Source organism: Hymenobacter sp. UV11 (assembly GCF_004684095.1).
Classification (GTDB): Bacteria; Bacteroidota; Bacteroidia; order Cytophagales; family Hymenobacteraceae; genus Hymenobacter.
In genome coordinates this window covers 57,368-112,877 of the sequence record NZ_SRII01000004.1, presented here as the reverse complement: position 1 = coordinate 112,877, position 55,510 = coordinate 57,368, and the positions used below count along the sequence as shown (strand labels likewise).

At 62.1% G+C, this 55,510-nt stretch carries 54 protein-coding genes and 1 tRNA gene (2 of these 55 cut by a window edge); 18 read left to right on the top strand and 37 right to left on the bottom strand.

Annotation, left to right across the window (positions count from 1 at the left end):
* From E4631_RS07985 to E4631_RS07960, 7 genes are all read right to left on the bottom strand, one after another.
* A protein-coding gene (locus E4631_RS07985) for a hypothetical protein (protein WP_240734763.1) crosses the window boundary here: on the bottom strand, positions 1-286 show its 5' portion. Its footprint begins 161 nt before the window's first position; 286 of the gene's 447 nt are visible here — the first part of the coding sequence; the start codon lies at positions 284-286; its stop codon lies beyond the left edge, outside the window.
* Positions 287-374: 88 nt separating this feature from the next.
* Positions 375-1,352: a signal recognition particle-docking protein FtsY gene (gene ftsY, locus E4631_RS07980; protein WP_133659580.1), complete on the bottom strand. Its 978-nt coding sequence runs from the start codon at positions 1,350-1,352 to the stop codon at positions 375-377.
* 184 nt (positions 1,353-1,536) lie between these two features.
* Positions 1,537-1,692, bottom strand: coding sequence for a DUF4295 domain-containing protein (locus E4631_RS07975; protein ID WP_071955431.1), 156 nt, complete (start codon positions 1,690-1,692; stop codon positions 1,537-1,539).
* 8 nt (positions 1,693-1,700) lie between these two features.
* Entirely contained in the window at positions 1,701-1,883 is a 183-nt protein-coding gene (rpmG, locus tag E4631_RS07970; protein WP_133659579.1) for a 50S ribosomal protein L33, read from the bottom strand.
* Between the two features lie 246 nt (positions 1,884-2,129).
* Positions 2,130-2,369 carry a 50S ribosomal protein L28 gene (rpmB, locus tag E4631_RS07965; RefSeq protein WP_068339669.1) on the bottom strand — a complete coding sequence of 80 codons (240 nt, stop codon included), beginning with the start codon at positions 2,367-2,369 and terminating at the stop codon, positions 2,130-2,132.
* A 153-nt stretch (positions 2,370-2,522) separates the two neighbouring features.
* Positions 2,523-2,696: a DUF5522 domain-containing protein gene (locus tag E4631_RS25870; RefSeq protein WP_166648241.1), complete on the bottom strand. Its 174-nt coding sequence runs from the start codon at positions 2,694-2,696 to the stop codon at positions 2,523-2,525.
* Positions 2,686-3,072 carry a RidA family protein gene (locus E4631_RS07960; protein ID WP_133659578.1) on the bottom strand — a complete coding sequence of 129 codons (387 nt, stop codon included), beginning with the start codon at positions 3,070-3,072 and terminating at the stop codon, positions 2,686-2,688. The genes E4631_RS25870 and E4631_RS07960 overlap by 11 nt, the downstream gene beginning before the upstream one ends.
* 88 nt (positions 3,073-3,160) lie before the next feature.
* On the opposite strand from E4631_RS07960, the gene rocD reads away from it, so the two are divergent.
* Positions 3,161-4,402 carry an ornithine--oxo-acid transaminase gene (rocD, locus tag E4631_RS07955; RefSeq protein WP_133659577.1) on the top strand — a complete coding sequence of 414 codons (1,242 nt, stop codon included), beginning with the start codon at positions 3,161-3,163 and terminating at the stop codon, positions 4,400-4,402.
* Positions 4,403-4,420: 18 nt separating this feature from the next.
* On the opposite strand, the gene E4631_RS25865 is transcribed toward rocD, so the two are convergent.
* Positions 4,421-4,573: a hypothetical protein gene (locus E4631_RS25865; protein ID WP_166648240.1), complete on the bottom strand. Its 153-nt coding sequence runs from the start codon at positions 4,571-4,573 to the stop codon at positions 4,421-4,423.
* A 15-nt stretch (positions 4,574-4,588) separates the two neighbouring features.
* Here E4631_RS25865 and E4631_RS07950 point away from each other — a divergent pair, with 15 nt between their 5' ends.
* The 4 genes from E4631_RS07950 to E4631_RS07935 all read left to right on the top strand — a co-directional run bounded on the left by E4631_RS07950 (position 4,589) and on the right by E4631_RS07935 (position 7,659).
* Positions 4,589-5,158 carry a hypothetical protein gene (locus E4631_RS07950; protein WP_133659576.1) on the top strand — a complete coding sequence of 190 codons (570 nt, stop codon included), beginning with the start codon at positions 4,589-4,591 and terminating at the stop codon, positions 5,156-5,158.
* Positions 5,159-5,269: 111 nt separating this feature from the next.
* On the top strand, positions 5,270-6,256 hold the full coding sequence (hemB, locus tag E4631_RS07945; protein WP_133659575.1) for a porphobilinogen synthase: 987 nt from the start codon (positions 5,270-5,272) through the stop codon (positions 6,254-6,256).
* 160 nt (positions 6,257-6,416) lie between these two features.
* Positions 6,417-6,932 carry a GNAT family N-acetyltransferase gene (locus E4631_RS07940; RefSeq protein WP_240734761.1) on the top strand — a complete coding sequence of 172 codons (516 nt, stop codon included), beginning with the start codon at positions 6,417-6,419 and terminating at the stop codon, positions 6,930-6,932.
* 4 nt (positions 6,933-6,936) lie between these two features.
* Positions 6,937-7,659 (top strand): DUF92 domain-containing protein, encoded by a 723-nt coding sequence (locus E4631_RS07935; protein ID WP_205704218.1) that lies wholly within the window; start codon positions 6,937-6,939, stop codon positions 7,657-7,659.
* A gap of 66 nt (positions 7,660-7,725) precedes the next feature.
* Here the strand turns inward: E4631_RS07935 and E4631_RS07930 are convergent, their stop codons facing one another.
* From E4631_RS07930 to E4631_RS07905, 6 genes are all read right to left on the bottom strand, one after another.
* Positions 7,726-9,132 carry an APC family permease gene (locus E4631_RS07930; RefSeq protein WP_133659574.1) on the bottom strand — a complete coding sequence of 469 codons (1,407 nt, stop codon included), beginning with the start codon at positions 9,130-9,132 and terminating at the stop codon, positions 7,726-7,728.
* A gap of 140 nt (positions 9,133-9,272) precedes the next feature.
* Positions 9,273-10,853, bottom strand: coding sequence for a VWA domain-containing protein (locus tag E4631_RS07925; protein WP_133659573.1), 1,581 nt, complete (start codon positions 10,851-10,853; stop codon positions 9,273-9,275).
* Between the two features lie 280 nt (positions 10,854-11,133).
* Positions 11,134-11,517, bottom strand: a complete 384-nt coding sequence (locus E4631_RS07920) for a carboxypeptidase regulatory-like domain-containing protein (RefSeq protein ID WP_133659572.1) — start codon at positions 11,515-11,517, stop codon at positions 11,134-11,136.
* Between the two features lie 127 nt (positions 11,518-11,644).
* The gene (locus E4631_RS07915; RefSeq protein ID WP_240734759.1) at positions 11,645-12,019 is read right to left on the bottom strand and encodes a DoxX family membrane protein; all 375 of its coding nucleotides are present in this window, start codon (positions 12,017-12,019) and stop codon (positions 11,645-11,647) included.
* Positions 12,020-12,021: 2 nt separating this feature from the next.
* Positions 12,022-14,220 carry a thioredoxin family protein gene (locus E4631_RS07910; RefSeq protein ID WP_133659571.1) on the bottom strand — a complete coding sequence of 733 codons (2,199 nt, stop codon included), beginning with the start codon at positions 14,218-14,220 and terminating at the stop codon, positions 12,022-12,024.
* Positions 14,221-14,410: 190 nt separating this feature from the next.
* A complete protein-coding gene (locus E4631_RS07905; RefSeq protein ID WP_133659570.1) occupies positions 14,411-14,917 on the bottom strand; it encodes a phosphoheptose isomerase in 507 nt (168 codons plus the stop codon).
* 204 nt (positions 14,918-15,121) lie between these two features.
* Here E4631_RS07905 and lptB point away from each other — a divergent pair, with 204 nt between their 5' ends.
* Positions 15,122-15,859 carry an LPS export ABC transporter ATP-binding protein gene (gene lptB, locus E4631_RS07900; RefSeq protein WP_133659569.1) on the top strand — a complete coding sequence of 246 codons (738 nt, stop codon included), beginning with the start codon at positions 15,122-15,124 and terminating at the stop codon, positions 15,857-15,859.
* A gap of 175 nt (positions 15,860-16,034) precedes the next feature.
* Complete coding sequence (locus E4631_RS07895) at positions 16,035-17,561, top strand: GH3 auxin-responsive promoter family protein (RefSeq protein WP_240734757.1); 1,527 nt, start codon at positions 16,035-16,037, stop codon at positions 17,559-17,561.
* On the opposite strand, the gene E4631_RS07890 is transcribed toward E4631_RS07895, so the two are convergent.
* Positions 17,550-17,975, bottom strand: a complete 426-nt coding sequence (locus E4631_RS07890; RefSeq protein ID WP_133659568.1) for a hypothetical protein — start codon at positions 17,973-17,975, stop codon at positions 17,550-17,552. The genes E4631_RS07895 and E4631_RS07890 overlap by 12 nt on opposite strands.
* A gap of 383 nt (positions 17,976-18,358) precedes the next feature.
* On the opposite strand from E4631_RS07890, the gene E4631_RS07885 reads away from it, so the two are divergent.
* On the top strand, positions 18,359-18,643 hold the full coding sequence (locus tag E4631_RS07885; protein ID WP_133659567.1) for a hypothetical protein: 285 nt from the start codon (positions 18,359-18,361) through the stop codon (positions 18,641-18,643).
* 196 nt (positions 18,644-18,839) lie between these two features.
* On the opposite strand, the gene E4631_RS07880 is transcribed toward E4631_RS07885, so the two are convergent.
* From E4631_RS07880 to E4631_RS07860, 5 genes are all read right to left on the bottom strand, one after another.
* Complete coding sequence (locus E4631_RS07880) at positions 18,840-19,274, bottom strand: PepSY-like domain-containing protein (RefSeq protein WP_133659566.1); 435 nt, start codon at positions 19,272-19,274, stop codon at positions 18,840-18,842.
* A gap of 74 nt (positions 19,275-19,348) precedes the next feature.
* On the bottom strand, positions 19,349-22,558 hold the full coding sequence (locus E4631_RS07875) for an efflux RND transporter permease subunit (RefSeq protein ID WP_133659565.1): 3,210 nt from the start codon (positions 22,556-22,558) through the stop codon (positions 19,349-19,351).
* Positions 22,555-23,490 carry an efflux RND transporter periplasmic adaptor subunit gene (locus E4631_RS07870; protein WP_166648239.1) on the bottom strand — a complete coding sequence of 312 codons (936 nt, stop codon included), beginning with the start codon at positions 23,488-23,490 and terminating at the stop codon, positions 22,555-22,557. Before E4631_RS07870 ends, E4631_RS07875 begins: the two co-directional genes overlap by 4 nt.
* A gap of 163 nt (positions 23,491-23,653) precedes the next feature.
* Positions 23,654-24,973: a TolC family protein gene (locus tag E4631_RS07865; RefSeq protein ID WP_133659563.1), complete on the bottom strand. Its 1,320-nt coding sequence runs from the start codon at positions 24,971-24,973 to the stop codon at positions 23,654-23,656.
* 201 nt (positions 24,974-25,174) lie between these two features.
* A tRNA-Val gene (locus E4631_RS07860) sits at positions 25,175-25,248 on the bottom strand.
* 231 nt (positions 25,249-25,479) lie between these two features.
* On the opposite strand from E4631_RS07860, the gene E4631_RS07855 reads away from it, so the two are divergent.
* The 3 genes from E4631_RS07855 (at position 25,480) to E4631_RS07845 (ending at position 29,941) form a co-directional block, all read left to right on the top strand.
* Positions 25,480-28,479 (top strand): DUF2723 domain-containing protein, encoded by a 3,000-nt coding sequence (locus E4631_RS07855; protein WP_133659562.1) that lies wholly within the window; start codon positions 25,480-25,482, stop codon positions 28,477-28,479.
* Positions 28,480-28,535: 56 nt separating this feature from the next.
* Positions 28,536-29,237: a M48 family metallopeptidase gene (locus E4631_RS07850; protein ID WP_133659561.1), complete on the top strand. Its 702-nt coding sequence runs from the start codon at positions 28,536-28,538 to the stop codon at positions 29,235-29,237.
* Between the two features lie 212 nt (positions 29,238-29,449).
* On the top strand, positions 29,450-29,941 hold the full coding sequence (locus E4631_RS07845) for a hypothetical protein (RefSeq protein WP_133659560.1): 492 nt from the start codon (positions 29,450-29,452) through the stop codon (positions 29,939-29,941).
* Positions 29,942-30,075: 134 nt separating this feature from the next.
* On the opposite strand, the gene E4631_RS07840 is transcribed toward E4631_RS07845, so the two are convergent.
* Positions 30,076-30,636 (bottom strand): type 1 glutamine amidotransferase domain-containing protein, encoded by a 561-nt coding sequence (locus E4631_RS07840; protein ID WP_133659559.1) that lies wholly within the window; start codon positions 30,634-30,636, stop codon positions 30,076-30,078.
* A gap of 96 nt (positions 30,637-30,732) precedes the next feature.
* Positions 30,733-31,257, bottom strand: a complete 525-nt coding sequence (locus E4631_RS07835; protein ID WP_133659558.1) for a thioesterase family protein — start codon at positions 31,255-31,257, stop codon at positions 30,733-30,735.
* A gap of 183 nt (positions 31,258-31,440) precedes the next feature.
* On the opposite strand from E4631_RS07835, the gene E4631_RS07830 reads away from it, so the two are divergent.
* From E4631_RS07830 to E4631_RS07820, 3 genes are all read left to right on the top strand, one after another.
* A complete protein-coding gene (locus E4631_RS07830; protein WP_133659557.1) occupies positions 31,441-33,432 on the top strand; it encodes an FAD-dependent oxidoreductase in 1,992 nt (663 codons plus the stop codon).
* Positions 33,433-33,654: 222 nt separating this feature from the next.
* A complete protein-coding gene (locus tag E4631_RS07825) occupies positions 33,655-36,570 on the top strand; it encodes a response regulator (protein ID WP_133659556.1) in 2,916 nt (971 codons plus the stop codon).
* A gap of 377 nt (positions 36,571-36,947) precedes the next feature.
* Entirely contained in the window at positions 36,948-37,361 is a 414-nt protein-coding gene (locus E4631_RS07820; protein WP_133659555.1) for a hypothetical protein, read from the top strand.
* A gap of 227 nt (positions 37,362-37,588) precedes the next feature.
* Here E4631_RS07820 and E4631_RS07815 read toward each other — a convergent pair whose 3' ends face one another.
* The 6 genes from E4631_RS07815 to E4631_RS07790 form a co-directional block, all read right to left on the bottom strand.
* Positions 37,589-38,389, bottom strand: a complete 801-nt coding sequence (locus tag E4631_RS07815; RefSeq protein ID WP_133659554.1) for a YsnF/AvaK domain-containing protein — start codon at positions 38,387-38,389, stop codon at positions 37,589-37,591.
* 165 nt (positions 38,390-38,554) lie between these two features.
* Positions 38,555-39,019 (bottom strand): YsnF/AvaK domain-containing protein, encoded by a 465-nt coding sequence (locus E4631_RS07810; protein WP_133659553.1) that lies wholly within the window; start codon positions 39,017-39,019, stop codon positions 38,555-38,557.
* A gap of 291 nt (positions 39,020-39,310) precedes the next feature.
* Positions 39,311-39,949 (bottom strand): Uma2 family endonuclease, encoded by a 639-nt coding sequence (locus E4631_RS07805; protein WP_240734754.1) that lies wholly within the window; start codon positions 39,947-39,949, stop codon positions 39,311-39,313.
* 8 nt (positions 39,950-39,957) lie between these two features.
* The gene (locus E4631_RS07800; protein WP_133659552.1) at positions 39,958-41,421 is read right to left on the bottom strand and encodes an aldehyde dehydrogenase family protein; all 1,464 of its coding nucleotides are present in this window, start codon (positions 41,419-41,421) and stop codon (positions 39,958-39,960) included.
* 168 nt (positions 41,422-41,589) lie between these two features.
* A complete protein-coding gene (locus E4631_RS07795) occupies positions 41,590-42,252 on the bottom strand; it encodes a hypothetical protein (RefSeq protein ID WP_133659551.1) in 663 nt (220 codons plus the stop codon).
* Positions 42,253-42,372: 120 nt separating this feature from the next.
* On the bottom strand, positions 42,373-43,242 hold the full coding sequence (locus tag E4631_RS07790; RefSeq protein WP_133659550.1) for an SDR family oxidoreductase: 870 nt from the start codon (positions 43,240-43,242) through the stop codon (positions 42,373-42,375).
* A gap of 129 nt (positions 43,243-43,371) precedes the next feature.
* On the opposite strand from E4631_RS07790, the gene E4631_RS07785 reads away from it, so the two are divergent.
* A complete protein-coding gene (locus E4631_RS07785; RefSeq protein WP_240734752.1) occupies positions 43,372-43,980 on the top strand; it encodes a pseudouridine synthase in 609 nt (202 codons plus the stop codon).
* A gap of 106 nt (positions 43,981-44,086) precedes the next feature.
* Entirely contained in the window at positions 44,087-44,545 is a 459-nt protein-coding gene (locus tag E4631_RS26915) for a cold-shock protein (protein WP_133659549.1), read from the top strand.
* Between the two features lie 99 nt (positions 44,546-44,644).
* Here E4631_RS26915 and E4631_RS07775 read toward each other — a convergent pair whose 3' ends face one another.
* A complete protein-coding gene (locus E4631_RS07775; protein ID WP_133659548.1) occupies positions 44,645-44,911 on the bottom strand; it encodes a hypothetical protein in 267 nt (88 codons plus the stop codon).
* A gap of 106 nt (positions 44,912-45,017) precedes the next feature.
* Positions 45,018-45,347: a hypothetical protein gene (locus tag E4631_RS07770; protein WP_133659547.1), complete on the bottom strand. Its 330-nt coding sequence runs from the start codon at positions 45,345-45,347 to the stop codon at positions 45,018-45,020.
* Between the two features lie 209 nt (positions 45,348-45,556).
* Here E4631_RS07770 and E4631_RS07765 point away from each other — a divergent pair, with 209 nt between their 5' ends.
* Entirely contained in the window at positions 45,557-46,048 is a 492-nt protein-coding gene (locus E4631_RS07765; protein WP_133659546.1) for a nuclear transport factor 2 family protein, read from the top strand.
* 240 nt (positions 46,049-46,288) lie between these two features.
* On the opposite strand, the gene E4631_RS07760 is transcribed toward E4631_RS07765, so the two are convergent.
* The 7 genes from E4631_RS07760 to E4631_RS07730 form a co-directional block, all read right to left on the bottom strand.
* Positions 46,289-46,996, bottom strand: coding sequence for a hypothetical protein (locus E4631_RS07760; protein ID WP_133659545.1), 708 nt, complete (start codon positions 46,994-46,996; stop codon positions 46,289-46,291).
* 150 nt (positions 46,997-47,146) lie between these two features.
* Entirely contained in the window at positions 47,147-48,553 is a 1,407-nt protein-coding gene (lpdA, locus tag E4631_RS07755) for a dihydrolipoyl dehydrogenase (protein WP_133659544.1), read from the bottom strand.
* A 150-nt stretch (positions 48,554-48,703) separates the two neighbouring features.
* Positions 48,704-49,225 (bottom strand): hypothetical protein, encoded by a 522-nt coding sequence (locus tag E4631_RS07750; RefSeq protein ID WP_133659543.1) that lies wholly within the window; start codon positions 49,223-49,225, stop codon positions 48,704-48,706.
* Positions 49,226-49,353: 128 nt separating this feature from the next.
* Entirely contained in the window at positions 49,354-51,006 is a 1,653-nt protein-coding gene (odhB, locus tag E4631_RS07745) for a 2-oxoglutarate dehydrogenase complex dihydrolipoyllysine-residue succinyltransferase (protein WP_133659542.1), read from the bottom strand.
* 37 nt (positions 51,007-51,043) lie between these two features.
* A complete protein-coding gene (locus tag E4631_RS07740) occupies positions 51,044-51,448 on the bottom strand; it encodes a HEPN domain-containing protein (RefSeq protein ID WP_133659541.1) in 405 nt (134 codons plus the stop codon).
* Entirely contained in the window at positions 51,435-51,758 is a 324-nt protein-coding gene (locus tag E4631_RS07735) for a nucleotidyltransferase domain-containing protein (RefSeq protein WP_133659540.1), read from the bottom strand. The genes E4631_RS07740 and E4631_RS07735 overlap by 14 nt, the downstream gene beginning before the upstream one ends.
* A 79-nt stretch (positions 51,759-51,837) precedes the next feature.
* Entirely contained in the window at positions 51,838-54,771 is a 2,934-nt protein-coding gene (locus tag E4631_RS07730) for a 2-oxoglutarate dehydrogenase E1 component (RefSeq protein WP_133659539.1), read from the bottom strand.
* Positions 54,772-55,224: 453 nt separating this feature from the next.
* Between E4631_RS07730 and E4631_RS07725 the strand changes: the two genes are divergently transcribed.
* Positions 55,225-55,510, top strand: the 5' end (the start) of a protein-coding gene (locus E4631_RS07725) for a hypothetical protein (protein ID WP_133659538.1). It continues 413 nt past the right edge of the window; only the first 286 of its 699 coding nucleotides appear in the window; the start codon lies at positions 55,225-55,227; its stop codon lies off the right edge, out of view.

Sequence of the window (55,510 nt, the reverse complement as noted above, 5' to 3'; positions counted from 1 at the left end):
CACAGCTGCTGAGCGGCTGGTAGGGGCAGTTGCGCTCGAAGGCCGCGTAGGTGGTGGCGTTCTGACGCACCACGTAGATACCTTTTACGCCGCCCTGGCCGTTGGCGCTGCCGGGCGGGATGGTTACTACCCCGTTGTCGAAGAGCAGGGCCTTATTTTGCTGGTCTCGCAGGTCCAGCTGCACGTTTACCGGCACGTTGGGGATGGTCGTGGTGGTATCGGTATTCGAATTGCAGGCGGCGAGCAGGCCACTGCTGGCCAACAGGCCTAAGAGAAGGTAACGCATCGGGTCAACGGGAAGGGGCTTCCCAAACGCACGCAAGCGCCTGGTAGTTTACCGGGCGCTTGCGAAAAGTCGTTTTTACGGCCGGCGGCTATTTCTTGAACAGCGAGTTCACGAACGTGTGCCGGTCGAACAGCTGCAGGTCCGTCATCTTCTCGCCTACCCCGATGTAGCGCACCGGGATGCTGAACTGGTCCGAAATGCCAATCACTACCCCCCCCTTGGCGGTGCCATCGAGCTTGGTGATGGCCAGGGCCGACACCTCGGTGGCTTTCGTGAACTCCTTGGCCTGCAAAAAGGCATTCTGGCCGGTGCTGCCGTCGAGCACCAACAGCACCTCGTGCGGCGCCTCTGGAATGACTTTTTGCATCACGCGCTTGATTTTGCTGAGCTCGTTCATCAGGTTCACCTTGTTGTGCAGGCGGCCGGCGGTATCGATGATGACCACATCGGCGCCCATCTCCACGCCCTTCAGCACGGCGTCGTAGGCCACGGCGGCGGGGTCGGTGTTCATGCCGTGCGAGATGACGGGCACGCCCACCCGCTGGCCCCACACGATGAGCTGGTCCACGGCGGCGGCCCGGAAGGTATCGGCGGCGCCGAGCACCACTTTCTTGCCGGCGCTGTGAAAGCGGTGCGCCAGCTTGCCGATGGTCGTGGTTTTGCCCACGCCATTCACACCCACCACCATTATCACGAAGGGATGGCCGGGGCTGTCGGGCCGGTCGAGGATGGCGCGCGAGCCAGTAGTATCGCCGTGCGCATCGAGCAGATCCACAATCTCTTCGCGCAAGATACGGTCGAGCTCGTTGGTATTCACGTACTTGTCGCGAGCCACGCGCTTCTCGATGCGGTCGATGACCTTCACCGTGGTGTCGATACCCACATCGGCGTGCACGAGCAGCGTTTCCAGGTCGTCGAGCACGGCCTCGTCCACGGTGTTTTTGCCCACCACGGCCTTGCTCAGCTGGTCGAAGAAGTTGGTTTTCGTCTTCTGCAAGCCTTCGTCGAGAGCTTGCTGCTGCGCTTTGCTTTCCTTGTCTTTCTTAAAAAAGTCGAAGAGGCCCATAATACCGGCAAAAAGAACGTCATGCTGAGCCTGCCGAAGCATCTCGCCCGAGTCGTTGTGAGGATAATTGCTTGCTTCTGCACATGCGCGAACTGGCTGCTCTCGCTGGCGTGACAGAAGTGGTAAACACGAAAAAAGTCCCACGAAGGTGGGACTTTTTCACTACATCAGCCGTCTGGGAGGCTTATTTGCCAGCCAGCGCATCCTGTACTTTATCCACGGGCACCATTTCCTCCTTGAAGGTATAGGCCCCGGTCTTCTCCGAGCGGACGGCGCGAATGATTTTCGCCCAGTCTTTGCCGGTGGCGGTTTTCAGCGTTGCTACTACTTTCTTAGCCATGACTCAGGTTATTTAATTTCCTTGTGAACAGTCATTTTGCGCAGAATCGGGTTGAATTTCTTCAGCTCGATACGCTCGGGGGTGTTCTTGCGATTCTTGGTGGTGATGTAGCGCGAGGTGCCCGGCATGCCCGAATTTTTATGCTCGGTGCACTCCATGATAACCTGCACCCGGTTTCCTTTCTTGGCCATCGTGACGGGAGGGGGGTAAGTTTTTAATTTTAGGACTGCAAAGGTACGGGTTTTTTCCGCAACTTCGCAAGTGGCCAGCCAGATACTAGGTTAGCACCTAACTCGCCTTTAATTCTTTGCTGCTGCCAGCGGCACAACAAAGCCGGTGCTGCCTCCTACCCCCTCAAAAAGGAGCCAAGTGGCAGCACCGGCATTCGTACTTAACAGGCCCGAAAAAACCTGAGAAATTACCGCGGCAGTGGCGGACTAATAAACGATGAAGCCCTGCTCCTTGGCCTTCTTCAAGGTGGCCATGATGCCATTCTTGTTGATGGTGCGGATGGTAGAGGCGGCTACTTTCAGCGTTACCCAAGCGTCTTGCTCGGGGATGTAAAAGCGCTTTTTCTGCAAGTTGGGGTAGAACTTACGCTTAGTCTTGTTGTTGGCGTGCGATACGTTGTTGCCTACGCGGGTACGCTTGCCGGTCAAATCACAAACTCGGGCCATGATATCGAAGGGTTAGATGATGCTATTCCGAAACGGGCCGCAAATATCGGCAATTTTCAGCCAAATACCAAATCGTAAAGCAATTGAGCAGCAGCGATGAACGACAAGGAGTAGCCCCCGGCGGCGGCTTTGGAAGCAATTTTTCCTCTTTCGCTAGGCCTGTTTTTCTTTTTTCCAGGGGCAATGGCGGCAGCCGCTGCCGCAGCAAAAACCCCGGCGCTGGTGGTATTGCGCAGTGAAAACGAGGTAGCCTTCGGGGGTGTGGTAGAAATCGCCGGGCTGCAGGGGCAGGGCGGCAAAGGCGGCTAGCCGGGGGTCATCGGGCATTGGGCAGGGCGGCAATGCACTCGATTTCGACCAGCGCCTCCAGGGGCAGGCGCGATACTTCGACGGTGGTACGGGCCGGGCGGTGCGTCCCAAATACGTCGGCATACACGGCGTTCATGCGGGCAAAGTCGGCGAAGTTTTTGAGAAAAACGGTGGTTTTCACAATGTCGGCCAGCCCCAGGTGGCGGGCGGCGAGCACGGTAGCCAGATTGGCCAGCGCCTGCCGGGTTTGCGCTTCGATAGTATCGGCCTCGATGCGCATGGAGGCCGGCACGAGGGGCGTTTGGCCCGAGCAAAACACGAAGCCGCCCGCCTCAATGGCCTGGCTATATGGGCCAACCGCCTGCGGGGCGTCGGGGTGATGTAGGATTTCCATAGCAAGGCAAAGGTAGCAGCGGCCAAAATAGCGGCTGCTTTGTTCGTAATTTTGAATACGTTAAAACCTTACTCTACCCCCCCACCCTATGCTAGCCCCTACCCCCACCTCGCACGCCGAAGAGCTGATGCAGCTCGAAGACCAATACGGTGCCCACAACTACCACCCGCTGCCCGTGGTGCTGAGCCGGGGCCGGGGCGTGCACCTGTGGGACGTGGCCGGCCGGCAGTATTTCGACTTTCTCTCGGCCTATTCGGCCGTGAACCAGGGGCACTGCCACCCGCGCATCATCGGGGCGCTGACGGAGCAGGCGCAGAAGCTGACGCTGACTTCGCGGGCATTTTTCAACGACCGGCTGGGTGCGGCCGAGAAGCAGCTGTGTGAGCTGTTTGGCTACGATAAGGCGCTGCTGATGAACTCGGGCGCCGAGGCCGTGGAAACGGCCCTCAAGCTGGCTCGCAAGTGGGGCTACCAGGAAAAGGGCATTGCACCCAACATGGCACGCATTGTGGTGGCCGAGCACAACTTCCACGGCCGCACCACGGGCATTATCTCCTTCAGCACCGACCCCGACAGCACGGGCGGCTTCGGCCCCTACGTGCCGGGCTACCAGGTGGTCCCTTATAACGATGCCGCGGCCCTGGCCGAAGCGCTGGCCGACCCGCACGTGTGCGGCTTCCTCATCGAGCCCATCCAGGGCGAGGCGGGGGTAGTAGTGCCCGGCGAGGGCTACCTGACCGCCGCCGCCGAGCTGTGCCGGGAGCACAATGTGCTATTGATTACCGACGAAATTCAGACCGGCCTGGGCCGCACCGGCAAGCTGCTGGCCACTGATTACGAAGAAGTTCGGGGTGATATTCTCATTCTGGGCAAGGCCCTGAGTGGCGGCGTGCTACCCGTATCGGCGGTGCTGGCCGATGATGCCATTATGCTCACCATCAAGCCGGGGCAGCACGGCTCCACGTTTGGCGGCAACCCGCTGGCCTGCGCCGTCATGCAGGCCGCGCTGGACGTGCTACTCGACGAAAAGCTGGCCGATAATGCCTTTCGCCTGGGCGAGATTTTCCGGGCCCGCATGCGCCAGTTGCAGGCCCAGCGCCTCGAAGTGGTGACGCTAGTGCGCGGCCGGGGCCTGCTCAACGCCGTGGTTATCAAGCCCGCCGCCGACGGCCGCACCGCCTGGGACGTGTGCGTGAGCCTCATGGAGCACGGCCTGCTGGCCAAGCCCACCCACGGCGATATTATCCGCTTTGCCCCGCCGCTGGTCATCACCGAAGAGCAGCTGCACGCGGCCTGCGACGTGATTGAGCAGGTTATTCTGGCGTTCTAAACGCGGAGTTCCGCCAGGTTAAAGCAGGTTGCGCACAGTACCCCAAACCACTGCTACAGGCCGCCGGGCCGGGCCGGGCTTCGGCGTGCGCGAGGGGGGTAGGGAGCCGGGTGGCCGGCCGCCGAATAGCGGAAACTGCGGAATATCCGTACAGTCCACCTTAGGCTTCATATCTGGCTTTTCCCTATGCTCTTTGCTACGCGCTTTCGCTTGGTTTTCCTCTGTTTGCTGCCGTTGCTGGCTGGCTTTATGGCTAGTAGCTGCCAAAGCAGCCGGCCCAGCTTCTCCTTTCAGCCGGCGCCCTACCGGGCCGCTACGGCTGTGGCGCCTAGGGTAAGCACCACGCTGGCCGACTCGGCCGCATTGCCCGCTGCCCCGGTGGCAGAAGCTGTGGTAGTCGGCGCCGCGCCTACCCCCCACCCCGGCGCCCAACGCCTGGTAACGGTGCTGCCACGGCTGCAAACGGCAGCGCTGACCGACCCGACTTTAGCAACGACCACTACGCTGCCCCAGGCCCAACTGCGCCACTGGCCGCGCTTGCTGCGGCAGCAGGCCACCCACGGCGCGGCCGAGAACGGCCTGGGGCGCGTGGCGCTGTTCTTTATTGGCGTGGCGCTAGCCATCGTAGCCGGGCTGGCGGCGCTGTTTGCCCTCATTCCGGGCGTGAGCTTCTGGGGGGGGGTAGGGCTGGCCGTGGGCGCGCTGGTGGTGCTTTATCTGCTGTATAGCCTGGTGAGCGGGGGTAAGAAGAAGTAGGGTAAGCTTTGGCTGCCGTCGGTCGGGCGGCGGCAAGCTGAAGCTTACCCTACAAGCACTTTTTGCGGGTGGTGGGGCACACAAAAGGCCCGGCCGGCTGTTCTTTGAGCTATGATTCCAACTCACCGCCCCCGCCGCAATCGTAAGTCGCAGGTAATCCGCGACATGGTGCAGGAAACGCGCCTCACCGCCCACGATTTTATTTATCCGGTTTTTATTATCGAAGGCCAAAACCAGCGCCTCAAAGTGAAGTCGATGCCCGGTGTATACCGCTACTCGGCCGACCGCATCATCGACGAAATCGGGGCAGCCGTGGAGTTGGGTATCAACTCCTTCGCCCCGTTTCCGGGTCTGAATGATGCGCTGAAAGACCCGCTGGCCCGCGAATCGACCAACATGGACGGCCTTTACCTGAAAACGGTAGCCGACATTAAGCGGCAGTTTCCGGACGTGGTGATTATGACCGACGTGGCCATGGACCCCTACTCCTCCGACGGCCACGACGGGGTAGTGAACCAGGAAACCGGCGAGATTCTCAACGATGCCTCGCTCGAAGTGCTCGGCCAAATGGCGCTGGCCCAGGCCCGCGCCGGGGCCGACATCATCGGGCCCAGCGACATGATGGACGGCCGCGTGGCCTGGATTCGGGACGTGCTCGACCGCAACGCGTTCAGCCACGTCAGCATCATGAGCTACACGGCTAAGTACGCGTCGGCCTTCTACGGCCCATTCCGCGACGCGCTGGACTCGGCGCCCAAAAAAGGCGATAAAAAGAGCTACCAAATGAACCCTGCCAACCGCCTCGAAGCCCTGCGCGAGCTGCAGCTCGACGAAGCCGAAGGCGCTGACATGGTGATGATTAAGCCCGCTCTGAGCTACCTCGATATCATCCGGGAAGTGAAGAACAACACCAACCTGCCCGTGACGGCCTACAACGTGAGCGGCGAGTACGCCATGGTAAAAGCCGCCGCCCAAAACGGCTGGGTCGATGGCGAAAAAACCATGATGGAGGTGCTCATGAGCATCAAGCGCGCCGGCGCCGATGCCATTCTGACTTACTTCGCCAAGGACGCGGCCGAGGTGCTGCGCCGGGGGTAGGCAGCTATTAGAAAATCGTTTGTCATTGCGAGCGCAGCGCGGCAATCGCCTTAGAACGACTCGTGCGGGTATCGTTCTGGGGCGATTGCCGCGCTGCGCTCGCAATGACAAACGATTTTTGCTTTTTAATTAGGCGCTCTCAGCTAACAGCTCAACATAAATGACCCACGACCTGACCATCCGCCGCGCCACGGCGGCCGACTTGCCGGCCATCGTGGCGCTGGTGCGCGCCGTGGTGCCGCTGATGAACGCCAGCGGCAACTACCAGTGGACCAGCGAGTACCCAAACGAGGAGGTTTTCCGCCAGGACATCGAAAAGCAGCACCTCTGGGTGGCCGAGCGCCTGGGCGAAATTGAGGGGGTAGCCGCCCTCACCCAAGACCAGGACCCCGAATACGCCGACGCCGATTGGGACGCCGCCGCGCCGGCCCTCGTAACGCACCGGCTGGCCGTGGCCCCCGCCGCCCAGGGCCGGGGCGTGGCCGCCGCGCTGCTGCGCCAGGCCGAGCACGAAGCCATAGTGCAGGGCCTGCGCACGTTGCGCGTGGACACTAACTCGGAAAACGTGGCCACCCAGCGGCTGTTTCCGAAGCTAGGCTATCGCTTTGCGGGCGAGATAAAGCTGGCGTTTCGGCCGGGGCTGCTGTTTTTTTGCTACGAAAAGCAGCTGGGGTAGCGCCATGACGGATATAATGCGCCTCAGCTTAGTAGTAGTGCTGCTCGGCCTCGGCATGGGGTACAGCGTGCGGGCAGGCAAGCTGACGATAGCAGCGGCCGGCACTGGCGGCGCGCTGGGACTACTCATCTTTCTGGGCAGCGGCTTTGGCGGGCTGGCCCTACTGGCGCTGTTTTTTGGGTTGGGCACGGCCGCTTCCAGCTGGCGCGTGGCCGATAAGCGCCGCCTGGGGCTGGCCGAGGAAAACCGCGGCCGCCGCACGGCCGGCCAGGTAGTAGCCAATGCCGGCGTGGCGGGCCTATTGGGTCTACTGATCTGGTTACTACCCACCTACGCGCCGCTGGCCTGCCTGATGCTGGCCGGCAGCTTCGCCGCCGCTACCGCCGATACGCTGGCCTCGGAGCTGGGCAACGTGTACGGCCGGCGCTACTACAATATCCTCACTTTTCGGCCCGATACGCGTGGCCTCAACGGGGTAGTGAGCCTGGAAGGCACGGCCCTGGGACTGGCCGGCACCGCCGTGCTGGCGGCCGCTTACTGCCTGGGATTTGGCTGGGGGCCGGCCTTTGGGTGGCTGCTGGTGGCGGGCACGGCCGGCAACCTGGCCGATTCGGTGCTGGGCGCCACATTGGAGCGGCAGGGTTATTTGAGTAACAATGCGGTCAATTTTCTCAATACATTCATTGGCGCGCTGGTGGCAGGTGGACTGAGGCAGTGGCTGGGGTAGTAAGGCAGTTTTGCCCTCCACGGGGTGCCCCGTGGAGGGCGACCTATCCGCGAAATACTGCGCGAATTAGTCAACAGGCAAAAACGGCCACTTGGCCTCGCGGCGGCTCCAGAGCAGAAACGCCACCGTGCCTAGGGCCATCATGCCCAGCGCGGCTACCTGGAAGTAGAGCTGGAAGTGCAGGCCACCCCAGTTGACCTCGACCGGCGCAATGCCCGCAAACACAGCCAGCCACACGATGACAACCAGGATGACGGGCAGCGGGTAGAGTGGCATCTTGAAGGGCAGCGACGCCGTGCCGCGGCGGCGGCGCAGCAGCACCAGCCCCACCGCCTGGCCCACAAACTGCACCAAAATGCGCATCGCCAGGATGGCCGAAATCACCTCGCCCAGCCGAAACAGCAGGCTGAACACGAACCCTACCCCCCCCAGCAACAGCAACGACACGTAGGGGAACTGCTTGGTAGGATGCAGCTTGCCAAACACGGGCAGAAACTCGCCATCGGCCGCCGCCGCATAGGGGATGCGCGAGTAGCCCAGCAGCACCGCAAACAGCGACGCGAACGCCACCAGCAGCACCATACCGGTGGCAATGGTAGCCGCCGTGTGCCCATACAGCCGCTCCATAAACACGCTGATAATGAACTGCGACTTGTCGCCGGCGCCGGCCTGCCAGCTCTGCACTTCCTGCCACGGAATGACGGTGCCCACGCTCCAGTTCAGCAATAAATAGAGCGCCGCGATACCCAGGATGCTCAGGAAAATGCTGCGCGGAATCACTTTTTCGGGGCCTTTGATTTCGGCGCCGAGGTGGCACACGTTGTAGTAGCCGAGGTAGGAATAAATGGTTTTGACGGCCGCCTGGCCCATTGCCACCGAGATGAGCAGGCCGGGCAATTTCCCTACCCCCCCCACCGGCAGCCAGGCCACCGGGTGGTTGGCGTGGGTGAGGCCGCCAAAAATCAGCCAGCCCATGAGGCTGAGCACGCCCACCCACAGCGCCACACCGAGCTTGCCAATGTCCTCGATGCGGCGGTAGAGCAAGGCTATCAGCAGCAAAACCACGGTACCGGCCACCACTTTGGGCTGCCACCACTCGGTCATAGGCACGAGGTAGCCGAAGTACTGCGCAAAGCCAATGGCGCCCGACGCCAGCACCAGCGGCGACTGAATCAGCGTTTGCCACACGTAGAGAAACGACATGTAGCGACCCCACTTCTGCTCGCCGTAGGCTAGCTTGAGGAAGCGGTACGAGCCGCCCGCCTCGGGGTAGGCCGCGCCCAGCTCGCTCCAGATGAGGCCGTCCATAGCGGCCAGTGCCGCGCCTACCATCCAGGCCAGCAGGAAGTTGGGCCCCATAAAACCCATGACCAGGGGCAGCGTGACAAAGGGGCCGATGCCCACCATGTCAATCATATTGAGGGCAGTAGCTTGGACCAGGCCCAAACGGCGCTGTAAAGATGGTTGCGACATAGACGGCGAAGGTAACGGCGTCACCCTCGTCTGTCATTGCAAGCGGAGCGCGGCAACCGTACCTGAACGAAATCCACGTGAATCGTGCAGGTGCGATTGCTTCGCAAGCTCGCAATGACAAACGGAGTAGGCTACAAACCCTACCGCGGGCCAGCGGTTTGGTCGGCCGGCGTCATTCCTTCGGCCAATCCTACCAACCGCACTAGCTCGGCGCGGTAGCCTTCGGGGTCGGGGCCGCGGCCGGCCTGGGCCAGCTGGGCGGCGCTGGCGTAAGTGGCAGTGCCGCGCTGCGCGCTCTGGCGTAGCAGCAGCCCAAACTCGGCCACGCCGGCGGCAAGCTGCTGGTCGGCCGAGGCCTGGGCAATGGGCGCGGCAGCCCCGGCCAGCGGCTGGGCCAGCAGCTGGCTGGCGCCACCCTGCGGCGTCTGGTAGCGCAGCTTCACGGTGAGCACGTCGGTGCCGGAAGGGGGGGTAGGGCTGGTAGCTTCGGTTTGATATTTTAGCTTATCAACCAACGGGTTAGCCGAGCCGGTGGGCACGATTTCGTAGAGGGCCGTGACGGTGTGGCCCGCGCCCAGCTCGCCGGCGTCTTTGCGGTCGTTGTTGAAATCGTCGTTGGCCAGCAAGCGATTTTCGTAGCCGATGAGGCGGTAGTCGGCCACGCGGGCGGGGTTAAACTCCACTTGCAGCTTCACATCTTTGGCCACCGTGAAGAGCGTGCCGCCAAACTGCGCCACCAGCGTGCGGCGAGCCTCATCGAGGTTGTCGAGGTAGGCGTAGTTGCCGTTGCCCTTGTCGGCCAGCAGCTCCATGAGGCTGTCGCGCAGGTTGCCGCGGCCCACGCCCAGCACAGTCAGATACACGCCGCTGGCGCGCTCATCCACAATCAATTGCTCCAGCGCCGCGTCCGAGCTTTCACCCACGTTGAAATCACCATCGCTGGCCAGAATCACGCGGTTGGCACCTTCCTTTTGGAAATTTTGCCGCGCCACCGCGTAGGCCAGGCGCAGGCCCTCGCCGCCGGCCGTGGAGCCGCCTGCCGTGAGCCGGTCAATGGCATCGAGGAGGACTTCGGGCTGCGAGCCGGGGGTAGGGGGCAGCACCAGGCCGGCCGCGCCGGCGTAGGCCACCAGCGCCACGTGGTCCTGGGGCCGCAGCTGGCGCACCAGCAGCCGCAGGCCGGCCTGCACCAGCGGCAGGCGGTCATCACCCAGCATCGAGCCCGACACATCGACCAGAAACACGAGGTTGGCGGGCGGTAGGCTGGCCGTTTCGACCTGCCGGGCCTGAATGCCAATGCGAGCCAGCTGGTGGCCGGGCGCCCAGGGGCAGTCGCTCAGCTCGGTGCTGATGCGCACCGGGTCGGGGCTGTCGGCGGCCGGCGCGGGCAGCTGGTAGTGGAAATAATTGAGCAGTTCCTCGACCCGCACGGCATCGCGCGGGGGCAGCTGGCCTTCTTGCAGAAAGCGCCGCACGTTGGCGTAGCTGGCCCGGTCCACGTCGAGCGCGAAGGTGCTCAGCGGCTCGCGGGCCGCGGCGCGGAAAGCGTTTTCCTGAATGGTGGCATAGGTATCACCAGCTTCTGCTTCGGCGGGCGGCGCTAGTGTATCAGCCTGGTAAGTGACCTGGGAGGGCTCGGCGAGCACCTCGGTCTTCTCATACGATTGGTGGCAACTGGCGAGCGCAAAGGGCACGGCGAGCAGGCAAAGCACTTTTTTCATGGCTTATCCGGGGGTAGGGTTTCTCTGAAAAAAAGCGGCTCTTCTGCGCAGAAGTCAGTCCACCCTATAGTACTCGAAGTAGCCAATAAGTAACCCGCGTGGGCAACACAACCCGCTGCCAGTGGCGGCTTGCGCAGTTTGCCGAGGCTACTTAGATTAGCTACTCTATCTCCCACCCTCCTACTTCACTCGCTGCCGTGTACCTGCTGCTTGCTCATTTGCTCCTAGTTGCTCGGCCGTTAAGCACCCGCGCTGCTTTACGCAGAGAGGTAGCCACATCTTAGTCAAAAATTAATATATCACCTTTTACCTTTTGCTCATTGCGACTGTGCGCCTGTAGCACCACGTTCAGCGAAGCCGCCACTAGGGCGGCCCTATCCTGCATACTAAAACCTGCCAAACTAAATTGCAGCAAAGCACCCTGCAACGGCACGCCAGCCAGTCTGTAGTACCCAGCTGCGTTAGTATGGGTACCTGTAGTAGTACCTTTCATCAGCACTGTAACGCCCGCCAGCCCGTGCCCCTGCGCATCGGTAACGCGCCCGGTAAGCGTGCGGGTGGCGGTACTAACTGGGGAGACGGGCTTAGTATACTGAGCAACGACGGGGTAGTCAACAGCTAACAGCCTAAGTGGCAAGAGCAGCGCAAGAATAGTCTTTTTCATGGCACCAGCAGAGGTTAAGGATGAGACTTGCCCTATTGATGCTAAAGCGCTTGAAATTGCACAAGGGCATCCTTAAAGGAATTGCCACTGAGGTGCGCGGAGTGTTCGTTGAAGGCAAAGGCACTATCTACCGCGCCGCCCGCCACACGGCCCACATCAGCAACGGCTGGAGGGGTAAGCGCGCCCACAGCACCCAGGCCGGAATGTGCAGCGCATCAGCTAGCCCTACCATGTACACATTGGCCGGAAACACGGCCAGCAGCAGCGCCAGCAGGCCCCAGGCGGCCCAGCGCCGGGTGGCGGGCAGCAGCAGGCCCAGCCCACCGGCCACCTCGGCCGCGCCGCTCAGCAGCACCAGCAGCCGGGGCGCGGGCAGGGCGGGCGGCATGATGCGCAGGTAGGTTTCGGGGTGAATGAAATGCAGCGCGCCCGCGCCCACAAACAGCAGCGCCAACCCGTGGCGCAGCCAGCGCGGGCCGGCCGGCGCGGCGGGGGTAGGCACGGCTAGCGGCGGCCGGCGCGCATTGCCGCCAGGCCGCTATCGAGGAAGCGCACGAAGTTGTCGGGGTCGTAATTCGCGCCCTGGGGGGTAGCGAGCACCTTTTCCGTGGTGGGGTCAAGCTGCACGTAGAAGGGCTGCGAATTGGCGTTGTAGCGGGTGGCCTGGAAGTCGCTCCACTTGTTGCCGATGGTTTTCAGCTTCTTGCCGCTGAATTTTGATACGGTTTGCTCGGCTTCGGCCAGCTCGCTTTTGTCGTCCACGTAAAGCTGCACCAGCACGAAGTCGTTGCGCAGGCGCTGCAGCACGCGCGGGTCGGGCCACACGGTGGCTTCCATCTTGCGGCAGTTCACGCAGGCATTGCCGGTGAAGTCGATGAGAATCGGCTTATTGACTTTTTGGGCGTAGGCACGGGCCTCGTCGTAGTCGAAGTACGCATCGAGGCCCAGCGGCGCGTGGAAGAGGTCGCCGTACTTGTGCTGCGCGTGGGGCGCGGCGGCCGCGCTACCCCCGCCGCCACCGCCCAAGGTGGGCGTGTAGAGGTCGAAGTCCTGGGTGTGCTGGGGGGGTAGGAAACCCGCCACGGCTTGCAGCGGCGCGCCCCACAGACCGGGCACCAAGTAGGTAGTAAAGGCCAGCACGATGATAGCCATAAACAGCCGCGGTAGCGAGACGTAGGGCAATGGACTATCGTGCGAAAACTGAATCTTACCTAGCAGGTAAAAGCCCAGCAGCGCGAAAATAATAATCCAGAGCGCCAGAAATACCTCGCGGTCAAACCACTGCCAGTGGTAGGCCAGGTCCACATTCGACAAGAATTTCAGCGCCAGCGCCAGCTCCAGAAAGCCCAGCACCACCTTCACCGAGTTCAGCCAGCCGCCCGACTTAGGCAGCGACTTGAGCAGCGCCGGAAACGCCGCGAACACCGTGAATGGCAGCGCCAGCGCCAGCGAGAAGCCAAACATGCCCAGCGCCGGCGACAGCAAATGCCCGGTGCTAGCCGCCTGCACCAGCAGCGTACCAATAATGGGCCCGGTGCACGAAAACGACACCAGCGACAGCGTGGCCGCCATAAAAAAGATGCCCAGCAGCCCGCCCTTGTCGGCCTGGGTATCGGTTTTGGCAATCCAGGAGTTGGGCAAAGTCAACTCAAACGCGCCCAGAAAGGAGGCCGCAAATACCACCAGCAGGGCAAAAAACACAAGGTTAAATACCCCGTTAGTAGCCAGATTATTAAGCGCGTCAGCCCCAAAGATAACGGTTACGAGCAAGCCCAGCGCTACGTATATCACAATGATGCTCAAGCCATAAAATGCCGCCCGGCCCACCGATCCGGCCTTCGAGTATTCACCCTTAGTGAAGTAGCTAACCGTGAATGGCAACAGCGGAAAGATGCACGGCATGAGCAACGCCGCCAGTCCGCCCACAAAGCCGGCCAGGAAAATGGCCCACAGCGACTGCGTAGCGGCCGGCGCGGCCACCGCCGCGGCCGTAGCCACCGGCACCGCGGGCGCATTAGTAGCGACAACCGAATCGGTTGCGGCGGCCGGGGCCAGCATCGGCGCGGGGCCCGCATCAGGCCGGAAAACGGCCGTGTCGGCCGGGGTAGGCGCCGCCGCAACAGGCGCGGAAGTAGCAGGAGCGGGAGCAACGGCCACCACCGGCACGGCCTTAGCTGGCGTGGCAGGGGTAGGCGCGGCCTGGGCAGCTGGTGCCGCACCTTTTGCGGCAATGCTAAAGTCCAGGTCGTCGGGCGGCAGGCACTTCTCGTCGTTGCAGACCATGAAGGTAAGCGTACCCTTCACGGTGGTTTGCGGGGCTTTGAGGCGGATTTTCTGGCTAAACACCGCCCGCTTGGGGAAGTAGGCGATGTTCATATTGAAGGCTTTTTCGAAGGCCTTCACCGGCTCGGGGCTTTCCGTCACCTTGCCCACCAGCTCATAGTCGGGCGAGGGCGTAAACTTGAAGCTCGTGGGCTCGGGCCCGCCTTCCTCAATAAACTGCGAGTAGATGTGCCAGTTGCCCGCAATACTGGCCGAGAAGGTGAGCGTGGCCTCGCCCGCTTTATCGGCCGGCGAAGCAGCAAATTTCCAGGTTACGGGCCGCTCAATCTGGGCCGAAGCCACAGTGCTCAGGCTCAGCAGGATAACCAGTAGCCAACTCAGCCGAAGGGCGGCGAGGCGGCGCAAACTAAATTCTACCATAAAAACAGCAGCCCGCAGGCTGCCAGGAAAGTATAAGCCGCAAAGGTCGGGCACAATAGCCTCCCTAACAGTAGTCGGCGGCGGGCGGTTTACCTTACACTTGTAAAACGGAGTGGCACTCCGTTTCCGCGCGAACATTTTTGTTCTACCGGAAACGGAGTACCACTCCGTTTTACAATCTTCGCCCAGCCTAGCGGCCGAAATCGTCCTGCACGCGCACAATATCGTCTTCGTCCGAGGGCTGGCTGGCGTCGGTGTGCTGCCAGATTTCGGCAATTACGCCCCAGCCGGCCAGGCCCACCAGGCGGTGGCGCTCGCCTTGCTTCAGAATAATGCGCTCGCCGGGCTGGTACGATTTTACCTCCGTCTGCTCGTCGGTGTCGCTGATGGCCACGCCCACCGGGCCCTCCACCACCTGCCAGATTTCGGCGCGCCGGAAGTGGTACTGCCAGCTCAGGCGCTGGTGCGGCGCCACCAGCAATATCTTGGGGCTCAGCTGGCCCGAAATGCGCAGCTTGGCCACATCGAGGCCATTAAAATACACGTCGGCAAACTGCTGGGCCTGGCTCTCATCGAGCACGAAGAAGCCGCCCCAGGGCCGGCTGGGGTCCTGCCGCTCCACGCGAAATCCCTGCTCGTGCAGGCGCTGGGCGATGTCTTGAAAAAGCTGTTCTTTCTGAGTGTCGGGGGTTGCCATAGTAGAGGGGGGTAGGGCGAAAAAATGGGCGCGCCGCGCGCACTGTTCATAGGGCAAAGCTAGCCCGCCGGGCGGGCAGTAACTACCACCTCACCAGCCGGCCGGATGGCTTTGCCCGGCAAACGCAATTTTTTGCCCAGGGTCCGGCGTTAGCGGCCGGGCGCCGGGCTGCTGGGGCCGAACGATTTACCTTTGCCCCCGCCTATGATTCTCCGCGCCGAGCACCTCGTTAAGCAATACAAAGCCCGCACCGTCGTCAACGACATGTCGCTCAGCGTGGCGCAGGGCGAAATAGTGGGGCTGCTGGGCCCCAACGGCGCCGGCAAAACCACCTGCTTCTACATGATGGTGGGCATGGTGAAGGCCAACTCGGGCACTATTTTTCTGGATGACGAGGACATCACCCGGCTGCCCATCTACCAGCGGGCGCGGCGCGGCATGGGCTACCTGGCCCAGGAAGCCAGCGTGTTCCGCGACCTGAGCGTGGAGGAAAACATCTTGGCCGTGCTCGAAATGACGGACATGCCTAAGCAGGCCCAGCGCGACAAAGTAGAGGAGCTGCTCGACGAGTTCAGCCTGGGCCACGTGCGCAAAAACCTGGGCAAGGTGCTGAGCGGCGGCGAGCGGCGCCGCACCGAAATTGCCCGCGCCCTGGCCGTGAGCCCCAAATTCGTGCTGCTCGACGAGCCCTTCGCGGGCGTCGACCCCATCGCGACGGAGGAAATCCAGGGCATCGTGGCCAAGCTCAAAAACCGCAACATCGGCATCCTCATCACCGACCACGACGTGAACTCTACCCTCAGCATCGTGGACCGCGCCTACCTGCTCTTCGAAGGCAAGCTACTCAAAGCCGGCACCGCCGAGGAGCTGGCCGCCGACGAAACCGTGCGCCGCGTGTACCTGGGCCGCAACTTCGAGTTCAAGCGCAAGACATTTGAGTAAATCATGAGCAACAGCAATCGTCTGTCATTGCGAGCGCAACGAAGTGAAGCGCGGCAATCTTTCCTAGTCGTTCGCTTCATTGAATTGCTACCCCAGTTGTGAAGGAAAGATTGCCGCGCTCTACTTCGTTGCGCTCTCAATTACAAACGATTTTCATAACTCATAACTAAAAAAAGTGCTCGACCAGCTCATCGCCCGTGCCGTTCAACTGGGCAGCCTGCCCCGGCTGGCGCGGGTGCGGCACGAGCCGCTGGCGGCGCAGGCGGCCGTGCTGCGCTACCTGCTGGGCCGAGCGCAGCGCACCGAGTGGGGCCGGCGCTACGGCTACGCGCCCGGCCTGAGCGCCCAGGCCTTTGCCGAGCGCGTGCCGGTGAGCACCTACGAGCAGCTTTTCCCGGAGATAGAAAAGGTGCTGCGCGGCCAGCCCGACGTGCTGTGGCCCGGCCCCGCCCCGCGCTGGCAGGCCCGCAGCAGCGGCACCACCAACGCCCGCAGCAAGTACCTGCCCCTCACCCCCGAGGCCCTGCACGACAACCACTACCGCGCCGGGCGCGACATGCTGGCCCTGGCCACCCACCTCTACCCCGCCCACCGCCTGCTGGCCGGCAAAACGCTGAGCCTGGGCGGCAGCCTCAGCCCCAGCCCGTTTGGGGGGGTAGCGCAGGCCGGCGACGTGTCGGCCCTGGTGATGAACAGCCTGCCCGACTGGGCCCAAACCTTGCGCACCCCGCCCCTACCCCTCGCGCTACTCGATGAGTGGGAAGAGAAAATCGAGCGCATTGCCCGCCACGTGCTGCGCCAGGATGTGCGGGTGCTGGCCGGCGTGCCCACCTGGATGCTCGTGCTGCTGCGCCGCGTGCTGGCCCTGGCCGGCGCCGACGACCTGCGCCAGGTATGGCCCCGGCTTGGCTTGTTTTTGCACGGCGCGGTGGCCTTCGGCCCCTACCGCGAGCTGTTTCAGCAACTGATGCCCGGCGAGCAGCTGCGCTACCTGGAAATCTATAACGCCTCGGAGGGCTACTTTGCCTTGCAGGACGAGCCCGGTGCGCCCGACCTGCTGCTGCTGCTGGAGCACGGCATCTACTACGAGTTTTTGCCCGCCGAGCAGTTCGACCAGCCCGACCCGCGCCCGGTGCCGCTGGAGGCCGTGACCATCGGGCCTAGCTACGCGCTGGTTATCAGCAGCAGCGCGGGGCTGTGGCGCTACTTGGTGGGCGATACCGTGCGCTTTACTTCGCTGCGGCCCTACCGGGTGCGCATCACGGGCCGTACCAAGCACTTTCTCAATGCCTTTGGCGAAGAAGTAGTAGTAGAAAATGCCGAGGCGGCCATCGCGGCGGCGGCGGCGGCCACGGGCTGCGCGGTGCGCGATTTCACGGCCGCGCCGGTCTATTTTGCGGCGGGGCACGGCACGTCGCGCGGCGGCCACGAGTGGGCCGTGGAGCTGGCCGGCGCCCTACCCCCCCCCGACGCGGCGGCCTTCGCCAACTGTCTCGACCAGGCATTGCGCGCCCTCAACTCGGACTACGACGCCAAGCGCCACCGCGACCTGGCGCTGGCCCCACCCCGCGTGCATTTTGTGCCGCCCGGCACCTTCGAAACCTGGCTGCGCCACCGCGGCCGCCTGGGCGGCCAGCGCAAAGTGCCCCGCCTGGCCAACTCGCGCCAGGTGCTGGAAGAAGTGCTGGCGCTAAGCCACTAAGGCTGCCTTGGCGGAATGCAGCAGCCAGGTAGTGGCCGCCTCCACATCGGCAAAGAAGGCATAGGCCAACGTGCCATCTATTTGCCGCCCAATGGCTTGGGTAACCTGAATCGCCTCGGCACTGCTGCTTTCTACAATGGCGCACCGCTGGTACTTGCCCTGCTGAATGGCGCGGGGTATCCAATTGGCTACCAGCCATTCTCGCACCGATGACGGAATAGCTTCCGGCTGCTGGTGCACAAAGAGCAGCGCCGTTACCTGGTAGCGCTGCATGGCCTGTAGCACATGCTCGTAAATGGCCCGCAGCTCGGCCGGCTCGGCGGCCATCGAGCGCCAGTCGGTCCGCAAGTAGCCGGCGGGGTAATAAGTTATCTCAGCGGCCGGGTTTCGAAAATATTGGATAGAAGTATTCAATTTACTTAGATATATGACGATAAGTAGCTGGCTAACACTGCCTACAAAAAGTGCGCCGCCGTTTCACTTTCCCGGCTTGACCCGCTCGGCGCTATCGGGGCTAGCCAAAGCGCGCTCCTCCCGAAGCTGGCCAGTTTGTGAGGCGAAAGCTCACCCTGTGAGGCAGCTACCAGTATCTGCCAGGATAACAACTTATTACGCCTCACGGAAGAAGTTTTGAAAAAGCCCGTCATTCCAAGCTTGCTTACATTTTTACTCCGCCCAGACTATACCCCTACCCCTACCGGCAGCGCAGTCGTTGCGGTTGAGACAACGCCCTGCCGCCGCAAGGCCGCGTGCCGCCGCCTGCCCCAAAGTGGGGTTGGCAGCCCTAATATTGGGGCATGAGAAAGCTTATGCTACTGTTGCTGCTCGCTGGCGGCTGCGCCTCGCACAACCACAAGGCCCAGAGTGCCATTTCTGCTTACGTGCAAAAAACCACGGAAAACCCTGATAGCTACGTGGCTATCTCCTTCGGCGAGCCGCACGCTATTGGCTCCAAGGCTGATACCGTTTTGATAAACCACGTCTACCAAGTCAAAAACAAAGCCGGCGCCTCGGTGATATATTCCCACGTGTTTAAGGTAGACAGCACGTCGGGCTACGCGCTGAAAGTAGGGGCACGTTAGCCAAGCGCTGTTGCCCAACCGCCCTGGTTCCCTGTCAGTACCTATGCTCCGGTCCGATGGCTCCGCCATCGGACCGATTGTCGCGGGAACGACGGCTGAATGACTGGCCAGGCGGCGCTCCCGTCAACCGGTCGGACGGCTCCGCCGTCGGACCGGAGCAGGTACCCGGACCTGACAACCGCAGTAAGTCAACTGATTACTTCTTGACTAAAGTGCCATCGGCGTTGAATAGTACGTCCTGCGTCTTGCCGCCTTTGCTCACTTCGGCCTCGTAAGTGGTGGTGCCAGTGGCCGCGACGATGGTGGCGGCTTCGCGCACTTTATAGGCCTGGTAGTCGCGGGCCAGTGTGGCGCGCACTGGGGCGGGTAGCTGGCCCGGCAGCATATCGGTTTCCGTTTCCAGCAGCTCACCGGCGGGCGTAAACACGGCCGACATCATTTTGCCGTTCAGCTTGAAGCCGGCTTCGAATTTGTCGCCTTCTCGTTCCCAGGTATTAGTCTTCACAGCCGGAAATTTGGCTTTGAATGTGGCCTTGGCGGCGGCCGGCACCTGGGCGGGCTTCAGCGTTTGAGCGAAGGAGTGGGCGGGGGCTGCCAGCGCAAAGGCCGCCAGAATGAGCACGTGTTTCATACCAAAAAAGGGGGGTAGGGAGGAAGTTATAGCCGAAGCTACCTGCTCATCCTGTGGTCTTTCTGTGGCCGTGGCTACGCCGGCGCCGGCGTAGCCGCCACGGCCTCCGGCGGGCGCACGTGGTGGTAAATCAGGCGCATGCCGGTGGGCAGCACAAACAGCAGCATGGGCAACGCCACCACGAAGCCGCCAATCACGGCCACGGCCAGCGGCTGCTGCATCTGGGCGCCCAGCCCGATGCCCAGCGCCAGCGGCGACAAGGCCAGAATGGCCCCGATGGCCGTCATCAGCTTGGGCCGGATGCGCAGCGCAATGGCGTAGCGAATGGCCGTGTCCACATCGCCCGTCTCGCGCAGCGACTCATAGAACTGGTGCACCGTGAAAATGGCGTTCTCCGCGATGATGCCCACAATCATGATAATGCCGGTGTAGCTGCTCACGTTCAGCGGAATACCGGCGAAAAATAGCCCTAGCACGCAGCCCGTAATGCCCATCACCGAGATAAAAATGACCAGCAGCGACACCAGCCACTCGCGGAACAAAAACAGCAGCACCGCGAACACCAACAAGCTGGCCGTGAGCAGAATAAGCTCCAGCTCGCGGAACGACGACTGCTGCTCGGCATACGCGCCGCCGTACTGCACGGTGTAGCCGGGGGGTAGGGCCACCTGCCGGCCCACCTGCTGCCGAATGGCCTGCACCGCCGAGCCCAGGTCGCGCCCATCGAGGCGGGCCGTGAGCACGGCCACCGACTTGAGGTCCTCGCGGCGCAGCTCCACATCGCCGGGCTCCACGTCGATGGTGGCGAAGAACGTGAGCGGCCGGGGCGTGCCATTGGGCAGAAAAATGACCTGCTTTTCGAGCTGGGCCAGGGTGTTCTGGCTGAAATCGACGAAGCGCAGCCGTACCTGGCGCATCTGCTCGCCGTCCTGAATTTGCCCCACCTGAATGCCGCCCAGCGAGCCCGCCTGCGCCGGCGAAATACTGGCCTGCGTGGTGCCGTTGCCCAACAGCTGCCCGCCCACCAGGTTGCTGAGCTGGGCCTGAAAATCGAGCGGCGTGAGGCCGTAGAGCGCCAGCTTGGCAAAGTCGGGCCGAAACACGATGCTCGGACCCGAAGGCACCAGGCCGTCGTTAATGTCGGCCACGCCGGGCACTTTCTCCAGCACCTTGCCGGTTTGCTGCGAGAGCTTTTCGAGGGTGGCCTGGTTGTCGCCAAAAATCTTGATTTCGATGGGCTTCGAGCTGCTCATCAAGTCGCCCAGCAGGTCGGCGATGCGCTGGCCAAAGTCCACCGTCAAGGCCGGTTGGGTGGCCTCGATGCGCTGGCGCAACTGGTTGATAACCTCGGGGGTGGAGAGCTTGTGGTCGCGCCGCAGCTGGATGAGGTAGTCGCCGTACTCGGGCGGGCGCGTGTCGAAGGCCAGGCCGATGCCGGTGCGCCGCGAGTAGCTCTGCACCTCAGGGTTTTTGGTGATAATCTCGCGCTCAATCTGGCGCAGAATGCGGTCCATCTCGGCCTGCGAGGTACCGGGCGGGCCGTGGTAGTCGAGCACAATGGTACCCTCGTCGAGGTCGGGTAGGAAGCCCGTTTCGAGGCGGCCCGAGGCCAGGTAGGCGCCTACCCCCAGCCCCAGCAGCAGCACCAGCGCCAGCAGCGGCCGGGCAAACAGGTTGGTGAGCCAGCTGAGCTTGTCGGCCTGCTCCTGAGCCACGTTGTGCGAGTGGGCGTTTTTGCCCGGCCGGTAGCCGATAACCAGGTGCAGCACCGGCAGCAGCAGCCACGTCACCAGAAACGAGCAAACCATCGTAATCTGCATCGTATCAGATAGTTCTTTGAAGAAGCTACCCGCCAGCCCGCTCATCAGCCGGAAGGGAAAGTGGATGACGATGGTGCTCAGCGACGACGCTACCATGGCCGGAAACAGCCCCGCGATGGCCAGCCGCACCACCTTGGTATTGCTATGCTCGGGGTTTTCCTCGTGCTGCCGGTATATCTGCTCAATGATGACGATGGCGTCGTCGATAATCAACCCCACCGAGGCCGCAATGGCGCCCAACGACATGATATCCAACGTAATACCAAACAAATAAAGCACCAGCAGCGTGAAGCAGACCGTGACCGGAATGGTCAGCAGCACCGCCAGGCTGGCCCGCCACGAGCGCAGAAACACTATCATCACCAGAATGGCCAGCGCCAGCCCTTCCACGATGCTATGTATCACGCTGTCAATACTATCGCCCACGAATACCGACTGGTCGTAGTAGGGCTTCAGGGTCATGCCGGGGGGTAGGAGGCGGCGCAGCTCGGCGGCCTTGGCGTGGGCGTCGTGGGCGAAGGTGGTGAGGTCTACCCCCTGCTGCTTCACCAGGTCGATGAGCACCGCGGCGTGGCCGTTGGCGTTGATGAGCACGAACTCCTGCTGCTCCTGAATGTCCACCGTGGCCACGTCCTGCACCCGCACCACGCGGCCCGAATCGGCGCGGATAACCACGCGGCGCAGGTCATCGGCCGAGCCCAGGCGGGTGTCGGCCAGCGTGAGGTAGAGGCGCCGGAAGCTGGCCAGGTTGCCCGCCGACTGCACAAAGTTGGTGTTGGCAAACGCCGCCTGCAGCTGGGCCGACGTGACGCGCTGCCCCGCCAGCCGGGCCGGGTCCGGAATGACCACAAACTCCTTGGCCTTGCCGCCGCGCACTATCACGTTGGAAGCGCCCGGCACCTGCGAAAACAGCGGCCGGGCCAGCAGATTGGCCGCGTCGCGCAGGGCAATGGGCGAGCGCGAATTGCTCTCCAGCGAGTAGCCCAGCACCGGAAACAGCGACTGGTTCATGGCCTCGGTGGCGATGGTGACGCCCGCCGGCAGCAGCCCCTTTATCTCGTTCACGCGGCTTTCGAGCTGGGCCTTGGTGCTGTACACGTCCACGTTCCAGTTCAGGAATACCTGCACCACGCACGAGCCCCGGCTGGTGCTGCTCTTCACCACCGTCACGCCCTTCACGCGCTTCACGGCGGCCTCCAGGGGCTTGGTCACGGTTATCATCATGCGGTCGATGGGCTGCTGCCCGGCATCGGCGATGAGCGTGATTTTGGGAAACGTAACTTCCGGAAACAAAGCCGTTTGCATCCGCGAATACGCAAACAGCCCCACCGCCAGCAGCAGCAGCCCGATGAGCAGAATCGGCTTGCGGTAGGTCTGGAAATACGTGGCGTCGGCCGGGTCGCGGGGGGTAGGCGCGGCGGCCCTGGGCGGCGCGGAGGGGGGTAGGGTCGTGGGCTCGCTCATCGGGTCAGCTTCACGCGGGCGGTGTCGGCCAGGCCGTAGTTGCCCGCGCTCAGGATGCGGTCGTTGGGGCTGAAAATGGGGCTTTTGATTTCCGTTTCGCCGGGCTGCTGCACGCCCAGCGTCACGGGCACCTTCACGGCCGTCGAGTCATTGACCAGCTTCATCACCCAAAAATGATGCAGCGTCTCATCGGCCAGCACGCAGGGGGTAGGGAGCGTCTGGGCCTGGGGCCGCCGGGCCTGGGTGAGGCGCACCTGCACAATCAAATTCTCCGGAATGACGCCCGGCGGGTTGTTGGGCCGCACCAGGTACACCTCCGACTGGCCGGGGCTCACGCTGGCCAGCGGGGCCTGCACCGTGCCCGTGAGGCGGGTGCTGTCGGGCAGCACGATGGTGCAGGTGGGGTTGCCTTGGGCCAGGGCGTGGTACTCGTAGGGCAAATTGAGCTGAAACACCAGCCGGCTGCTCTCGGCCACCGTGCACAGCGCCGTGCCTTCCAGCAGGTAATCGCCCGACTGCTGCACGTTGAGCACGCTGATGATGCCGGGCGAGGGCGCCGCCACCGACACCAGCCCGAAGCCCTTGAGGCTGGGGTCGATGCGCTGAATGGAGCTGCCCAGCGCCCGGCGCTCCTTGGTTTCGAGCGTGAAGAGCACCTGCCCGGCCGTGACGCGGTCGCCGAGGCGCACCTTCACGCCCGTGACGTAGCCGGCCACCGGGGCCGTTACGGTGCTCTTGCGGGGGTAGGTCGAGGTGGCCGGAAAGGTGCGGTACTGAGTCAGGTTTTGGGTGCTGACAGTCACGGCCTGCACCTGGGCGCGGGCCGGCGGGCCGGCCACGTCTTCCTCATCGGCGGGCGCGCCGCCGCGGCAGGCTGTGAGGAGCAAGGCTGGCAAGCAGCACAGTAGGCGAAAGAAAAGTCGAGAGCGCATAAGTAAAGACAAGCTGACAAAAGCATCCAATCCGTTCGTCATGCTGAGCTTGTCGAAGCATCTCTACCACGCCGTTAGATTAGTAACCCGAACGATGCGGTAGAGATGCTTCGACAAGCTCAGCATGACGAACTGTATTATGACTCAACGGGGTTGAGTAAGCCTACCACGTCCAGTAATTGTAGGCATTAATAAGTAGCAGGCGGTTGTTTTCCAGTAGCACCAGGTCGCGGGCGGCCACGGCGTAGTTCTTGAGCACCTGCACGTAGAACACCACCGATAGCTGCCCGGCAATGGTTTCGCGCTTGTACGAGTCGAGCACCTGGCGGTAGCTGGCAATCTGCTCGCGGGCCAGGCGCTGGCGCTCGGTCAGCTGGCGCAGCTCGTAGAGTAGGCGCTGCTGGCGCACGGGGTTGACGGTGGCAAAGTTGCGCTGGTAGGCGCGGGTAGTTTCGAGCAGCACGTGGGTACGGTTGCGGCTGGTTTGGCGCTGGTGGCCGTCGAAGAGATACACGCTGAAGCTCAGCCCCGCGCTCACCCCAAAGCGCTGCGGAATATCGGCCAGCGAAATAGCTTCCAGGCCGCCGTTGGCAAAGGCATTCACCAGCGGCTGGTAGCGCGTCTCAAACACCCGCTGGTTGGCCGTCAGCACCAAGCTATCGAGGCGGTAGCGCTGCGTAAAACCCGAGAGGCCCACCGGTGGCCCCTGGCGGCGCAGCGCCAGGTCGGGGGCCGCCAGGGGCACCTCCGCCGTATCGCCAATGCCGCACAATACGTTCAAATCCAGCAGGTCGCGGTGGTAGGCCGTGCGGTAGGTATTGAGAAAAACCTGTTGGGTTTCAACCTCAATATTGAGCAGCAGGTAGTCCGACTGCTTGAGCAGGCTGGCTTCCACGAGCTTCTGCACCAGCAGCCGCTGCCGGCCCAGAATATCGAGCAGCTCGCGCACGTAGGCCAGCTGGTCAAGGTCCTGCCGGCAGAGAATGTACTGGTCGCCTACCAGCTTCTCCAGGTCGTGCAGCGAGAGCCGGGCCAGGTTTTGCTGGCTCAGGCCCAGGCCTTGGGCCTGCTGGGCATAGGCCTCGAAGCGCTTCTGGTTGAAGAGCGGCTGCGTGAGCTGGGCATAGCCCTGGTAGAGCGAGCCGTTGCTCAGGGCCACGTCGTAGCCCACGTAGTTGGTGGTCGAGGCATCGGCTCCGTAGCTGAGGCGGGTGCGGCCGTTGTCGCGGTTAAGCACCGGCACGGCCGTGTAGTTGCCCACCAGCGTGCCGGCGGCTTTGGTATAAAAGGCGCGCAGCCGCTCGGTTTCGAGCTGCACGGCCTGGCCCTGGTTGCGAATATCGTGGGTTAGGGGGCTGTTGTCGCGGGCCTGGGTCAGGTAAAAGGCCAGGTCGCGCGCCGGGGGGGTAGGCGCCGCCGGCTGGGCCAGCGCCGTGCGCCACAGGCCCGCGCCCAGCAGATAAAGTACTAGTAGCGTGTGCATAAACACGAATATCAACAGAGTAGCTAGCGCTTAATAAAGCGGCAAGCTAGGCGCCAATTTGGGGGACTTTCTGAAGCGGGGCTCGTCTGGTTAAGCTACTGCGGCACTATCCTCTGCGCATCCACCCTGAATTCGCCCTAGCTGATACTTCGGAGCTTAAACCAAAAACGCCCTTCAGGAGCATCCTGAAGGGCGTTCTAGTGGGCAATATCGGAATCGAACCGATGACCTCTACCATGTCAAGGTAGCGCTCTAACCAGCTGAGCTAATTCCCCGGCGTGGCGCGCCGAAGCGGGCGCGCCGGGCGCAAAAGTACGCCGGCCGGCCGATTGGTGGGCATGGCCGCGCCACAGAATCGGCGGGGCAGCCTGGTGGGGACTCCCTACCCCCTCGCTGGCAGCCGAAGGCCGCGCAACCCTGAGCGGGGCGCGGCTGTCGTTAGGATGTGCCGGCCGGCCGCGTGTAGTGTCTCCCAACTTCCTCCCTCCCACCTACATCCCCGCTTTATGCGTTCGTTTAACAAGCTCAACACCTGGGTAGGGTGGGCCGTGTTCGGCGTGGCCCTGGCTACCTACCTGCTTACCCTGGAGCCCACCGCCTCGTTCTGGGATTGCGGCGAATTCATTGCCTGCTCCTACAAGCTGCTGGTGCCGCACCCGCCGGGCGCGCCCACGTTTTTGCTGCTGGGGCGGCTGGTGTCGCTGCTCAGCTTCGGGCACGCGCCGGCGGTGCCGGTGCTCATCAATGCGCTCTCGGGGCTGAGCAGCGCCTTCACGGTGCTGTTTCTGTTCTGGATAATTACCCGGCTCGGGCGCAAGCTGCTGGCCGGCGCGCCTACCCCCTCTGAAACGGCCGAACCCGCCGAGCCTACCGCCGGCCAAACCTGGCTGCTGCTGGGCGCGGGCGCGGTGGGCGCACTCAGCTTCGCGTTCTCCGACTCATTTTGGTTTAATGCCGTGGAGGGTGAAGTGTACGCCATGTCGAGCCTGTGCACGGCGGCCGTGGTGTGGCTGATGCTGAAATGGGAGGCCCGCGCCGACCAGGCCGACTCCGATAAGTGGCTCATCCTCATTGCCTACGTCATCGGCCTCAGCATCGGGGTGCACTTGCTGAATTTGCTGGCCCTGCCGGCCCTGGCGCTGGTGTACTACTACCGCTGGGCGGCGCGACCCACGGCGCTGGGCGGCGCGGGCACGCTGGTAGTCAGCATGGTACTCGTGGGGTCGGTGCTGGTGGGTATTATTCCGGGCCTACCCACGCTGGCGGGCGGCTTCGAGGTGTTCTTTATCAATGCATTGGGCTTGCCGTTTAATGCGGGGGTAGTGATTTTTCTGGGGGTGTTTTTGAGCTTGATTTACGCGGGCTTCCGGCTCTCGTACCGCCGCCGCAGCCAGCTGCTGAACACGGCCATGCTGTGCTTCACCTTCATCCTGATTGGCTACACGAGCTATTTGATTGTGCCGATTCGGGCCTCGTTTCACCCCACTATCAACGAGAATAATCCGTCGGATGTGCTGAGCTTCGTGAGCTACCTCAAGCGCGAACAGTACGGCTCGCGGCCGCTGCTGTTTGGCCCGCAGCTCAATGCCCAGCCCGACCACTACGAGGAAGGCGCCCCGCGCTACCGGCGCGAAGCCGGCCGCTACATGGAGGCCCTACCCCGCGCCCAGGAGCCCGGCTACGCCGAGGCCGACAAGATGCTGCTGCCGCGCATCTACAGCACGCTGCCCGGCCACTTGCAGGAGTACCAGAACTGGCTGCCCGACCTGCAGGCGGGCCAAAAGCCCACGATGGGCCAGAATATCAGCTTCTTGCTGCACTACCAGGTGGGGCACATGTTCTGGCGCTACTTCGGCTGGAACTACGTGGGGCGCGAATCCGATATTCAGCAGGCGGGCGTGGTCACGCCGTTTAGCCCGGCCAAAAGCACCCTACCCCCCCGCTTTGGCCAGAGCTTCGCGCACAATAATTTCTTCGCTATTCCACTGATTCTGGGGCTGATTGGGCTGTTTTTTCAGGCGTACCGGCGCCAGCACGATGCGCTGGTGGTGGGGCTGCTGTTCGTGTTCACGGGCCTGGCTATTGTGGTGTACCTCAACCAGCCGCCCGTGGAGCCGCGCGAGCGCGACTACACCTTCACGGGGGCCACGTTTGCGTTTGCCATCTGGATTGGGCTGGGCGTGCTGGGGCTGGCGCAGGGGCTGCGTAGCTTTTTGCAAAACAGCCAGTTGCGCACGGCCGTGGCGGTGCTGCTGGGGCTGGCCTCGCCGGCTATTCTCATTGCCCAGGGCTGGGACGACCACGACCGCTCGGGCCGCTACGCCTCGGTAGATGCGGCTAAGAACCTGCTCAATAGCTGCGCCCAAAACGCCATTCTGTTCACCAACGGCGACAACGACACGTTTCCGCTCTGGTACGCGCAGGAGGTGGAAGGCATTCGTACCGACGTGCGCGTGGCGGTGCTGCCGTATTTGAACACCGACTGGTACATCCAGCAGATGAAGCGCGCGGCGTACCAGTCGCCGCCGGTGCCCATCTCGATGGGCGATACCTCCTACGCGTTGGGCACCAACGACATGCTGCCCTTCATGCCTAATCCCTCGGTGGATAGCCTCGACGTGAAGCAGTTTATCGGCCTCGTGGGCCAAGACAGCCCGCTGCTGAAATACACCGACGGCACGTTTTCGACTTCTACTTTCCCTACCCCCAAGTTTTTCCTGAAAGTGGACACGGCCACCGTCAAGCGGCTGGGTATCATCCCGAAAGACCGGCAGAACCAGCTGGTGAGCGAGCTGCACTGGAGCATGGGCAAGGGCGCTATGGAGAAGAAGCATTTGGCCATTCTGGACATTATCAGCACCAATAACTGGCGACGGCCCATCTACTTCAGTTCCACGGTGTCGCCGGCCGACTACCTGGGGTTGGAGCCGTATTTCCAGCTCGAAGGGCTGGCCTACCGGCTGCTGCCGCTGCGCGACCCCGGCTACGCGCGCAACGGCGACGAGGGTTACGTCGAGCCCGAGCTCAACTACCAGAAGCTGCTGCACACCTTCGCCTACCGCGGCCTCCAGAACAAAAAGATTTATTACGACGAAAACAGCCTGCGCTACCCGGCTTACTACCGCGATAAGTTCGTGCGCCTGGCCAACTCCTACCTGGCCGCCGGCAACCCGGCCAAGGCCAGCGAAGTCGCCACTTTTTGCCTGCAAGTGATGCCGATGGACACGGTGCCCTACGACACGTATTCGCCGCTGCTGGCGCCCGCGCTGGTGGCCGGCGGCCAGCGCGCCCGCGCCAACGAGCTGCTGGACACCACTTTCCAGAATGCCACGCAGTCGCTTTCCTACCTCACCACCCGGCCCGACGCCGGCCTGTTCAGCTTCTACCAGCGCCTCGACCTGATTCAGATTCAGAACGTGTACCGGGCCGCCGCCCAAACCGGCGATACCGTGCGCGCCGGGCGGGCCATGGCCGTGCTGGAGCCCTACCTGCGCGAGCGGCGCTAGCTTTGCGGGGGCCCGCCTACCCCCCCGGCGCGGCCCCCACTTCCGGCCTTTTGCTTATGCCCCAGCTGCTTATTGACGACCTGACCGTGGAGGTGGTGCGCAAGCCGGTGCGCCAGCTGCGGCTCACGGTGCGGGCGCCGCTGGGCCAACTGCGCGTCACGGCCCCGATGCGCACCACGGAGGCCGCCATTCGGGAAGTGGTATTGAGCAAGCAGGCCTGGATTCGGAAGCACCAGGCGGCTTTTCGGGCCCGGCCGGCCGCGCCGGTGTTGCGCTACGAGTCGGGCGAAACGCACTACTACCAAGGCCAGCCGCTACGCCTACTTGTGCACGAGCAGGCCGGCGCCCGCGCCCAGGTGCAGCTTCTGGCCGACGAGCTGCACCTGCACGTGCCCGCCGGCGCTACCCCCGCGCAGCGGGCCCAGGTGCTGGCCCGCTGGCGCCGCACCCACCTGCAAGCCCACGTGGCCGAGCTGCTGGCCAAATGGGAGCCGGTAGTGGGCGCGCAGGTGGCCGACTGGGGCATCAAGCAGATGAAGACGCGCTGGGGCACGTGCAGCATCCGGGCCCGCCGCATCTGGCTCAACCTGGAGCTGAGCCAGTGGCCGGTATCCTGCCTCGAATACGTGGTGGTGCACGAGCTCACGCACCTGCACGAGCGCCTGCACAACGCCCGCTTCTGGCACTTGCTGGGCCAGGCCATGCCAGACTGGCAAGAACCTCATTTAGCGCTGAAAAAGGGTCAGCTGGGCGGGTAAAGCTAACTCAATGGTCAACTTAGAGTACGTGCACCGGTCCGACGGCGGAGCCGTCCGACCGGTTGATGGGTGCGCCTCATGGCCAGTCGTGCAGCTTTCGCTCCCGCGTCAACCGGTCGGACGGCTTCGCCGTCGGACCGGTGCAGGTATCCCGGCTTGAAAACCGCTGCCACAGCCCTATAACAAAGGGGTAGGGCTGTTACTTTGTAGCCATGCTAGTTCTTTCGACGCTGCCGGCCGCGCCGGCCTGGCTGGCCACCTACCAGCACCACGAGCTGGCCCTGGGCCGGGGCCTGGGCGTGCTTGGGGTCTGGGCGCTGCTTAACCTGGTGGTCAGCGGCTACGAGCTGCCGCGCACCGACCGCCGCGAGTGGCTGCACCATTTTCACCTCATGAACTGCGCCTGGGGGTTTATCAATGCCGTGCTGGCGGCGGTGGGCATCTTGCGCACGCACCCCGGCCGACCGATGCCCGGCTTTTCGCCCGCCGATGCGCTGGCCGATATGCACCTCACGGGCCAGATTTTTCTACTTAACGCCGGCCTCGACGTGGGCTACCTGCTCGTGGCGCTGTGGCTGCTGGCCCGCGCCGCCGCCCCCGATACCAACCGCCCCGAGCGCCTCTATGGCTTCGGCCGCTCGGTGCAGCTGCAGGGCGCGTTTTTGCTGGTGTTTGATACCACTATGTGGTGGTTTTTAAGGTAATAGGCCGCTTGTCATTGCGAGCGCAACGAAGTGAAGCGCGGCAATCTTTCCTTGCTGTTAGGGTTGCTACCCCGACGATTAGGAAAGATTGCCGCGCTTCACTTCGTTGCGCTCGCAATGACAAAAATGCGAATCTACTTGGCGGTGCCGAGCAGCTTCTCTTCAATTTTCTTGTTGAAGGCGTCTAGGTCTTCCGGCTTGCGGCTGGTGACGAAGTTGCCATCGACCACTACTTCCGAATCCTGCCACTCGGCACCGGCGTTGCGCAGGTCGGTTTTCACGCTGGGCCAACTGGTCATGTGCTTGCCACGCACCACATCGGCCTCGATGAGCGTCCAGGAGCCGTGGCAGATGGCGGCCACCAGCTTGCCCGAGTTCGCAAAATCGCGCACGAAATTCACGGCTGTGGGCTCGATGCGCAGCTTGTCGGGGTTAATCTGCCCGCCGGGCAATACCAGGGCATCGTAGTCGGCTACGCTTACTTCCGACAGGGTTTTGTCAACGTCGGTTTTATCGCCCCAATCAGTTTGGTCCCAGCCTTTGATGGAACCCGATTTGAGGGAAACCACGTCGACCGTGGCGCCTTCGTTTTTAAGAAATTTCTGGGGCTCGGTGAGCTCTACCTGCTCGAAACCGTCGGTGGCCAGAATGGCAATGCGCTTGCCTTTGAGTTTATCGCTGCTGAAAAGGGACATGGGAAATTGTGGAAAAGGGAAGGGGCGGCGGAAGGGCCGCCGGATGTACCTTTTCTACGACCCAAGCTAGGCCGGGGTTGCTACGGCAGCGCTTACCTAGTCGGCCGCGCCGGCGGTGCGGCGGGCCTTTTTCAGCTCCTGGCGCACGGTTTTCACGCGCTGGTCGAAGCCATCGGGCTCGTAGTCCACGCTGGGCTCGTCGAGTTCGTCGAGCAGGTCCATGAGGGCGTCGGCGTGGTCGGTGCGGGTGCCGGCGGGCAGCTGCACAAAGGCCATCTCGGCCCACAGCAGCGCCAGCAGCCGCTGCCCATCGTGCGAGCGCATCTGCATCTCCACCACCAGGTTAGAGTTGTCGAAATGAATGATTTGGGTACGAATAAGCACCAGCACGCCCTGCCGCGCCGGCTTGAGGTAGCTGAGCTGGTGCTTGGTGATGACCCAGGCCGCGCGCTGCTCGCGGGCCAGTTCGCCCATGTTGAGGGCGTAGTGCTCGGCCACCTGGTCCTCGCGGGCATTGAGGAAGTAGTCGAGGTAGCGGGCGTTGTTGAGGTGGCCCAGCATGTCGCAGTCCTGGAAGTGAATGCGGTGCGGGGTTTCGGGGGTGCGCAGGGGGGTAGGCATGGCACAAAGGTAAAAGTGTAGGATAAGCTTCAGCTTGTCCGGGAGGGGATAGGGAGGGCTGACTCAGGCGGCGCGGGGTGGGACAAGCTAAAGCTTATCCTACCCAAACTACTCGGCACGCCTACTACTTTGACAAACGCTGCTTATCTTTTCGGGCTCAATTCCTGCTCGTTAGCTCGCCCCATGTTTGCCCTCACGCCCGCCCGCGCCGCTACCCTCCGTACCCTAGCCGACACATTTATTCCGGCCAGCGCCGGCCCGGTGGCCCTACCCCCCGGCTCGGCGCTGATTGACCTGGATAAGCTGGCCGCTGCCATCCAGGCCCAGCCGCTGGGCGCGCAGACCGAGTTTGGGCAATTGCTTGACTTATTGGCCAAACCGCTGGCTGGCCTCACGTGGTGGGGACCGCTCAAACCCTTTGAGGCCCTCACGCCGGCCCAGCGCGAACGCCTGCTGCAGAGCTGGGCGGGCTCGCGGCTGGCGCCATTGCGCAAGGGGTTTCACGCGCTGCGCAAGCTGTGCACGTTTTTATACTACGGTGATGCGCCGGCCAGCGGGCCCAACCCGGCCTGGGCGGCGCTGGGCTACCCCGGCCCTACCCCCCCGCCCGACGGCAACCCGCCCGGCGCCACCGAGCGCCCGCTCACGCCCCTGGCGCCGCTGGCCGATACCACCTATACCTGTGACGTACTGGTGATTGGCTCGGGCGCAGGCGGCGGCGTGGTGGCCGGCGAGCTGGCCCAGGCCGGCCACGACATGCTGGTGCTGGAGGCCGGCCCCTACCTGCACGGCGCCGACTTTACCCAGCGCGAAGCCGACATGATGGGCCGCCTCTACGACGCGCGCGGCGCCCTCAGCACCCGCGACGGCAGCATCGGCATTCTGGCCGGTGCCTGCCTGGGCGGCGGCACCACCGTGAACTGGGCCGGCGCGTTTCGCACCCCCGACTACGTGCTGGAGGAATGGGCCCGCGAGCACGACGCGCCGCAGTTCATCAGCCCCGAATTTACAAAAAGCCTCGACGCCGTGGCCCTGACCCTGGGCGTGAACACCGCCTACCCCCGCCACAACGGCCAGAACCAGGCCCTGCGCGATGGCTCGGCCCGCCTGGGCCAGGAAACGCACCTCATCCCGCGCAATGAGCGGGGGCTAACCGACTCCGACCTGCACTTCCAGGGCCTCGGCTACTCCTCGCTCGGCGATGCCCACGGCATCAAGCAGGGCACCCTGAATACCTACCTGCGCACGGCCGCCGCCCACGGCGCGCGCCTGCTGCCCGATACGCGGGTCGAGCGCATCACCATTGTGGGCGGCCGGGCCACCGGGGCCGAGGCCGTGCACACCACCGCCGAGGGCCGCCAGGTGCGCATACTCGTACGCACCGAGCGGGTGGTGGTGGCGGGCGGGGCCATCCAGACGCCGACGCTGCTGCTGCGCTCGGGGCTGCGGCACCCACACCTGGGCCGGCACCTGCACCTGCATCCCACCGTGCCGGTGGCCGCGCACTACCCCTGGCCCATGCACTCGTGGCACGGCCCTAGCATGAGCGTGGTAAACGACACGTTTACCCGGCTCGGGGGCACCAACTTCGGCGCCAAGCTCGAAACGCCGCCCACCCACCCCGGCCTCATGGCCATGGTGCTGCCCTGGCGCTCGGGCGCGCAGCACCGCGAGCTGCTGCAGGCCGCCGACCACCTGGGCTCGTTTATCGTGCTCACCCGCGACCGCGATGGGGGTAGGGTGCGCGTGGACAAGCAGGGCGCACCACTCATTGATTATCAGTTATCTAAATTCGACAAGCAGAGCCTGCTCACCGGCATTCGGGCGGCCGTTGATATTCACGTGGCGGCCGGGGCGCACACCGTGTACCTGCCCCATGGCACGCTGCCCGTGCTGCGCGCCCACGAGGGGGTAGTGCAAAACCCCGAACTGCTGGCCGCCCTGCCGCGCCTGCCCTGGCAGCCCAACCGCTACGGCCTCTACAGCGCCCACCAAATGAGCACCTGCCGCCTCGGGGGCCAGGCCCGCACCCACCCGCTGCGCCCCAGCGGCGAAACCGTGGAGGTGCAGGGCCTCTACGTGGCCGACGGCTCGGCCTTTCCGGCGTGCAGCGGCGTCAACCCCATGCTCACCATTATGGCCCTGGCGCACTATACGGCGCAGGGCCTGAAGTAGGGGGTAGGGCGCCCCGGCGCCAGCCACTCAACCAAGTAGTGCCTGAGTATCTGGCACTAACGCTCCGGAGCTACTAAAAACCGGGTAAAATGACAAATCTAAAGTTAAAAAATTAAGCCTTATTGTACAATTATTAATTTTTATAAGAGTAAGCCAGTAAGCTAATTAACGCGATTCTTTCCACGTATATTTGCTAATTATCTGCCTGTGTTATTCTTTTCTATGTCCGTTATCTGTACTAATTCCACAGCTTCTTCTAGCGCATTACCTCATGATGAACAAGACTGGCGGGCGCACGCCGAGGCGCAGCTAACGGAGCTGCGGCAGGCCCTGGCGCAGGCACAGGCGCAGGTCGAGTTTCAGAGCAACCGCTTCCTGGCGCTGCTCGACCGCCTGCCCGGCGGCAGCAAAAACGGCGCCGGGCCGGCACGCGTCCGCGAGCTGGCCGCCGGCTCGCAGGAACTGCTGCTGACCCAGCTGCTGGCCCAAAACCCCAACCCGGTGCTACGCCTCGCAACCACTGGCGAGCTGCGCTATGCCAACCGGGCGGCCCAGGACTTGGGACCGGTGCTGCCCCTGGCCATGCAGCCCAATGGCTACCTGCTGCCGCTGGTGCGCACGGCCCTACGCCGCGGCACCACGCTGCAACAGGAGATATTTTTGGCCGATAACTGGTACTCGCTGCACGTGGTGCCGGTGCCCGGCGACACCTGCGCCACCCTCTATTTCACCGATAGCAATGCCCTGCACGGGGCCGAGCAGCAGCTGGCCGAGCAGCGCGAGTTTTACGAAACCATTCTCAACGAGCTGGCGGTGGAGGTGGCCGTGTTTGACCCCGAGCACCGCTTCTGCTTCGTGAATACGCTGGCCATTCCGCACGCAGGCATGCGCGAGTGGGTCATTGGCAAGACCAACGCCGCCCACTGTGCCCATCGCCAGCTGCCTACCGCGGTGGCCGAGGAGCGCCAGCGCCACTTCGACCAGGCCAGCCAGCAGCAGACGGCCGTGCAGTGGGAGGAAAGCATCGCCGATGGTCAGCAGCGCTGGCAGCGGGTGTTTCGGCCGGTGTATGGGCCCGATGGTGCGCTGCGCCTGATGGTGGGCACGGGCCACAACATCACGAAGCGCCACTACGCCGAGCAAAAGCTGGCCGAGCAGCAAGACTTCTACGAGTTTGTGCTCAACCAGATGCCCTGCGAAATTGCCATTTTTGATGCACAGTTCCGCTACCTGTTTGTAAATGAGCGAAGTGTCACAGACCCGGAGACGCGCAAGTGGGTAATCGGCAAGAATAACTTCGAGTACTTTGCCCATACTAAGCGGCCCCGTACGATGGCCGAGGAGCGCCACGCCCGCTTCGAGCAGGCCGTGCGCGAGCGCCAGCTCATCATGCATGAGGAAAGCTTTTCGCGCCCCGATGGGACGCGCCACCTGCTGCGCTGCCTCCATCCGGTGTTTCACCCCGATGGCTCGCTCTACCTCATCGTGGGCTACGGGCTCGATATTACGGAGCGGGTGCGGGCCGAGCAAACCCTTACCCACGCCAAGGTGGCGGCCGAAGAGTCGGCGCGGGTAAAGGAAGCGTTTCTGGCCAATATGAGCCACGAGATTCGCACGCCCATGAACGCCATTCTGGGCATGAGCCAGCTGCTGGCCAAAACGCCGCTCTCGTCGGACCAGTTTGGCTACCAGCAGGCCATTGCCACGTCGGCCGAAAACCTGCTCGTCATCATCAACGACGTGCTCGACCTTTCGAAGCTCGAAGCCGGCAAGCTGACGCTCGAAATTATTGGCTTTGCGCCCACGCACCTGCTGGCCCAGGTAGAGCAGACGCTGCGCTTTAAGGCAGCCGAGAAGGGGCTGGGGCTCATCACGGTGCTCAGCCCGCAGGTGCCGCCCGTACTGCTCGGCGACCCCTACCGCCTGCGGCAAGTGCTCCTCAACCTGGCCGATAACTCGCTGAAATTTACCAGCAAAGGCCTCGTCACGGTAGAGTGCGCGCTGCTGGCCGACGCGCTCAATGTGCCGGCGGGCATGGCCGCCATCGAGTTTCGGGTCACGGATACGGGCATCGGCATCGACCCCGAATACCTGGATACGATGTTCAACGAGTTTACCCAGGCCGACTCGTCGGTGACGCGCAAGTTTGGCGGCACGGGCCTGGGCCTGAGCATTTGCCGCGACCTGGTGCGGCTCATGGGCAGCGAGATTAAGGTGACCAGCCAGAAGAACAAGGGCACTACCACCCGCTTTGTGCTGCACCTGCCCGTGGGCGAGCCCCAGGCCGTGGTGAAGCGCAAGCTGCCCGTGCTCACCGACGCGCACCGGCAGCTGCTGCGCGGCATCCACGTGCTGCTGGTGGAGGACAATTTGTTTAACCGCCAGATTGCCAAGTCGTTCCTCACCCAGGCCGAGGTGCAGGTGACCGAGGCCGAGCACGGCGCCCAGGCCGTGGAGCTGGCCCAACGCCAGCGCTTCGACCTCATTTTGATGGACGTGCAGATGCCCGTAATGGATGGCTACGCCGCCACGGCGGTGCTGCGCCAGCAGCTGGCCCTCAAAACGCCCATTATCGCCCTCACGGCCAATGCCATCAACGGCGAGCGCGAAAAATGCCTGCTGGCTGGCATGAACGGCTTCCTGGCCAAGCCCTTCCAGGAAATACAGCTGTTGCAGCTGCTGGCCGACTGGGTGCTCCCCCCCACCGGTACTCCCGCGCTGGTGGTGGTGGATAATGCCCCGGAACTAGCCGACATGGCCCTACCCCCCCTGAGCCTCTACAGCATCGACGACCTGCTGAAAGCCGGGCAGGGCGACGCCGAGTTTGTGGTGTCGATGCTGCACACGTTCGTGGAAAGCTGCGAAGAAGCCCTGCTCGACCTGCGCCGCGGCCTCGACGAAGCCAACCTGGAGCTGCTCAAAACCACCGTTCATACCCTCAAGCCGAGCTTGCAGCACCTCAACGCCTGGCAGGTGCTACCCCCCGTCGAGAAGCTCAATAAGTGGGACGAGCACTTTGTGCTGGCCCCGCTGCTGGACCTTGTTGACCAGGTAGCGCAGCTGCTGGAAGAAGTGCTGGCCCAGATTGCGCTGGACTTGCAGCAGGAGCGCGTGATGAGCCGGGTGCTGACCACGTAGCCGGTGCGCATTGGCGCCGACCTAGTATCTTGTCCATTTCCAGAGCGTGGGAAACCAGGCCCTGGAAATGGCTTTTTACGGCCGGCAAGTGCGTTAGCCGCGTGCTGCTTGCGCCGAAACAGAGAACCTGACGGGTAAAATACTGGCCTCGCCGGCCATTTACGAAATAATTCGTATATACTACGAATTATTTCGTAAATGGCCGGCGAGGCTTTTCCCAGCACGTGCTGGAGCTGCGCTTCACAACTATTAGGCTCGCACATAGCCAGGGTGAAAGGCTTTTACCAAGGCCCTTTTTAGGCCGGTATTTATACCCAACCGTGGTTTTCTCCGTACCCCTACCGCCTAGACACTTCCCTTCGCTCTTCCTGCGGATTATGACTCCCACTCGACTCGCTCTTTCGGCGCTGGCCCTGAGCCTGACCGCTTCCAGCTGTTCCATCTTTCACCGCCACCGCGATGCAGCGCCCGCCCCGCCGGTAGTTGAAACCGTGCGCACGCCCGACTCGCCTACCCCCCCCACCGCCGCCCGCGACCTGGCCGATGCCATGACCACCGTGCTGCACCTTACCCCCGAGCAAACGGCCAAGGCGCGCCAGGTTCTCACCTCAACCGTGACGCAGGTTAACGCCGCGCGCCAGCAGTATCCAGCCGCCTCGCCCCAACTCAATGCTGCTCTCACGCGCATCAACACCGCCTCCGACAAGGAGCTGCGCCAAGTGCTTGGCCCTGCCGCTTACCGCGGAATGCAGGTGAAGCAGGCCCAGATTCAGGCCGAGATGCGGAAATAGCAGCGAAGCCGCTCGTTTTCAGAGCAAGAGGTTACCATCAAAAGCTGTTTGAGTTAGTGAAAGTCGTGTGTTATTGCCTCACGCTGCGCGCAAAAACAAGCGACTTTTTACTTGCTAAAGCGGCAATATATACTGAAAATAAGAGCTTTACACAAAAAAAGCGGGCTGTCGTGATGACAGCCCGCTTCTTATTTAGCGCTGGGTAGCGCTATTCTTTTGCGCTTTCCTTAGTAAGCGGCGTCGGCCTTGGCCAACTTCTTCTTACTCGGAATTTGCTCTACCTCGACCTCCGTATTACGCACGGTATCGTGGATAACTTTCTCGTGCTCAGTTACTTTCTTACCAAGCGATACTTCTTCTACTACGTGGGCTTCCTTGGCTACTACGGCCCGCTCGGCGCGCTCCGTTATTTCAATTTCGCCTTCCTTGAAAGCCTTAAAGTCAGCTTCCGTAGCGGGGCGATTGACGGGATTGCGCTGCACGGTCACGTGTTCCTCCCGCAGACGCACGCTGGCTTCTACCGGCTTCTCCACGATGCGTGAACGCAGACGCACGCCGCCGGTTTGCTCCGTGCGCTTGCCTACCTGCAGCTTTTCTTCGATAACCTGCGCCTTCTGCATCGCATCGCCCGACTGATTGTTCGGGGCGTGGTTGCTGGCGTTGGCGTTAGGCTGCTTGTCGGCGTTAGCGTTCATGCCGCCATCTACGTCTACGGCGCCGGCCTCATCGAGAATACGGGCGGCGCGCTGGCTCTGGTCGGCCGAATCGACGTGGACGGTGACTACCGACGAGCCACGCTTAGCAGCCGCCAGATAGTTACGGGCGTCGTCGTTGTCCTCGCCCCCAAACAGGGAGCTGAAGAAGCCGCCGATACTATCGTCGCTGGTGCGGCCCATGCCTTGGTTGGCGGCCTCGCGGTGCGCCACGTCTACAAAGTCTAGCTTGAAGCCCGCTTGTTCTAGGTTCTGTACGGCTTGCTGGGCTTCGTTGGCAGTATTAAATATGCTAATTACGGTTTGATTATTCATGGGAATAGGATTAAGAGTTAAAAAATAAAATTAGTTGTAGCAGGTTTCTGGTCAGTATGCTAGCTTGCGCTAACGGACCACCTTACGGGCCCGGCCACCGCTGAAAACAGCGAAAAAGCCAGGCGGTAAGGCGAGTCTACCGACCAAGGAACCTTACTAGATAAGTCAGTTGGTACTGCCCGTGGGCAGGGGGGGTAGGCGCTCAACGGTGAGTTCTTCGTGCCGCAGGGGCAGCGACTCCGTGTGCTGGGTGGTGACCTGGCGCTTGGTTACGCGCAGCTCTTCCACGAGCAGCAGGCGGGTTTCTACCACCGCCACCTCACGCACCACTGGGATAATCATCGTTTCGCCTTCGTAGCGAATGCCGGGGGCGGTAGCCCCAGCCGGCAGGGTTTGGTTGAGCGAAATGCGCTCCACCTCTACCTCCTCGTGCTGCAGAGGGACGTTAATCTCCTCGTTCGTTTCGTGCACCTGACGAGTAATGCGTACTCGCCCGGTTTCAGTTACTTCACGTTCGATGGCCGCCTGCTCCTCCACAACGGGCAACACTACTGGGCTATTAGCCAAGATGGCCGATAAGCGCTCAGTAGTGTTGTCAGGCGTAGATAATGGGCGGGAATCATCGTTCATATATACATTTTTACGCAGAACAAAGCAACAAGGTTACATTATCCCTAAGCTTACCCAACTACAAGACGCTTAACTTACTTTTAATGAATAAGTTAGGTCAAACTATTTTTTTAGTTATGAAAGGCTGCCTCGCTGTTCCCCGACCATTATTTCCCCAAAACCAACGGTAAAAGCCGGAAGCACGAATCCTGATACCGGCGCAGCCCAGGCGCTGCTGCTCCCCGGCTTCCCGCTGTCAAAGCTCTGGAAGCAAGCTGGGCTGGGCTTGGGAAGTGCGGCGCTGCGTTTTTGTTAGCAACTACCGGGCGGCAGTGGGTCGGGGGCAGGCTGTGCGCGCAACGGGGCCACGTCGGTATCCTCGTACAGCGCGCGCAGGGGTAATGTCAAGCCTAGGTCGAGGATTTGCAGCACGCTGGTGGGCTCGTGCAGCAGGGTATAAATCCACTGCCCTGCTTCGTCGCGCCGAAACCACTCGACCACCCAGGCTGACTGCGACACGAGCAGATAGTGGCGCAGGCTTGGTATTTTCTGGTAATTGGCGAATTTTCCGGTGCGGTCGCACTCGGCCGTGGAGGGCGACAGGATTTCGGCAATCAGGACCGGATGGCGCACCAGATAGTCGTCGTGGCGGTCGGTAGGGTCGCAGGTCACCAGCACGTCAGGGTACACGTAATGGATGTTTTCCTTCATTACGAGCCGAACATCCTCCACGAAAGTCTGGCAGCCTTTACCCCGCAAGGCAGTGCGCAGGCTTACGGCCAGATTTTGGGCCAACAGATTGTGTGCTTTGCTAGCCCCCGCCATCGCAAACACTTCACCCTCAAAGTACTCGTGGCGTACTTCGCTGGCCGCTTCCAGCTCAAAATACTCTTCCGGCGTGTAGTGCCGCGTGGCTATTTCTGCTGGTCCTATATGCTTGTTTTTACCCAAAGATACCCTTATAAATACTTCAGCAGCAGGCCCAGCAGGCGGCGCACCCGACCGGTGTAGGGGGGGTAGAAGGGCTTGATGCCGGTGAGTCCCACACGCTGCTTCAGTACGGCTTTTTCGTTGCTGAAAGCCAGAAAACCCGCGTGGCCGTGGGCCTTGCCCAGGCCGCTGTTGCCGACGCCGCCAAAGGGCAAGTCGGGATGCGCGAGCTGGATAATCGTCTCGTTCACGGCCGCGCCGCCGGCCGCGATGCTATCGAGCAAGTAGCGGCAGTTGGCCGGGCTGGTGGTGAACACATACTGGGCCAGCGGCTTGGGGCGGGCGTTGACGTAGGCGGCCGTTTCGGGCAGGTGCTCGAAGGTGAGCACGGGCAGCAGCGGGCCGAATATTTCCTCTTCGAGGATGGTGGCGCCGGCGGGCACGTCGGTGAGGATGGTGGGCTCGATGTAGCACTGGCGCTCGTCGTAGCTGCCGCCCTGGGCCACGATGGCGCCGCGCGTCTGGGCGTCTTCGAGCAGGGCGGCCAGGCGGGCGAAGTGGTGGGCATTGACGATGCGGGCGAAGGACTTGGAGGCTTTAATCGCCTCATTATCGGGCCCGTAGTACCGGCCTACAGCCTGGCTCATCTCGGCCAGCAGCTCATCGTGTACGCTGGCTTGCACCAGCAGGTAGTCGGGCGCCACGCAGGTTTGGCCTGCGTTCAGGAATTTACCCCACACGATTTTTTCGGCCGCGTCGCGCAGGTTAGCGGTTTCGTCCACGATGGCCGGGCTCTTGCCGCCCAGCTCCAGCGTGATGCCGCTGAGGTGTTCGGCGGCGGCGCGCATCACGATTTTGCCAATCTGGGGCGAGCCGGTGAAGAAAATATGGTCCCAGGGCAGGCGCAGCAGCTCGCTGGCCACCTCCCTACCCCCCTCCAGCACCAGCACCTCGTCGGGCCGAAACAGCGCTTCGGCCATCCGGCGCAGCAGGGCCGAGGTGGCGGGCGTTTGCTCGGCGGGCTTGATAACCACCGCGTTGCCGGCCGCCAGGGCCGAAGCCAGCGGGTCGAGGGCCAGGTAAAACGGGTAGTTCCAGGGCGCAATGATGAGCACTACCCCCTTGGGCTCGACCTGCACCCAGCCTTTGGTGCCCAGCAGGGCCAGGGGCGTGCCCACCGAGCGCGGAGCCAGCCACTTTTTCAACTCCCGGCTGCTGTGCTTTACTTCGGTGAGCGAGGGCCAGATTTCGGTGAGGTCGGTTTCCTCGGGTGGCTTCTTAAAATCCTGAAAAAGTGCTTGCTGAATGGCCTGGCGGTTGGCCATAATCCAGTCGGCCAGCTGGCCCAGGCGGCGGCGGCGGGCAGCGACGTCTTCGGCGCGCAGCGCCGGGGCATTGGCCCGCAGGGCGGCAAACTCGGCGGCGAAGCAGTTGGCAGCGGGCGGCGCGGCGGTAGCGGGCGGCGCGGCCGGCTGAGCAGTAAAAGCAGACATGGACAACGGGTGGAATAGGAGCCAGCGCCGGCGAAAAGTCGGCCGTAGGTAGTTGAGGTGCTGAAAGATACAGCCCAGCCTCTTACCCTCAATCACTCGCCCCTACCCCCACCAAAAAGGCCCGCCTCCGGAGGGAAGCGGGCCGTGAGCACTGGAAGCCGGCGGGGGCTAGAACAGGCCTTTTTTCACGGTGCGGTGGCCGTTTTCGTCAATCTTAACCTTAGTGCCGTCGGCGCGCTTGATTTTCAGCGAGCCGTCGTCGCTGCGCTTGATTTTAGCGCCGTTGTTGTACTTCACTTTGCCCTCATCCTCGCTGTTCTCCAGCTTCTTCACGCCCGAGCCCTGGCCCACGCGGGCGCCCAGGCTAGGCTTGGTTTCGGTGGCTTTGGCCACGGCCCGGGTAGTGGCCGAGTACGGGCCGGCGTAGTAGTTGCCGGCGTTGCTGGTGTAGGTGGTGTATTCGGCGGCGGGCACGATGGTTTTTACCGTGGTGCTGGTCTGGTCATTCACGGCCTTCACGGCAGCGTAGCGACCGGTGGTGTCGGCCGTGTAGCGGGTATCGATGTCGCGCAAGGCGCGGCCGCGGGTGTAGTAAACCTGCTGCAAGCGGCTTTGGAAGGCCGCGTCGGTATTGTGCAGGTCGGCGGCTACGCGAGTAGTCAGTTCATCGGCCGCGTTGCGGTAGGCCAGCGTATCAACGGCCGTTACCCGCGTAGTGTCGGTGCCGGCCGGCAGGGTGGTCGTGGTGGTTTCAGTGGTTTTGGCATCCTGCGAGCAGGAAGCAAACGTGAAAGCGGCGGCCGAAGCCAGCAGGATGAATTTGGTAGTCATGAGTTTAAGAAGCCTAAGGAGGGGTTTTACCCGCGAATGCAACCTCTTACGCACGGGCCGAAAGCGATGTTGCCAGCCCTTTAATAAAAGACTGGCAACAAGAATGTTAGCAAAACCAGCTTACGCGTTTACCACCGAGCCGCCGTTGGGGTGCAGCGTTTGGCCCGAGAAGTACGAAGCGTCTTCCGAAGCCAGAAACACGTAGGACGGCGCTACTTCGGAAGGCTGGCCGGCGCGGCCCATCGGCGTGTCATGGCCGAAAAGCGGCAGCTTGAGCAGCCCTACCCCCGTGATAAAGGGCGTCCAGATGGGACCCGGCGCCACCGAGTTGACCCGGATTCCTTTCTTGATGAGCTGCAACGACAGCGCCCGCGTGAAAGCCGTGATAGCGCCTTTGGTGGAGGTGTAGTCGAGCAGCAACTCGTTGCCCTTGAAGCCGTTGACCGAGGCCGTATTGATAATGGAATCGCCTTCCTTCAGGTGCTTCACGGCCGCCCGCGAAATGCGGAACATGGCAATGATGTTGAGGTTGAAGATGCTATCGAGCTCTTCGTCCTTGATTTCTTCAAGCGAGTCGTGCCAGTTCTGCTCGGCCGCGTTGTTGACGAGGATGTTGAGCCCGCCCAGCTCGGCCACCGTGCGGTCCACTATTTCCTGGCAGAAAGCGGGGTTTTTCAGGTCGCCGGGCAGCAGCAGGCAGCGGCGGCCGTGGCCCCGAACTATCTCCTGCACCTTTTCGGCGTCCTGCTGCTCGGTGGGAAAGTAGCAGATGGCCACATCGGCGCCCTCCACAGCAAAATGCACGGCCACGGCGCGCCCGATGCCCGAGTCGCCGCCCGTGATAAGGGCCACTTTCCCCTTCAGCTTGTCGGCCCCCTTGTAGCCTTCGCGAATAAATTCGGGCTCAGGGGTCATCTTGTATTCGAGGCCGGGCTTGCCGGCGCCCGCGTCCTGTGATTGAGGCGGGAAAATAGTGGGTTTATCAGCCATTACTTTGCTAATTTGGTTGGGTTTGTGGAGAAGGAGTTGTCTTAACGGCCGACGGCAGGCGGAGTTACCCAGGTGCTTCATTTTCGGGCAAAAAGCCGGTTCTTTGCGGCTCGCCTACCCCCCTTACTCGTGTCCGAACTGCCTGCTCCTACCCCCCCGCCGCACCGCCACTTCGCGTTGCACAAGCCCTGGGGCTACCTCAGCCAGTTTACCAGCGAGTTTGCCAAAGAGGTGAAAAAGAAGCATTTCTTAGGCGAGCTGGGCGATTTTCCGGCCGGCACCATGGCCATTGGCCGGCTCGATGAAGACAGCGAGGGCCTGCTGCTGCTCACCACCGACGGCCGGGTGAGCGAGCAGGTGCGCGGCCGCCACGTAGAAAAAGAATACTACGCCCAGGTCGATGGCCAGCTCACGCCCGCGGCGCTGGCGCAGCTGCAAAGCGGCGTCGATATTAGCATTCACGGCGTGGCTTACCGCACGCTGCCCTGCCAGGCGCGCCTGCTGGCCGAGGCGCCCGCCCTACCCCCCCGCGGCCGGCGCATCCGCGACGACCGCCACGGCCCCACCAGCTGGGTAGCCCTAACCGTAACGGAAGGCAAGTACCGGCAGGTGCGCAAGATGACAGCCGCCGTGGGCTTTCCGACCCTGCGGCTGGTGCGCGTGCGGGTGGGTGAGGTGCTGCTCGCAGGCCTGCCCGCCGGGGCCAGCCGCGAGGTTACTAGCTTTTTTGAAAAATAAGGAGTAAATTCGGGACTTATTCCGGTGCGAGGTGGTTATAACTTAGTCAGTTGCCACCCGGTGGGAGTTTCCCAGCGCAGCGCAACCGAATAGCTAACCCTTCCCTATGGCCAGAGCGCAAGAAAGTTTCAGTAAGAAAGAGAACGAAAAGAAGCGGCAGAAAAAGCAGCAGGAAAAGGCCGAGCGCCGCGAAGAGCGCCAGGCCAACAAGAAGGATTCGAGCCTGGAAGAAATGCTCGCCTACGTGGACGAGAACGGCAACATCACTTCGACGCCGCCCGACCCGACGCGTAAGAAGAAGGAAATCAACGCCGAAGACATCGTTTTGGGTGTGCCCAAGCAGGAAGACCGCGAGCCTGAGGAGGTGACGCGCACCGGCACGGTCACATTCTTCAACTCGTCGAAAGGCTACGGCTTCATCAAGGACGCCGGCAGCCAGGAGAGCATCTTCGTGCACGTAAACGCCCTGGGCGGCCTCACGCTGCTCGAAGGCAACAAGGTAACGTTTGAGATAGAGCCGGGCATGAAAGGCCCGACGGCTGTGCGCGTGAAGATGAGCGCCTAGCGCTTCTTCACCAGGCAAGCAAAAGCGGCGGCAGCTCCTGGGAGCTGCCGCCGCTTTCGGTTTTGAGTAGGGGGTAGACGGGGCCAGAGCGCCAACCGGCTATTCCTCTAGCGCAGTCAGGTTGTCCTCGGCCAGGGCCGCATCGTTGAGGTAGGTGGTGTCGGGGTTGGCAGCCGCGGGCACTTTGGGCTGGCCTAGCTTTTTCACCAGGTAGCGCACGCCCAGGGCACCCAGCGTGGCGCCAGCCAGCACTTTTTGGGTAGTGCTGAGCTTGCCCAGGCTCCCCTTGCTTATTTTCTTAAGCGACTTGGCTGCACCCTTGAGGGCGCCTTTCTTCTTGTCGGCTTTCTTGTTCTTCTTCTTCATGCTACGGGGGGTAAGAAATGCGGGTGAAAGAATTCTCCTTCAGTATTCGTAGCTCAGCCCGGAAGGTTGTGACTACGAGCTACTTTGAATGGGCTGCGGTAGCGGCTTACTCAGAATCGGGCGAGCTGCTTTTCTTGCGTTTGCGCGGTTTGGTGGCCTCCAGCTCGGGCGCGTCGCCAGGGGTAGGGGCCTCGGCTTGCTGCTGGGCCAGGTAGGTGAGGCCTACTGCCAGCAGGGCCGCGCCGCCCACCAGCTTCTGGCCGGTGCTGAGCTTGCCGATTTGCTTGGTCACCTTGCGAAACTTCTTCAGCGACAGGTGCGCCACGTCCAGGATATCGGCCGAGGCCTGGTCTTTTTTCGAGTGCTTTTTCTTGTCTTTGCCCATAAGTAGCTGCGGTAAAACGGTTTCCAGCAAAAATTGATAGGGAAAAGCCATGGTAACGGAGCCGCACCAGGAAAGTAGCTTCGGCGCGGCAGGTGGGGGTAGGGTATTCGCAAGCGGCGGCCAGAAGGTTGCCGCGGGCTCGTTTTAGCGCCAGCTCTCCAACTGGCGCGGCTGGTTGCATTGCGGCGTTGGTCCTCCTCAAGCAAGGTAAGCCAGGAGTTTCACCCGCTATATTTAGCCTACCCCTTAGCCCCGCCGTTATGCGTAACGCCTTCCTACTCACCGGACTGCTCGTGACCCTGGCCGGCCCCACCGCCCACAGCCAAAGTCCATCGCCACCGGCCGCGCCGGCCCCGAAGCTAGCGGCCTCGAATGAGCTGTACCACACGGTGGCCCAGCTGGACGCGGCCCTGTTTGCCGCCTTCAACGCCCATGACGTGGATAAGCTCATGTCCTACTTTGCCGATAACCTCGAGTTTTACCACGACAAAGGCGGCTTGTCAAATTTCGCTCAGACCAGGGAAGGGTTTGCGCGCCTCTTTGCCCAAAGTCCCGACATTACCCGCACGCTGGTGCCGGGCAGCCTGGAAGTGTACCCCGTTAAAGGCTACGGGGCCATGCACATCGCCACCCAACGCTTTTGCCACCGCGAAAACGGCCGCGACGACTGCGGCAACTCCAAATTCGTGATGGTCTGGCAGCAGCAGGGCGACACCTGGAAAATCACGCGGGTCGTGAGCTACGACCATTAAGTGGAGATTTGTGGTCCGGACAGAAGGTTTGTAGTTCGGAAACGGTTGGCGAGCGTCCCGAAACGGTTAGTGAGGCTCCGGACGCCAAGGTTTGTGGTCTGGAAGCGTTTGGCGGGCATCTGGAAGCCGCTGGCGATGCCTGGGAAGCGAGGGGCGGCTAGGGTTGGTGGCAGGCAATATGAAAAAAGCGGCTGAAGCTCCCGTATCTTCAGCCACTTTCTGTTTCCAGTGCAGCGCGTTCTACTCCCTAACCCGAAACATCCTGCCGCTCTGGTAGCGGTAGCGGCCGGCGGGCAGTTGGGTTAGCTCCTCGCGCCAGGACGACTCAGGGTCGCGGCCTTCTGCCTTAATCGGACTTACCAGCACCTGATGGCCTTGCAGCTTTATGCTGCGCTTGAAGCCTTCTTCCACTTGGTCGGCTTCCAGCGTGTCGCCGTGCATCGCCGCGTAGGCCGGGAAGGCCTCCATAATGAAGCGGGTGCTGGCTTGCAGCAATAACTGGGGCGGTGAGCTGGAAATATCGAATACATAGTCACTGGCATAGGTAGAGCCGCCTCCGCTGCCATAGATAGCCGAGTAAAAATTGATTAGCACCTCTGGGCGGCCCTTCCCATCCAGGTTCATTTGCCGAATTTGAACGTCGGCCTGCTGGTCACCATGCTCGTAGTGGTCGAGCAGACCGTCGAGTTCTGTCCATACTGTGTCGTGCTGGCTGGCGCGGTACAGTATGCGCGGCGTCTCTGACAACGACTTTACGACTAGAAAGCGTCCTGCTATTGTATCGGCCGTCGTTTGCTCTTCGGCTAGTTCGGCTCGCAACTGCGCGGTGCCCACCCGGCTAGCCTCCAATGGGCGTGGCCCAATGCTATCACCGGCTGCCAACAGCTCCAACTGCTCAGGGCGGTCGGTGGCGGGGCGTATCGAGGCAGCTGTATCGGGTGCGGCCACCGAATGAGCAGTGACCGATGTTTCCTGTCTTTGCTTGGCTGATTGTCTGGTTTCACAACTAGCCAAAAAAATAACGGCAGCCGCTATTGCTAGTCGACTGCCGTTTCTCAGGTTTTGTATTGTGCGCATGAAGGCAAAGAAAGCGCGCAATTACATATGAATAGCGCGGTTCTCCGTAGCAGCGAGGCAGGCTTCTTTCATGGCCTCGGCGTAGGTGGGGTGCGAGTGGCTCATGCGGGCCACGTCCTCGGCGGAGGCGCGGAACTCCATGGCCGTCACGGCTTCGGCGATGAGGTCGGCGATGCGCGGGCCAATCATGTGCACGCCCAGGATTTCGTCGGTGGTTTTATCAGCCAGCACTTTCACGAAGCCGTCGGTGTCGCCGCTGGCGCGGGCGCGGCCGCTGGCTTTGAAGGGGAAGCTACCGATTTTGTAGGCCTTACCCTGCTCCTTGAGCTGCTCTTCGGTGTAGCCTACCCCCGCCACTTCGGGCCAGGTGTACACCACGCCGGGGATGAGCAGGTAGTTGATGTGCGGCTTCTGGCCCGCGATGGTTTCGGCCACGAACACGCCCTCTTCTTCGGCTTTGTGGGCCAGCATGGCGCCCCGAATGACGTCGCCGATGGCGTAGATGCCGGGCACGTTGGTTTGCAGGTGCTCATCGACCTTGATGCGGCCGCGCTCTTCCATGGCCACGCCGGCGGCTTCGAGGTTGAGGCCGGCGGTGTAGGGCGCGCGGCCCACGGCCACGAGGCAGTAGTCGCCCTCAAACTTCACCTCCTCCCCTTTCGGGTTAAGGGCGGTTACGGTCACGGTTTCGCCGTCGCGGGTGGCGCCGGTCACTTTGTGGCTCAGGAAAAACTCGATGCCGATTTTGCCCAGCACGCGCTTCAGCTCCTTGCCCAGGCCACGGTCCATGGTCGGGATGAGCGAGTCGAGGAACTCCACCACCGATACTTTGGCACCGAGGCGGGCGTACACGGAGGCCATTTCGAGGCCAATCACACCGCCGCCAATCACAATCATGTGCTTGGGCACTTCGCGGATGTTCAGCGCCTCGGTGCTGGTAATGATGCGCTGCTTGTCCTGCTGAATGAACGGCAGCACCGTGGGCTTGGAGCCGGTGGCGATGATAACGTTCTTGGTTTCAATCTGCTGCGCCTCGCCGCCGGCCAGGGGCGTGATGCTCAGGTGGGTTTTATCCACGAACGCGCCGACGCCCTGAAGCACGTCGATTTTGTTCTTTTTCATGAGGTAGGCGATGCCGTCCACGTTGGCTTTCACTACCCCCCCCTTGCGGTCAATCATGCGGTTCATGTCCACCGTCAGGTTGTCGAGGCCGATGCCGTGCTCAGCAAATACCGAGTGGGCATTGTGGTAGTGCTCCGAGGAGTCGAGCAGCGCCTTGCTCGGAATGCATCCCACGTTGAGGCAGGTGCCCCCCAGGGTCGGATATTTTTCAATAAGCGCCGTTTTCAGGCCCAGCTGGGCGCAGCGAATGGCGGCCACATATCCGCCGGGGCCCGAGCCAACAACGGTCACATCATACTGATTCATACGCACAAAAAACAAGTGAGCGCTGGCGTGCAGCCAGCTTCACAAAGGTACTTCGCGGTTCCTAGTTCCTGGTTTCCAGTTCTTGGTTAAAAGGCTAATCACTGTGACTAGCGTAAAGCGATAATCAACCTTGCAACCAGGAACCAGAAACTACTGCTTGGGCCGGGGGCTGAGGGCTACCCCCCCTGCCAGCACCAGTGCGTCTTCGCCGGCACCGATGGTGGAGGTATCGATGCCGGTTTTCTCGCTGAGTCCTTTACGCAGGTAAAAGGTTAGGAACGTGGCCGCTACCGCGCCCAGGCTGCCCACCAGTGCCCCCTTGAAGGCGCTGCCGCCCTGGCTCTTGTACCAGGTAGCGCCCACCAGCGCGCCCGAGGCGGCGCGGGCGCCCAGCTGCTGCGGCTCGATGCGGTCGCCGGTGTTGGGCAGCTTATCGCCCACCAGCTCACCGGCCGTTAGCAGCTTGAGGGTAGTGGCTACGCCGGGCTTGGCCAGGAAGCGCAGCGGCGAGCCCGCCATGCCGGGCGCCAGCGCGCGGCGCGACAGGTAGTCGCTGATGAACATGGGGCCACTGGTGGCGCGGGCCCCGGTGATGGCGGCAAAGCCCAGCGCGGGCCAGAACTTGGCGGTACGGGTGGGGGTAGGGACAGCCTTGGACTTCTTGGATTTCATGGCAGAGAGAATCGGGAAAGGATTAGGGGTTTAACGAGAAGCCTGCCGAAATGGCTGGCAGAGGCGCATAAAAAAGCGGCGACTTCCGAGCCGGAAGTCGCCGCTTTTTACGGTTCGCTATGCGGTGGTTACACTCCTAACAGCAAACGTGTGGGGTCCTCGAGCAGCTCCTTCACGCGCACCAAGAACGATACCGACTCGCGGCCGTCAATCACACGGTGGTCGTAGCTCAAGGCCAGGTACATCATAGGCCGAATCACCACCTGCCCATTCTCAGCCACGGGGCGCTGAATGATGTTGTGCATGCCGAGAATGGCCGACTGCGGCGCATTAATAATGGGTGTGCTCATCATGGAGCCAAAGATGCCGCCGTTGGTGAGGGTGAACGTGCCGCCCGTCATCTGCTCGATGGTGAGCTTGTTGTCGCGGGCCAAACCCGCCAGGCGCACCACCTCTTTCTCAATGCCTTCGAAGCTCAGCTTTTCGGCATTGCGAATCACGGGCACCACGAGGCCCTTGGGGGCCGATACGGCGATGCTGATGTCGCAGAAGTCGGAGTACACGATGTCGCCGCCGTCGATGGAGGCGTTCACGGCCGGCCACTCCTGCAAGGCCACGCACACGGCCTTGGTAAAGAAGGACATAAAGCCCAGCCCTACCCCATTCTTTTCCTTGAACTTGTCCTTAAACTTGGTGCGCAGGTCCATGATGGGCTGCATGTTTACCTCGTTGAAGGTGGTGAGCATGGCCGTTTCGTTCTTCACCGACACCAGGCGGCGGGCCACCGTTTTGCGCAGGTTGCTCATGCGCTCGCGGCGCTGGCCGCGCTCGCCGGCCGGGGCGGCGGGGGTAGGCGCTGGCTGGCTGGCCGGGGCGGCGGGGGTAGGCGCCGGGGCGGCCGGCTTAGCCTGCGCATTCTGCGCGTCTTCCTTCGTGATGCGGCCATCGCGGCCCGAGCCGGCCACGTCGGCCGGACTGATGCCCTTCTCGCCCAGAATCTTACCAGCGGCCGGCGAGGGCACGCCGGTAGCGTAGGTAGCCGCGCCACTGCTAGCCAGCGCAGCCGAGGCCGCCGGAGCGGCGGCGGCAGGCGCACTGGCCGCCGGAGCCGCCGCGGGCACGCCACTACCCCCCTCAATGCGGGCGATAAGCGCCCCAATACCAATCGTTTCGCCTTCTTTCACGGCGTGCCGTAGCGTACCGCTCGCCTCGGCGGGCAGCTCAAAGGTGGCTTTGTCCGATTCGAGCTCGGCAATCACCTCGTCGCGGCTCACCTGGGCACCGTCGGGCTTCAGCCACTTGGCCACCGTTACTTCGGTGATGGACTCACCCACGGCGGGGATTTTCATCTCGACCGTGCTGCTACCGCTGCTAATCGGGGCTGCATCGGCCGCGCCCGGTGTGGCGGGGCTGCTGTCGGGGCGGTCGGCGGGCGTGCCACCGTAGCCGGCCTGGTCGCTGGCCTGGGCGTTCTGCTCGCCCTTGTTGAGCGGGTCGGCCGCGGCGGGGGGGGTAGGGGCCGCAGCCGTCTGACCATTACCGGCAGCGGCGCCATCGAGCTGGGCAATGGCAGTACCAATACCAATGGTTTCGCCTTCGGCCACCAAAATTTTCAAGACGCCATCGGCCTCGGCGGGCAGCTCAAACGTGGCTTTGTCCGACTCCAGCTCGGCGATAACTTCGTCGCGCTTCACGGCCTCGCCGTCTTTTTTGAGCCACTTGGCGATAGTGACTTCGGTAATGGATTCGCCGACGGCGGGGATTTTGATTTCGGTGGGCATGGGCAACGGGTGGTAAAGAGAAGCGTGTTTTTTAAGATTAAATCAAAAATGCTTGCGCCAGCGGGCGCAACTTGGTGCGAAAGCGGTCGGCCATCGCTAACAAGTCAGCCGACGTGTAGCTGGGAGCGTCATCTGTTTCGTAGCGTAGCTCTACGGCAAATTCGTTGAGCGTAGTTGCATCAGCAAAATCCTGTTGGGTAAACTGTACAGTTCCAGCTCTCTGAAGCGGCCCCATTAGGGTAATAAGATTATGGATGAACTGCACGGGTAGTCCCGAAACAATTAGTACACCCTTTACATACTTCTCTACTGCCTGCTGGCAGTGAAAACCAATGCTTTCATATAAGTGAGGCGCCGCATTGACGAGGGTTTCGGCCGCTTCCATGTTGTGGTCGGCCGTCGTCAGCAACATAGCTACCCGCTGCTGGTCAGGCGTTGGCATAGAGCAATCGGCCGTGCTTGGCCGCGATAGTTTCTACTGAATAAGAAATGCCCGCAGCTCGCTCCATTTCTGCTGGGGTACGGATTAGAATATCCATTGCCGGAAAGTCGTCATTCCACAAATGACGCCACACGGCAATGGCCCGTTCGGCTCGCTTCGCTTCCGCCTTTTCCTTGATAACGAGCAAATCCAGGTCGCTGTCTTCCGTCGGCTCGCCGTAGGCGTACGAGCCGAACAGGATAATCCTGTCCGGCGCGTAGCCTTCGACGATGCGCTGAACCACAGCCTGAATTTGCGCTTCGGTTATCATACGTGTAGGGTAAGCTTTAGCTTGCCGGCCGAAAGGAGCGTGATTTGATGCGACGGCAAGCTAAAGCTTACCCTACCCCTCAGTCGAGCTTCTTGGCGGCTTCGGTCGTTTCCTTGATTTGCGCGTCGGCCACGGCTTCCTTGGGCTTGTCGAAGGCGCGGGCCACAATCTCCTTCTGTTCTTTTACGTGCACCTTGTTGTAGCCGGTAGCGGGCGAGGCCGAGGGCTTGCGGGCCACCACGTCTTCGAGCTCGCGGCGCATAAAGCGCAGCAGGTAGTTCCAGTAGCCCATGTTCTCGGGCTCTTCCTGCACCCAGATAAGCTTGGCTTTCGGGTACTTAGCCAGCTCGGCGGCGAGCTGCTTTTTAGGGAAGGGGTGCAGCTGCTCCAGGCGCACGATGGCCACGTCTTTGCGGTCCGACTTCTGCTGCTCGTCGAGCAGGTCGTAGTACACCTTGCCCGAGCACAGCAGCACTTTCTTCACCTTCTTGGCTTCGGCAAATGAGTCGCCCAGCACTTCCTGGAAGCGGCCGCTCGTGAAGTCCTCCACCGGCGACACGCACAGCGGGTTGCGCAGCATCGACTTGGGCGACATCACCACCAGCGGCTTGCGGAAGCTCCACGTGAGCTGCCGGCGCAGGGCGTGGAAGAAGTTAGCGGGGGTAGTGATGTTGGCTACTACAATGTTGTTCTCGGCAGCCAGCTGCAAGAAGCGCTCGGGGCGGGCGTTGGAGTGCTCGGGGCCCTGGCCCTCGTAGCCATGGGGCAGCAGCATCACGAGGCCGTTCATGCGCTGCCACTTGCTCTCGCTGCTTACTACGAACTGGTCAATCATGGTTTGGGCGCCGTTGGCGAAGTCGCCAAACTGCGCTTCCCACACCACCAGGGCGGTGGGGTTAGCCATGCCGTAGCCAAATTCGAAGCCTAGCACCGCGTACTCGCTCAGCAGCGAATTGTAGATGCTTAACTGCTCGTGCTCGCCTTCCAAGTGGTTGAGCGAGTTGTAGGGGGCCGACGTTTCGGCGTCGTGCAGCACCGCGTGGCGGTGCGAGAACGTGCCGCGCTGCACATCCTGGCCGCTCACGCGCACCATGTGCTTTTCGGTCAGCAATGAGCCGTAGGCCAGCAATTCGCCGGCTGCCCAGTTGAGGGTGCGCGTCTCGAAGAACATCTTGCGGCGCTCCTTCAACAGGTTATCAATCTGCTTGATGGGCCGGAAATTCTCCGGAATGGTCGTCAGCGCCTGCGCCACGCGCTGCACGGTTTCTTCGCTGATGCCGGTTTCGGGCGACTGGTCGAAGTCCTCGTTGGTGCTGCGGCGCAGGGTGCGCCACTCGTTTTCGAGCGCCTGATACTTATAAGGTAGCGGCTGCTGCTTCACCTGGTCGAGGCGGGCTTGCAGCGTGTCGCGAAACTCGCGGTCCATCTGCTCGGCCAGCTGCGCATCCACGTCGCCGCGCTGCACGAGGCGGGCGTTGTAGACCTCGCGCGGGTTGGGGTGCTTCGAGATGACGTTGTAGAGGGTAGGCTGGGTAAACTTAGGCTCGTCCGACTCGTTGTGGCCGTGGCGGCGGTAGCACACCATATCAATGAAGATATCGGCGTGAAACTGCTGGCGGTACTCGGTAGCCAAGCGCACGGCAAACACCACCGCCTCGGGGTCGTCACCGTTCACGTGAATCACCGGGGCGTCAATAATTTTGGCTAAGTCAGTCGAGTAAATCGACGAGCGGGCGTCCTCAAAATCGGTAGTGAAGCCGACCTGGTTGTTAATCACGAAGTGAATGGTGCCACCCGTCTTGTAGCCTTCGAGCTGCGACATCTGCGTTAGCTCGTAGCCGATGCCCTGGCCGGCCAGCGCCGCGTCGCCGTGGATGAGGATGGGCAGAATCTGGTGGTAGTCGCCGCTGTACTGGTGCTCAATCTTGGCCCGCACGAAGCCTTCCACTACCGGGTTCACCGCCTCCAGGTGCGAGGGATTGGGCGCCAGCTTCAGGTTAACTTTTTGGCCATTAAGAGCCTCTACCTCCGACGAGTAGCCCATGTGGTACTTCACGTCGCCGTCACCCATCGTGAGGTCGGGGGTAGCGGTGCCTTCGAACTCGCTGAAAATCTGCTCATAGGTCTTGCCCATGATGTTGGCCAGCACGTTGAGGCGGCCGCGGTGGGCCATGCCAATCATCACTTCCTTCACGCCCAGCTCGGCCGCGCGGTTGATGATAGCGTCGAGCGCCGGGATGGTCGTTTCGCCACCTTCCAACGAGAAGCGCTTCTGTCCCAAAAACTTGGTATGCAGAAAGTTCTCGAAAACCACCGCCTCGTTCAGCTTCTTTAGAATGCGCTTCTTGTACTCCCCGTCGGGGTTGAAAGCCAGCGCATCGTGCTCCGTTTTCTGCTGGAACCACTCCAGCACCTGCGGGTCGCGGATGTAGGTAAACTCGAAGCCGACTGTGCCGGCGTAGATGCTGGTGAGCGCGGCCACAATTTCGCGCAGCGTAGCGCCCTGGCCCAGGCCCAGGTCTTCACCCTGCCGGAACTTGGTATCGAGGTCCACATCGCCCAGGCCAAAATCGGCGAGATTGAGGCGGGCCTGGCGGTCCTTGCGCTCGCGTACCGGGTTGGTTTTGGCGCGCAGGTGGCCGCGGCTGCGGAAGGCGTGGATGAGGTTGCGCACGGCCGTTTCCTTGTCGGCAGCCGGCGTGCCCTGCGCCAGGCCGGGGGCATTGTTGGTAGAGGCGCTGGTGTTGAGCACCCCGTAGTCGTCAGGCTGCGGCACGGGGCCGGGCGAGGGGGTAGGGCTAGTTTTGGGGGCGCTGCCGTTGGTAGCGCCATTCTGGGTGCCGCTGGTGCCGGGCACTACGGGCGCGTCTTCCGGAAACTGCTGCGAGAAGTCGAACCCCTCAAAGAACTTACGCCAGCCAAAATCGACGGATTCGGGGTTGTTTCGGTACGCCTGATAGAGCGTTTCGATGGCCGCCGCGTCAGCGTTGGCGATATACGAGTAAGTATCCATTGCGGGAATTTGAAGGAGTCAACTAAGAGTAACGCAAAAGTAAAAAACCTGACAGCAAGCTCATAACCTACATGCGGTTGCACAAATTTAACTGACGGTCAATCAATTATGTAAAATACAGGAATGCTAATCGATGCGGGCGGGCTAATTTACTGGAAATCCGGGGGATGCCACAGGTTATTTTTTTGATTTTTCAGCAGTGTGTTCCAAGGGTATTGCTGCATCTCGGCGCACACTATCAGCCTTATAGTACGTGCACCTGACGAGGCAGGTACTGCATTTTTCTAATACAAACCTGCACTATTAGGCAGCAGCAGGTGAACTGATTGGATAATCAACTTTCGCGACAACCAATCTATCTCGTTCACTGTTAGACACTTTCTTGCTTCAACAAAAGCGGATTATTGTGCCCAAGACGCCGGGCTGAAATGGCGGCAAAATCACTGTTTACTAATGACAAATGCTAGAATAGTCGCGCAGATACTGCTGGCTACCGTGGCCTTGGGGGCCGCGCACCACAAAGCGACCTCCGGCACCCGCCCTACCGCTTTACTTACTTTCCTCTCAACAGAAGGCAGCCACCACCGGAGCGCCATGCGCACAGTGAAACGCAAGCGGGTAGCTCCGCCCCTGACTTATACGGTAACGGCCACAGTGTACCAGGCCGTGCCGGGCCAGACCGACGACGAGCCGTTTGTGACGGCTGATAACTCGCGCATCAAGCCGCACTACGGTAGCA

Coding starts and splice junctions, on each gene's coding strand:
- ftsY (WP_133659580.1), bottom strand. CDS start 1,352: ATGGGCCTCTTCGACTTTTTTAAGAAAGACAAGGAAAGCAAAGCGCAG.
- E4631_RS07975 (WP_071955431.1), bottom strand. CDS start 1,692: ATGGCTAAGAAAGTAGTAGCAACGCTGAAAACCGCCACCGGCAAAGAC.
- rpmG (WP_133659579.1), bottom strand. CDS start 1,883: ATGGCCAAGAAAGGAAACCGGGTGCAGGTTATCATGGAGTGCACCGAG.
- rpmB (WP_068339669.1), bottom strand. CDS start 2,369: ATGGCCCGAGTTTGTGATTTGACCGGCAAGCGTACCCGCGTAGGCAAC.
- E4631_RS25870 (WP_166648241.1), bottom strand. CDS start 2,696: ATGCCCGATGACCCCCGGCTAGCCGCCTTTGCCGCCCTGCCCCTGCAG.
- E4631_RS07960 (WP_133659578.1), bottom strand. CDS start 3,072: ATGGAAATCCTACATCACCCCGACGCCCCGCAGGCGGTTGGCCCATAT.
- rocD (WP_133659577.1), top strand. CDS start 3,161: ATGCTAGCCCCTACCCCCACCTCGCACGCCGAAGAGCTGATGCAGCTC.
- E4631_RS25865 (WP_166648240.1), bottom strand. CDS start 4,573: ATGAAGCCTAAGGTGGACTGTACGGATATTCCGCAGTTTCCGCTATTC.
- E4631_RS07950 (WP_133659576.1), top strand. CDS start 4,589: ATGCTCTTTGCTACGCGCTTTCGCTTGGTTTTCCTCTGTTTGCTGCCG.
- hemB (WP_133659575.1), top strand. CDS start 5,270: ATGATTCCAACTCACCGCCCCCGCCGCAATCGTAAGTCGCAGGTAATC.
- E4631_RS07940 (WP_240734761.1), top strand. CDS start 6,417: ATGACCCACGACCTGACCATCCGCCGCGCCACGGCGGCCGACTTGCCG.
- E4631_RS07935 (WP_205704218.1), top strand. CDS start 6,937: ATGACGGATATAATGCGCCTCAGCTTAGTAGTAGTGCTGCTCGGCCTC.
- E4631_RS07930 (WP_133659574.1), bottom strand. CDS start 9,132: ATGTCGCAACCATCTTTACAGCGCCGTTTGGGCCTGGTCCAAGCTACT.
- E4631_RS07925 (WP_133659573.1), bottom strand. CDS start 10,853: ATGAAAAAAGTGCTTTGCCTGCTCGCCGTGCCCTTTGCGCTCGCCAGT.
- E4631_RS07920 (WP_133659572.1), bottom strand. CDS start 11,517: ATGAAAAAGACTATTCTTGCGCTGCTCTTGCCACTTAGGCTGTTAGCT.
- E4631_RS07910 (WP_133659571.1), bottom strand. CDS start 14,220: ATGGTAGAATTTAGTTTGCGCCGCCTCGCCGCCCTTCGGCTGAGTTGG.
- E4631_RS07905 (WP_133659570.1), bottom strand. CDS start 14,917: ATGGCAACCCCCGACACTCAGAAAGAACAGCTTTTTCAAGACATCGCC.
- lptB (WP_133659569.1), top strand. CDS start 15,122: ATGATTCTCCGCGCCGAGCACCTCGTTAAGCAATACAAAGCCCGCACC.
- E4631_RS07885 (WP_133659567.1), top strand. CDS start 18,359: ATGAGAAAGCTTATGCTACTGTTGCTGCTCGCTGGCGGCTGCGCCTCG.
- E4631_RS07880 (WP_133659566.1), bottom strand. CDS start 19,274: ATGAAACACGTGCTCATTCTGGCGGCCTTTGCGCTGGCAGCCCCCGCC.
- E4631_RS07875 (WP_133659565.1), bottom strand. CDS start 22,558: ATGAGCGAGCCCACGACCCTACCCCCCTCCGCGCCGCCCAGGGCCGCC.
- E4631_RS07870 (WP_166648239.1), bottom strand. CDS start 23,490: ATGCGCTCTCGACTTTTCTTTCGCCTACTGTGCTGCTTGCCAGCCTTG.
- E4631_RS07865 (WP_133659563.1), bottom strand. CDS start 24,973: ATGCACACGCTACTAGTACTTTATCTGCTGGGCGCGGGCCTGTGGCGC.
- E4631_RS07855 (WP_133659562.1), top strand. CDS start 25,480: ATGCGTTCGTTTAACAAGCTCAACACCTGGGTAGGGTGGGCCGTGTTC.
- E4631_RS07850 (WP_133659561.1), top strand. CDS start 28,536: ATGCCCCAGCTGCTTATTGACGACCTGACCGTGGAGGTGGTGCGCAAG.
- E4631_RS07845 (WP_133659560.1), top strand. CDS start 29,450: ATGCTAGTTCTTTCGACGCTGCCGGCCGCGCCGGCCTGGCTGGCCACC.
- E4631_RS07840 (WP_133659559.1), bottom strand. CDS start 30,636: ATGTCCCTTTTCAGCAGCGATAAACTCAAAGGCAAGCGCATTGCCATT.
- E4631_RS07835 (WP_133659558.1), bottom strand. CDS start 31,257: ATGCCTACCCCCCTGCGCACCCCCGAAACCCCGCACCGCATTCACTTC.
- E4631_RS07830 (WP_133659557.1), top strand. CDS start 31,441: ATGTTTGCCCTCACGCCCGCCCGCGCCGCTACCCTCCGTACCCTAGCC.
- E4631_RS07825 (WP_133659556.1), top strand. CDS start 33,655: ATGTCCGTTATCTGTACTAATTCCACAGCTTCTTCTAGCGCATTACCT.
- E4631_RS07820 (WP_133659555.1), top strand. CDS start 36,948: ATGACTCCCACTCGACTCGCTCTTTCGGCGCTGGCCCTGAGCCTGACC.
- E4631_RS07815 (WP_133659554.1), bottom strand. CDS start 38,389: ATGAATAATCAAACCGTAATTAGCATATTTAATACTGCCAACGAAGCC.
- E4631_RS07810 (WP_133659553.1), bottom strand. CDS start 39,019: ATGAACGATGATTCCCGCCCATTATCTACGCCTGACAACACTACTGAG.
- E4631_RS07800 (WP_133659552.1), bottom strand. CDS start 41,421: ATGTCTGCTTTTACTGCTCAGCCGGCCGCGCCGCCCGCTACCGCCGCG.
- E4631_RS07795 (WP_133659551.1), bottom strand. CDS start 42,252: ATGACTACCAAATTCATCCTGCTGGCTTCGGCCGCCGCTTTCACGTTT.
- E4631_RS07790 (WP_133659550.1), bottom strand. CDS start 43,242: ATGGCTGATAAACCCACTATTTTCCCGCCTCAATCACAGGACGCGGGC.
- E4631_RS26915 (WP_133659549.1), top strand. CDS start 44,087: ATGGCCAGAGCGCAAGAAAGTTTCAGTAAGAAAGAGAACGAAAAGAAG.
- E4631_RS07775 (WP_133659548.1), bottom strand. CDS start 44,911: ATGAAGAAGAAGAACAAGAAAGCCGACAAGAAGAAAGGCGCCCTCAAG.
- E4631_RS07770 (WP_133659547.1), bottom strand. CDS start 45,347: ATGGCTTTTCCCTATCAATTTTTGCTGGAAACCGTTTTACCGCAGCTA.
- E4631_RS07765 (WP_133659546.1), top strand. CDS start 45,557: ATGCGTAACGCCTTCCTACTCACCGGACTGCTCGTGACCCTGGCCGGC.
- lpdA (WP_133659544.1), bottom strand. CDS start 48,553: ATGAATCAGTATGATGTGACCGTTGTTGGCTCGGGCCCCGGCGGATAT.
- E4631_RS07750 (WP_133659543.1), bottom strand. CDS start 49,225: ATGAAATCCAAGAAGTCCAAGGCTGTCCCTACCCCCACCCGTACCGCC.
- odhB (WP_133659542.1), bottom strand. CDS start 51,006: ATGCCCACCGAAATCAAAATCCCCGCCGTCGGCGAATCCATTACCGAA.
- E4631_RS07740 (WP_133659541.1), bottom strand. CDS start 51,448: ATGCCAACGCCTGACCAGCAGCGGGTAGCTATGTTGCTGACGACGGCC.
- E4631_RS07735 (WP_133659540.1), bottom strand. CDS start 51,758: ATGATAACCGAAGCGCAAATTCAGGCTGTGGTTCAGCGCATCGTCGAA.
- E4631_RS07730 (WP_133659539.1), bottom strand. CDS start 54,771: ATGGATACTTACTCGTATATCGCCAACGCTGACGCGGCGGCCATCGAA.